Here is a 57671-nt window from a genome sequence, read left to right on the forward strand (position 1 = left end):
CAGCGGCTTTGTTGGCCGATCCACAAACAAAAGCGGGAGCGGTAAAGCCACAGCCGAATAAGGCATTGATACACGGGCTTCCTGAACGTAGCGAATTGCAAAAAATGATGAGCGCCTATGCAGGCATTGAACGCGACGCCTATCGATTGCAAACAGTGGCTAATTGGCTTTCTTCGTTTCAACAAATGCCAAAGAAAACGGTTGTGCACGTTGACGATCTAGAAACGGGTACTATGTATGAGCTTGCTACGCTTGTTGTAAAAGCAGCTTTGTTGCGCACGGAAACAAGAGGTACCCATAGGCGCAGCGATTATCCGTCAGCAGACGAACAATGGCGGAAGCGCTCGATTTGTTTTTCTGTACAGAATAAAGCATTCGTGAAAACAGAGGAGAGAGAATATGAACCCGCTCAAGCTTGATCAGCAGTTAAGGGGATTTTTGGCAGAAGACATTGGTTATGGAGACCGTACAGCTGAAGCGCTGTTCACTGTTGAAAGAGCAGAGGCTGTTATAGTTGCCAAAGGGGAAGGCATTTTTGCCGGGACACAAGTGATCAACCAGCTATACGCTTTGCTCGATTCTGACATTGAAGTCGAACTGTTTGTTCGCGATGGAGAGCAAGTGAAACGAGGGCAGCAATTGGCTCGCTTTACAGGGCCGGTCAAATCGCTATTATCGGGTGAACGGGTATTGCTCAATTTATTGCAGCGTATGTGCGGCATTGCCACACTGACAGCAAAAGCAGTGGAAGAATTAGGCGATCCAAGCATTCGTGTTTGCGATACCCGAAAAACAGCGCCAGGGCTTAGAATGTTTGACAAATTTGCAGTCAGGATAGGAGGAGGAGCCAACCACCGTTTTGGCCTTGACGATGCCCTCATGTTAAAAGAAAACCATATCGCCGCTTGCACGTCCATTGCTGCCGCAATCGAAAAAGCCCGCGCTTATGCTGGGCCGATGGCAAAAATTGAAGTAGAGACGACGACTTTAGACGAAGTCAAAGAAGCAGTCGCGGCGCAAGCGGATGTGATCATGTTTGATAACGCGACGCCAAAGGCGATTAGGACTTACTTGGCCTATGTCCCAGCTGGAATAAAGACGGAGGCCTCAGGAGGGATAACGATGGCCAATTTGCGGCAATTTGCCAATACTGGCGTTGATTTTCTGTCGCTTGGATTTTTGACACATTCAGTTGTTGCACTCGATTTGAGCATGCTTATACAAAAGGGGGAAGGACAATGCAAGTAATGCAACCAGCGAGATTGCCCCATCACTATCGGGAAATGTCAAGTGCTGAAAAAGAAGCCCGTATTCGCGAAGCAAAAGCATTTTTTGGCAATGACCTCCTCATACCAGGCCACCATTACCAGCGAGAGGACGTTATCCAATTTGCTGACTTCACCGGCGATTCATTGCAACTTGCGCAACTGTGCGGCCAAACGTCATCGGCCAATATCGTTTTTTGCGGTGTTCACTTTATGGCGGAGACAGCAGACATGCTAACGAGTCGAGAGCAGCATGTGATCCTGCCTGATCTTGCCGCTGGCTGTTCGATGGCCGATATGGCTTCGATCGCCCAAACAGAGCGTGCTTGGGAAGCGCTGACGGAACGATTCGGAGACACGATTTTGCCGCTGACGTATGTCAACAGCACCGCTGAAATTAAAGCGTTTTGCGGACGCCATGGTGGCGCATGCGTAACGTCATCAAACGCTAAAAACATGGTGCAGTGGGCGTTTGCTCAAAAGCCAAGGGTAATGTTTTTGCCTGACCAACACCTGGGGAGAAACACAGCTTTTGCACTTGGAATTCCTTTAGAAAAAATGGCGGTCTGGAATCCTCATACACATGAACTCGAACTCCCCCCTGGTGCGAACATAGAAGAAATCATCGTCATTTTATGGAAAGGGCACTGCTCTGTTCATGAAAAATTTACAGTTGAGCAAATTAAAAACGTGCGTGACCGCTCTCCGCATACACAAGTGATTGTTCATCCAGAGTGCACACACGAAGTTGTGCAAGCTGCTGATAAAGCCGGGAGCACACACTACATTATTGAAACATTAAAACAGGCGGAGCCAGGAACATCCTGGGCAATTGGGACGGAAATGAATTTGGTCAATCGTTTAGCGAAACAGCATCCCGATAAGCAAGTGTTTTCTCTTCACTCAACTATGTGCCTTTGTTTAACAATGAACCGCATTGATTTGGATCATCTTGCTTGGTCACTGGATTTGCTGCGTGAAGGCAAACGCCAATTTGAAATTACGGTCGCCGAAGATGTCGCAGAGGAAGCAAGAACGGCTTTAGCGCGGATGCTGGCAACAGTTTAAAGTTTAATGATTGGAGCGACAACCTAAAAGAGCGTACAGTGGATTGCTCTTTTAGGTTTGTAAACGCTCTGTATACTTTACACTGTGAAACGAGCGTTTTAAAACAAGAATCAGTGGCTCACGAACTCTCGTCCTAATTGCATCCCTTCCCGGTTTCACTCCCTGTCTGACAAGGGTTTTCAAACCGTTTGATTGATTTTTTTGGTCTAGGCCGAGCAGTTTACACATAAGTATTGGGGAACGTTGCATGTGAACCGATTTTATGCTCTTGCATAGTCTATAGGATGAATGCCTAGTAAGGAGGGAACAGCCTGTGAGAATCCATATTGTCCAAAAGGGAGATACTTTATGGAAATTAGCGGAGAAGTATGAAGTCGATTACGAACATTTAAAAGAAGCGAATCCGAATTTAACCAACCCTGAAATGTTGATGCCAGGCATGAAAGTGAAAGTGCCTGCTGGATCAGTTGCTGTCCGGAAAGAACAGAAAAAGACGACGCCGAAAGCAAAAGAAGTAGATAAGAAGCAGCAAAAAGCGAAAGAACAATCCGTTAAACCACCTAAAAAGCCGGAGCTGAAGGCATCAGAGAAAACGCAAGCGGCAAATGTCGCGCCAGCGCCGCCCTATTATGGCCAAACACAACAAGGTGTAGCAAAACCGCCAGAATATCCGCCGCTTCCGCCAAAGCCGCCTTGTACACCTTGCCAAGGAAATGCATTCCAAGAGTTTGCACCACAAGCAAATATGTACCAGCAGTCTTACGCACCAAACCAACAGCTTTACAGCCAGCAAATGAATCAACCGCCGTCATACCAGCCACAAGCAAATCAACCACAGTCCTATCAGCCACAGTCATACCAGCCACAAGCGAATCAGCCGCAGTCCTATCAGCCACAGTTATACCAGCCACAAGCAAACCAGCCGCAGTCCTATCAGCCACAGTCATACCAGCCACAAGCGAATCAGCCGCAGTCCTATCCGCCACAGTCATACCAGCCACAAGCAAACCAACCGCAGTCCTATCAGCCACAAATATTTCAGCCACAAGCATATGGAGAAAATGCGCAGCTCCAAGCTCAGTCGCATGGGCCTAAACAGCAAGAAAGCGCAGGCAAACATCAGCCGTTGCCACAGGATAAAAAAGACAACGAGGCGGGCGAATGGAATGGAGTACAGCCACAAGCACATAAGGGAAGCTCAAAAAGCGGCATTCATGGGCAGCAGTCTCCGTGGGGAAGCAACGCCCCGTTTGTGCAACAAAGCGGGGGACCGAATCAACAAAGCTATCCGATCCAAGAAAATCAAAACAAAGGTTTTCAAGGGCAACAAAACACAAACTTTACCCCTTGGCCACAGCAGGAAAATAAAGGATGGAACCAAGAACAAGCGTATGCCCACCAAGTAGAGATGAACTGGGGACAAAGCAACGGGGCGCAACCATTTTCTCAGCAAATGGACATTAATTGGGGACAATATCGCTACTCTCCTTATCAAGGAGAAATCGGCGATGCTGCACCATTCCAGAGCTATCCAGGGTGGCAGCCAGCTGCTTTGCCGCAAATGCCAGTAGCAAACAGCTATCCGCCTCCGCAAACACCTTTTTTTGCTCCAGGAACATTAAACCAACAGGCAGGACCCTATAGGCAGCCGCCTGTCGGCCAGCTTGATGACCAATTATACCAGCAGCCCCATTACATGAACCAAGCTCCATCCTTTTTAACGGGGCCTTATGCAGCCCAGCCACAGCAATGGGCACATCCACAAAGCCCGTATTTGCAAGAGCAGGAATACGAGCCGGAGGAACAAATAAACGCATACGAAGAAGAAGACCAACAAGATTAACGGCTTTTTGACAGCCATAATCTAACAGCGTAGTTCCCCCTTTTTGGTACATACTAAGACCGAAAGGGGGAATTTCCATTGAAAAAAACAGCTTTATCGTTTATTTGCGCGAGCGTGCTTCTAACAGGGCTTGCAGGCTGCGGAACACAAGACAACAACCGCGCTGGAATGCAGCCAAACACGTACCGCAATCAAGAAGCCAATCTGAATGGGGACAACAACTTCAACAACCGCAACTATCCGTATTATGGGCCGAATGCGTACAACACGAATGATAAAACATTCTTTGACGACAATCGCTTTTCAAATAAAAACCAACGCATGAACCGGACTAACCAGTATAATCAAGGACGCAATGGCTACGTTCGTGGTATAACTGGGAACAACCGTCCAGGAATGGTTGACGAAAATGGTTTTCTTAATCGAAGAGCAGACTACGGCAACCGCGGCATGAATTTCCAACGAGCTACAACGAACAAAGATGGAAACCGCGGCATAAACGCACAGCGTTCTACGAACCAAGACGGAAACATGCGGCAGGGAATGGAAACGGAAGAAGTCCGTTACCATCGCAATTATGATGGCGACCGGGTAGAAGAGATCCGCGAAGAAGTTGAGAAAATTGACGGTGTTCGGGAAGCCCGCGTTATTATTAATCGCGACGACGTTGTTGTAGGCTATGAGCAAGACGAAAAAGCAGACGATGTAAAACAGCATGTCGAAAACCGTGTCCGCAAATTGGCCGGCAAAGGCAAAAATGTTGTTGTTAGTACAGATAACAACATTTATAAAAATATGCGAAAAATGGACGATAAATTGCGCTCAGGCGCTGCTTTTGATGATGTCCGAGACACGTTTACAGACATGATGCGCGATTTAGGCAATGCAGCAAAGCGCCCGTTTCAAAATAAGTAAAAAAACCCCCCAGTAATGGGGAGCGAGGTTGTCGACAAAGTCGATAACCGCCATCAGACTGAAAACTCCCCAGTAATGGGGAGCTACATAGCAATTAAGAAACAACCAGAGTCGAGACCATTTCTTCGTGGCCAGGACCACATGGAATGTTGCATTGGATTTCATACTCCCCTGGTTCAAGTGTGACGGTTTTTGAGTCCGAACCGCTAATGACAAGATCGGATCCATTATCAGCCCCGACAATAACGATGCCGTGGTTCCCCTCTTCATTTTTAAGTTCCACCGTCACGTCACCAGCGCCAGCCGCATATTCTTCTTTATCAAACTGCCAGTTCATTGCTTTAATGACAACGGTTTCACTTGATTCCGCAGTACTGTTATCTTCTTGCCCACTATCTTCTTGCGCCCCGCAAGCTGTCAAAATAAAAAAAAGCAAACAGGCCGTGACCACTCCAGCTAATTTTCTCAATATGTTTCCCTCCTTATAATTTCTCTTTTCATTCTAACAATAACCATGCGCTTTTATTGGCAATTTTTATGAAAATCCTGTGTCATTTTCGTATAGATTACAAGCTAAATGCCGAGGATAAAGCAATAGTATGATTGGAAAGGGATGTTCATGATGTTAAAGCAAGTTGTCCACAAACATTGGCTTCCGTTTTCTCTTGGAGCTGCCTCATTCGCTTTGCTACTAGGAACATTTATCATTCTTGGCGAAGACGCGTCTAATGATTCTCCCCAAGTAGCAAATCCGCCTAATGCCACGGAAGTATTACGTGAAACCGTATTCGCTGATGGAAATATACGAACAGAGCGTGTTGAGGAAACCATTTGGGCGATTGACGACTTTTGGGCGGAATACGAAGAATGGCAGCTTGTTGACCAAAGCAACCACTTTGTCCACTTTCGGAAAACCATTCTTGACCTTTCACCCGAAGTAAAAGAGGATGGCTATTTAGGCATAGATGCCGATAGGAGGATCGTGCTTTACACAGGAGCACAAGAAGCTGGACAGATTGTCACACGTTATAGCGAAATTGAGGCAGCAAAGCTAAGCGAATCGGATGTTGCGGCGCTTGAACAAGGCATCCGGATTGAAAGCCTTGAGCATTTGCAAAACCTGTTAGCACAATGGCGATAATGGGCAGCTGCAGCACTGGCTATCGCATTACCCACTTGCTGGCTTAGTAGCAACTTAATGACGGAAAGCTATCTGCTATGCTAAAATAGAAATAAATGTTCGCTTTTTGGCCATGCAGAGGAGAATGCTTGTGATTGACTATATTAAAGGGAATTTGGTTGCAGTTGAACCTGCTTATCTCGTGGTCGAAGCCAACGGGATTGGGTTCCAAATTTACTGTGCAAACCCTTACCGTTTTATAAACGATTTAAATCGGGAGGTAGTGGTCCCGACACACCACTATGTTCGCGAAGACAGCCAACGCCTATTTGGGTTTACAACAAGGACAGAACGTTTGTTGTTTGAAAAGCTTTTAAATGTCTCTGGCATTGGTCCAAAAGGAGCGCTCGCCATTCTTGCTTCTGGAGAACCAGAAGATATTATCCATGCAATTGAACAAGAAGATGAGGCGCTGCTTGTCCGTTTCCCTGGAGTCGGCAAAAAAACAGCAAGACAAATCATTCTTGACTTAAAAGGGAAGCTTGATGATATGGCACCAATGCTGGAACCTGCTGCTGGCGCTGACAAACAGCAAAAAAATCCACAGCTTGAGGATGCTTTAGAAGCGTTGCGTGCTTTGGGCTATGTTGAAAAAGAGCTGAAAAAAGTGGAAAAACAGTTAAAAGCGGAAACGCTGGAAACAGATGAATATATTAGGCGTGCGCTTGCGCTTATGTTAAAACGTCCTTAAGTAAGGGGGATGACAATGGAAGAACGAATTGTTTCCGCTGAAGCAACGGAGTTGGAAGAACAGAGCGAGCAAGGGTTACGGCCAAAAAGATTGGCCGATTATATCGGGCAAGAAACGGTTAAGCACAACCTTGCTGTGTTTATGGAGGCAGCAAAAATGCGCGAAGAAGCGCTTGACCATGTCCTGCTTTACGGACCGCCAGGCCTTGGGAAAACGACGCTAGCGGCGATTATTGCGGCGGAAATGGGCGGCGAGTTGCGGACTACTTCCGGCCCGGCAATTGAGCGGTCTGGCGATTTGGCCGCGATTTTAACCGCCCTTGAGCCAGGAGACGTTTTGTTTATTGATGAGATCCACCGCTTGAACCGCACAGTTGAAGAAGTGCTGTATCCGGCCATGGAAGATTTTTGTCTAGATATCGTCATTGGCAAAGGCCCAACTGCTAGATCGGTTCGATTAGATTTGCCGCCGTTTACGTTAGTGGGCGCGACAACACGTGCAGGAATGCTCTCGTCCCCGTTGCGCGACCGTTTTGGCGTAATGGCAAGGCTTGAGTATTACAAACCTGAAGAACTGGCTCAAATTGTGGAACGTTCCGCCACCGTTTTTCAAGCGACGCTTGAGCCGTCTGCAGCGCTTGAATTGGCGCGGCGGTCAAGAGGGACACCTCGGATTGCAAATCGTCTGCTCCGTCGCGTTCGTGATTTTGCCCAAGTAGGAGGGGAGGCTGCTATTTCGTTGGAAAGGGCATGCTCCGCCCTTGAACAGCTCCATGTCGATCCGTTAGGGCTAGACCATATTGACGATAAATTGTTAAAAGGCATGATTGAAAAATTTAATGGGGGCCCGGTTGGATTAGAAACGATTGCGGCGACCATTGGCGAAGAAGCGGCAACGATTGAGGAAGTATATGAGCCCTACTTGCTGCAAATTGGCTTTATCCAGCGGACGCCTCGGGGGCGGATAGCGACGCCGGCTTGTTATGCTCATTATGGAGTGGAAAAGCAAAATGGGTAAAACATTAATGGTGATTGGCGCAGTGTTGCTCATTGTGGGTTTTCTTTGGCAAGTGTTGGGCCGCTTTTTGCCAATCGGCAAATTGCCAGGGGATTTTTTGTTTAAAAGCGGGCAAACGACTGTTTACTTTCCGATCATGACGTGCATTATTATTAGCATTGTTCTTTCCCTGCTTTTCTCACTCTTCCGCCGTTAGAAGTGCTTGCGCTAAATGAAAAACGCATGTATGCTAGGAAAAGTTTGATTGGAATGCGTAAGATAGATAGGTGATGACATGGACGTAAATGAATTTGATTTTGATTTACCTGAAGAATTAATTGCCCAAACTCCTTTGAAGACTAGGACGAATTCCCGTTTGCTTGTGGTTGACAAAAAAACAAAAGCGATAAGCGACCGGATGTTTCCTGATTTGATTGAAGCGCTTTCGCCAGGAGATTGCCTTGTCTTAAATGATACGAAAGTGATGCCTGCCCGCCTTTTAGGCGAAAAGGTAGAAACGAAAGCAGTCATCGAGCTGTTGCTTCTAAAACAGCTTGAAGGCGACTGTTGGGAAACGCTTGTAAAGCCAGCAAAGCGAGTAAAAATAGGGACAGAGGTTAGCTTTGGCGACGGAAAGTTAACAGCGATATGCACGGCAGTCCAACCCCAAGGGGGAAGGATTTTCGAATTCCGCTACAGTGGTGTGTTTTATGAATTGTTGGAGGAACTAGGGACGATGCCATTGCCTCCTTATATTAAAGAACGGCTAGAAGATGCCGACCGTTACCAGACTGTGTATGCGAAGCAGATAGGTTCGGCCGCTGCGCCAACGGCTGGCCTTCACTTTAGCGAGCAATTGCTTTCAGAGATCGAAGCAAAAGGCGTAAAAATTGTGTATATTACCCTTCATGTCGGTTTGGGGACATTTCGCCCAGTGAGCGCTAGTTCTGTTGAAGACCACCAAATGCATGCCGAGTATTACCAGGTGACAGAAGAAGCGGCCCACACGCTGGCTTCTGCCCGGGAGAATGGCGGCAACATTATCGCAGTTGGGACAACCTCAGCAAGAACGCTTGAAACGATCTATAGCGATCATGGCGCCTTTGTAGCGGCATCTGGCTGGACGTCGATCTTTATTTATCCTGGCTATAAATACCAGGCAATTGACGGGTTGCTGACGAATTTCCATTTGCCAAAATCAACGCTTGTCATGCTTGTTAGCGCATTGATAGGCAAAGAGGCATTAATGGATGCTTATGCACACGCCATAAAAGAACGCTACCGATTTTTTAGCTTCGGCGACGCAATGTTTATACGACCGTAAGGGGAGACAAATAGTGACAGCAGCAATCACCTATGAACACATAAAAACATGTAAGCAATCTGGCGCTCGGCTCGGTCGTGTCCATACGCCTCATGGCACGATTGAAACGCCGATGTTTATGCCGGTAGGTACGTTGGCGACTGTGAAAACGATGAGTCCAGAAGACTTGAAAGCAATGGATGCACAAATTATTTTAAGCAACACCTACCACTTATGGCTTCGCCCGGGAGAAGAGATTATTAAGGAAGCTGGCGGCCTTCATCAGTTTATGAATTGGGATAAGCCGATCTTAACGGATTCTGGTGGCTTCCAAGTCTTTTCCCTTAGTGATTTACGCAAGATCACGGAAGAAGGCGTCCATTTCCGCAATCATTTGAGTGGTGAAAAGCTGTTTCTTTCGCCAGAGAAAGCGATGCAAATCCAACATGTGCTTGGATCGGACATTATGATGGCATTCGATGAATGTCCACCTTACCCTGCCGACCATAGCTATATGAAAGCTTCGGTCGAACGGACAAGCCGCTGGGCAGAACGGTGCCTTGCCGAACACAAACGTTCAGGCAAAGACAGTGTTCAAGGGTTATTTGGTATCATTCAAGGCGGTGAATACGAAGATCTGCGCAAACAGAGTGCAAATGATTTGACAGCGCTTGATTTTCCAGGTTACGCTGTAGGTGGACTGTCTGTCGGAGAACCGAAAGATGTCATGAATCATGTGCTTGAGTTCACAACGCCATTAATGCCGGAAGATAAACCTAGGTATTTAATGGGAGTCGGCTCGCCAGATTCACTCATTGACGGGGCGATAAGGGGCATTGATATGTTTGACTGCGTCTTGCCGACCCGAATAGCGAGAAACGGTACTTGCATGACAAGTGCGGGAAGATTGGTTGTCCGTAATGCTAAGTACGCGCGTGATTTCAGTCCCCTCGATGAAAAGTGTGACTGCCATGTGTGCCGTACGTACTCGCGGGCGTATATTCGTCATCTCATTAAATGCGAAGAAACATTTGGGTTCCGTTTAACGACGTACCACAACCTTTATTTTCTTTTAAATTTAATGAAGCAAGTTCGCCAAGCGATTATGGATGACTGCCTTCTTGATTTTCGCGAGCAGTTTTTTGAGGAATACGGCTTTAACAAGGAAAACGCACGCAACTTCTAGTTCTCTAGAAAAGGTGGCGTTAAAGCAAGGAAAGGGGGGTGTTTCATGGAATTACTTGTCAGTATGCTTCCGTTTATCGCGATTATCGTGCTGTTTTATTTTTTGCTGATCCGTCCTCAGCAAAAACAACAAAAACGTGTGCGTGAAATGCACGCAAATTTACAGCGCGGCGATAAAGTCATTACAATCGGCGGGTTGCACGGCGTCATTGACTCGATTGACGAATCTGTTGTTGTGTTGTTGGTGAACGACAACCGCAAACTTACGTATGATCGTAACGCGATCCGCGAAGTGGTGCAATCAGATTAATACAAGAAAGCGCCTAGCTTAAGTAGCGGGAGGCGCCTTTTTAAGCAAAAGCTCACGCCCTCAAATAAAGGGATGGGCTTTTTTGTGTGTGAAGGAGCAAGAGTTCCTTATGAATTCCCGCCTGAAAAATTGACACCAAACACACCACCTAAAGAAGCAATGGCACAATAGCCTGCAAAGAGGAGCACCTGGTTGGAGGTGATGGATTCATTATAGCCTAAGTAACTGATTGCCAGCAGAATGGCGACAAACAAAAACGCTGTAAATGCGCCTGCTAGCCAGCCTTTGTTTTTTGCTTTAGCTCCTGAAAAAAAGCCACCTACAAACAAGGCTAAAAAACCGCACCCCACCATTACCCAATGAACAGACTGTTCAGTCAGTGAAGTCAAATAAAGCAATGTAGCCATGAGTATACTGAATGCGACGGCAATGCATATACTCACGAATGTGCCAATACATACCGCCGGAAAAAAACGTCTGCTTTCCATTCTATGTCCTCCTCGTACCGTTTTTTCTATTCGTATGCTTGCCAACCTGGGAACATGTCTATGACAAAGGATAAAAGCAACCCCTTAGGGCATAGTAGCAAATAAGGAATGTTAGGAGAGGGGGAGACCTATGCATGGATGCCATGATTGTGCGCGCTGCAGCTACTTACGCGGCACTTGTGCTGATCAAGCAATACAAAAACGAAACAACACAAACACAGCAAGGCCCTTTCGAATTGGCACTCGCCTTGTTTGCCGGTGAAGCAATCGCTACGTTTTGGTCGTTATGGGTGCTTTTGCCAATCTTTCTGCTGGTGATAGCAGCCATATTGAAACGAAAGACAGGCGAGTCGGGCAAACTACAGCACACAAGCAAGCCCCCTACAGTAGCACCTCCTTTACAGAAAGAAGGACCCGCATTGGCCATGCCTTTACCATTAATCATTGATGGGACGATCCAGCATGACCATTTGCGAGAACTGCGTCAAACAGAGCTATGGCTTCGCCAGCAATTGCGCAAACTTGGCTACCGCGATATTAAAAAAATTGCTTATTGCTCGCTTAAAGGCAAAGAATCGTTTTTTATTGACTCTTTTTGAAAAACACAGTGATCACATGTCCACCCGTTTGCTTTGGCCGATAAAAATAGGTATTTGCACTCGTGACAGGCGTGGACACGGCTATTGTTCCTTCTCATATGCTATTGTGTACGGATTTTTAAGAGGGGGACAATACCATGGCAGAGAATTATTACAACATTTGCCAACAACATATTGGCAAATGTGTCGTCATTACAGAACACAATGGCAGGCGCCATTATGGCCGGATTATGCGAGTAGACAATAAACACGTCTACTTACAGCCTCTCGGCAACCGCGGCTTTGGCTACGGCTGGGGTTGGGGCTGGGGCTGGGGCTATCCGGTTGCCCTTGGCGCTATTGCCGGTCTTGCCTTAGCGGGCTTATTCTTCTGGTAATACAAAGAAGGAGCGCTTTTGTTTGGAAAGCGCTTCTTACATAAACTTTTTGATAAATGGAAGTCGTTTTAGTTCCTCTTTGCTAAGAAGCTTAAGGGCAAGAATGCCAAATACATAGATCATACAAGTTATGGCGATGCTGGCGAGCGCTTTTGCTGCGTAAGGCAATCCGTTGAATAAATAGGTGTCTATTTGCATGCCTGCATAGCCAGTGATGACGATGAGCAGCGCTAGTTTCAACATGGGAACAGCGTGGATCACAAATCCTGTCGTTTTGGCAAGTGTAGCAATGTGGAGCAGCGTCACGAGTACAAACCCAGTTACAATAGCCAAAGCTGCTCCCATTATGCCAAAGCTCGGGCTAGAAGCCAAAGCGAAAATCGCAAGCGTTTTAACGATGGCGCCAATAAAACTATTAATCATGGAAGCTTTGGCGTAATCCAATGCTTGCAGGGCAGCAGCAAGGGGGCCTTGCAAGTACAAAAAGAGAGCAAATGGCGCCATAACTTTCAATAGCGAGGCAGCGTGTGGAGCGTTGTACATAAGCACGGTCAGTTCACTAGCAAATACATAAAGAACGACAACGCAAATGCCTCCTGACAAAAGGCCCATTCGTAAAGCTTGTTCTAAACGATGGTGAATAAGGACTTTTTGTTTATTTGCTGCTGCTTCACTTAAACTCGGCAATAGCGAAACGGAAAGGGAATACGTAATAAAGGTTGGTAATGTGAGTAGCGGCATGACATAGCCGACGAGCAAGCCGTACTGCTGTGTTGCGACAATGGTCGCTACTCCAGCCAAAGCGAGGCTCTGGGCAACAACAATCGGTTCAAAAAACAACGCGACTGTACCAATTAGACGACTGCCTGTGGTAGGTAAGGCAATGGCAAGGAGCTGGGAAGCTGTTTTCCGTCCTGATTTCACAGTCGAAAAAAACTGGCGGCGAAGTCGGAACGGTTTGTGTGATTTAAACAAATACAGCATATACAAGAGGGAAGCAAGTTCCCCACAGCCAGCAGAAATCATTGCTCCAGCGGCAGCATACTCCAGTCCGTAAGGCATAAAGGCAGCTGTAAAGACGGCAATTAAGCTGATGCGTACAACTTGTTCAAGTACTTGGGAATAAGCGGTTGGCTTCATGTTTTGGCGTCCTTGGAAATAGCCGCGCAACACAGAAGAAACAGCAATGATTGGCACAATCGGCGCTACGGCCAAGAGCGGATACAAGGCGCGGGCGTCCGTCAATAACGTTTGGGCAACGAGTGGAGCGAGGGCGAGAATCGCCGTTGTGAAAACAATGCTCAAAGAACCTGTTATGGCAAGGGCAACGGCGAGAATTTTCTTGGTTTTGCCAACTTCTCCTTTTGCTTCTGCTTCTGCAACAAGCTTTGCAATCGCCACTGGAAGGCCAAGTTGCGTTAACGTTAGGAGTAGCAACATGGTCGGCACAGCCATCATATAAAGGCCAACGCCTTCAGCGCCAATCATTCTTGCCATGACAATTCTGTTAATAAAACCGAGTAATTTTGTGATAAAGCCTGCTGCAATTAAAATAAAAGTGCCTTTTAGAAAGGTTTGCTTGTTCATGGCAATCCCGCCTTCTTTGCTGGTCTACCGCGTTTTATACATGTCTATGCGGCAATGGACAGGACATGACAAGCCTTTCCCAAAATGAAGTTCATTCGATTTCATAGCCGTAATAGCAATAATTTGTTAGTATATGTATACTTAAAGTTATAAAGAGAGGGTATGTGTATGGGCATGAAACAACAGTTTGATGGTTGGCGGGAAGACGTCGAACCACTCCTTTCCATTAAACAGGAAGAGTTCCACGAGCTTGGTTACAATCGTGTCACAAAAGATGAGTTGTGGAATTATGCAGTGGACAAGCTTCGTCGTAAAAAAGAATTTACGCCTTTCTACGCATTTGTTGATGAACTTCTGTCGATTCAGCCCCAAGGGTACATGACATGGTTGACAGTCCATGCGTATAAGGAGCCGATTGACTGGTTCAAAACATTTGAGCAAGCAACAGCCGAAAAGTAACAGATTCGAGATTGCGTAGGAGGATAAACAGACTATGGTTAAAAAAGGCAAAATTGCGCTTTTCTTTCTCATTATTGCGTTGTTTGCTTCTGGAATCGCCTATTTTGCAAAGCCTGTTGTAAACGACGTCAGCCTTGGGCTTGACTTGCAAGGCGGCTTTGAAGTGCTTTACGAAGTGGAGCCCATGAATGAAGGCGATGAAATTAATCAGGATTCGCTTTTAGCAACAACGACTGCATTGAATGAAAGGGTAAATACAATTGGCGTTTCAGAACCGAACATTCAAATTGAAGGAGAAAACCGGATCCGTGTCCAGTTAGCTGGTGTTGAAGACCAAGAAACAGCACGTGACATTTTGGCGACTGGTGCAGAATTGACGATCCGTGACGTCGATGACAACGTGCTTCTTGATGGCAGCGATTTAACCCAAAATGGTGCCAGCGCATCGGTACATCCAGAAAAGAATCAGCCGATTGTGACGTTGACGCTAAATGATGCAGACAAATTTGGCGAAATCACACGTGAAATTTCTGAACGTCCACTAGGAGAGAATTTGCTCGTCATCTGGCTTGACTTCGAAGAAGGCGATAGCTTTGCAGAAGAATCAAAAAAACAAGACCCTAAATACATGTCAGCAGCGTCCGTTAATGCCCCGTTACATACACGAGACGTAATGATTGAAGGGAATTTTACAACGGAGGAAACACGCTTTCTTGCTGAAATATTAAATGCAGGCGCTTTGCCTGTTGAATTAAATGAGATCTACTCTACATCTGTCGGTGCATCGCTAGGAGAAAAAGCGATGAACCAAACGATTTTTGCTGGCTCCCTTGGGGTTGCGCTGATCTTTTTGTATATGGTGGTTTACTATCGCTTCCCAGGAATCATTGCTGTCATTACACTAAGCATCTATACATTTTTGGTGCTTGTCGTCTTTAATGCAATGAATGCTGTGTTAACTTTGCCAGGCATTGCTGCACTCGTGCTTGGGGTTGGCATGGCTGTCGATGCGAATATCATTACTTATGAACGGATTAAGGAAGAGATTAAATCAGGGAAATCGATTTTATCTGCCTTTAAAGTCGGCAGCAGGCGCTCGTTTGCAACGATTTTTGATGCCAATATTACGACGTTGATTGCGGCAGGGGTTATGTTTTATTTTGGTACGAGCTCCGTGCAAGGTTTTGCGGTCATGCTCATTATTAGCATTCTTGTCAGCTTTTTAACGGCCGTTTATGGTTCCAGAGTATTGCTAGGCCTTTGGGTGAACAGCAAATTTTTAAATAAACGGCCTGGCTGGTTTGGCGTGAAAAGAGGTGAAATTGATGAGCTTTAATCCAGAAAAGTGGAATGTCGATTTGACAAAACACCGAAAACGTTTTTTTATCGGCTCGGGCTTGTCAATTGTCCTTGGGATTGTGTTGTTGCTTACGTTTGGTTTAAACTTAGGCGTTGATTTTGAAAGTGGCTCGAATGTGGAAATTCAAGCGGATCAGACATTGACGCAAGAACAATTACTGGACGACTTTGCAGCAATCAATGAATCGTACACGCCGAATATTACACTTGGAGGCGAGCAAAGCCAAAGTGCGACTGCTCGGTTTACAGTGGAACTTTCCAAAGATGAAATTACCGCGATTCAAACTTATTTCCAAGACAAATACGGCCATTCGCCTAACGTCAGTACAGTGTCGCCTCTCGTCGGCCAGGAGCTTGCTCGCAATGCGATTTTGTCCGTATTGATCGCTTCATTAGGGATTGTCATTTATATCGGTTTCCGTTTTCACTTCTTATATGGGGTTTCAGCGGTTATTGGCTTGCTCCATGATGCCTTTATCATTATTGCTTTGTTCAGCTTGTTCCAAGTTGAAATTAATGTGCCTTTTATAGCGGCAGTGCTTACTGTGGTTGGCTATTCAATCAATGACACGATTGTTACGTTTGACCGAATGCGGGAAAATATTAACAAGGAGAAGGAAATTAAAAGCTTTGAGCACTTGGCGCAAATTGTAAACAAAAGTTTGCTTCAAGTGTTAACACGCTCGATCAATACGGTATTGACCGTGCTATTTGCTGCTGTGGCATTGCTGATTTTCGGCGGCGAAGCGATCCGCTCGTTTTCATTGGCTCTTGTCATTGGATTGATTGCCGGTACTTATTCTTCGATGTTCCTTTGTGCGCAAATATGGCTTGTCTGGGAGTGGAAGCGGCAAAAGAAACTAAAAAACAAACCAAAGAAAACGGAAGAAGAGTACATTTGAGCGGAGGGGATTGACATGAAAGCACAGACAGCGTTTATTATCGGCATTATTGCCGCCATTATCATTGCTGTGTTTGCGGTGTTAAATGTGGAAAGCGTACCAGTTAATCTGTTAGTGGTAAAAGCACAGTGGCCATTGATTCTAGTCATTTTGGGCTCGGTGCTACTAGGAGCGATTGTCGCAGGGATGATGTCCCTAATGAAAGTAATGCAATTAAATGCTGAAATCAAGCGGCTGCGTACCGCAAAACAAGCAAATGCAGATCAACCAGATGAAAGCAGCCGTCAAAAAAAAGACATGAAAAAACAGAGTCATTGAAATGCGTTGTCACCCCTTAGCCCCTCCTGTATAATAGGATGGTCGAGGGGTGTTTTTTACATATGTTGCAATCAAAAACAAGATGGCGCATTTTAGAACAAAACGAGCTGTTGGCGCAAGAGCTCGCAGACGAGCTGCGTGTATCGATGTTAACGGCCCGTCTTCTTGTACGCCGGGGAATCCAAACCGTCCAGGCGGCCAAGCGCTTTTTACACTACGAAGAGCCGACGTTTTACGATCCCTTTTTGTTGAAAGGGATGGAGGAAACGATTGAACGAATTGCCCTCGCAGTCAAACGAAAAGAACGCATTCTTGTTTTTGGGGACTATGATGCTGATGGCGTTAGTTCGACTTCCGTGATGCTAACAGCGTTACAAACGTATGGCGCCGACTGTGATTACTATATACCAAACCGTTTTACAGAAGGATACGGGCCCAATTGCCCAGCGCTAGACTTTGCAAAAAGGCAAGGTTATCACTTAGTGATAACAGTCGATACAGGCATTTCTGCTTTGAATGAAGCTGCCCATGCCAAAGACATCGGCCTGGATTTTATTATCACTGACCACCATGAGCCGCCGCCGGTTTTGCCAGAAGCATTGGCGATCATTAATCCTAAGCAGCCTGGTTGTCCGTATCCATTTAAAGAGCTTGCTGGCGTAGGCGTTGCCTTTAAAGTTGCACACGCTTTGCTCGGGCGCCTGCCTGAAGAGCTGCTCGATTACGCTGTGATCGGCACGATCGCCGACTTGGTGCCTCTCATTGATGAAAATCGGCTGCTGGCCAAAAAGGGGCTTCGCGCGATTGAATCAAGCGGCCGCCCTGGGATCCGTGCCTTAAAGGAAGTATGCGGCATGAAGCAGGAAGCAATGGATGCCGACCATATCGGCTTTGCGATTGGCCCTCGTCTAAATGCAGCAGGGCGGCTCGATTCTGCTAATCCAGCCGTTGAGCTGCTCCTTGCTGATGATGAAGAAGAAGCAAAAGCGCTAGCCACAGAAATCGATAGCCTCAATAAAGAACGGCAAGCAATTGTTAGCAAAATGACAGAAGAAGCGATTCGCCTTGTGGAAACAACCTATGGCACAAAGATCCCCCATGCCATCGTTGTAGCGAAGGAAGGCTGGAATCCAGGGGTCATCGGGATTGTCGCTTCTCGCCTTGTAGAGCAGTTTTACCGTCCGACAATTGTCATGAGCATTGACGAATCTTCAGGACTTGCCAAAGGCTCAGCCAGAAGCATCGAAGGGTTTGACATGTACCAAGAATTGGCGAATAACCGGGATATACTTCCTCATTTTGGCGGACACCCGATGGCGGCAGGGATGACACTTAAAACCGAGGACATTGACGACTTACGTTCTCGTTTAATCAAGCAAGCCAAGGAGACACTAACGGACGACATGCTTACGCCAGCCACGGATATAGACCTCGTTGCAGAAGTGGAGGATGTAACCGTTCAAGTGATTGGCGAGTTGCAGGCACTTGCCCCGTTTGGCGTTGCCAACCGTAAACCGATTGTACTTGTTGAGGGTGCGCATATTTCCGATATGCGCCGGATTGGCAGCAACCAAAACCATTTAAAAATCCAATTTACTGGCGCCCAAAAGCCGCTTGACGGAATTGCCTTTAGAATGGGGCATTTGTTTGAAGAGATCACGCCACATGCAAAGTTATCTGCCATCGGAACGGTATCGTTGAATGAATGGAACGGAAAAGTAAAGCCACAACTTATTATTGACGATCTTGCCGTATTGGAGTGGCAACTATTTGATTGGCGCAGCATCCAGCCAAACCGTTTAAACAGCCGGTTGCTTGACTTGCCTCGTGAAAAACTCGTCGCTATTTCCTTTCAAGAAGGGACAAAAGAAAGACTTGGGTTGGACGTACCCGTATATGATTACCGGCAAGCGCCTTCCTTTTTTAAAGCTTACGTCGTGTTGCTCGATTTGCCTAGCAACCGGGTTGAACTGGAAACTCTGTTTTCTAAGAAAGGGGAGCCAAGCCGTGTTTATGTTGTGTTCTCTGAGGAAGAAGAATCGTTTTTTCAAACGAATCCAAACCGCGAGCAGTTCAAATGGTATTATGGTTTTATTAAGAAAAACCAACGCTTTTCACTGAATCAACTCGGCGCGAAGCTCGAAAAGCACAAAGGCTGGTCAGCCCGCACGGTCGAATTTATGACCACTGTATTTTTAGAACTTGGTTTTATCAAGCTTGACGACGGCATCGTTGAAGCAGTAGAAAACCCTGAAAAAAAAGCGTTGACTGCATCGCCGACCTACCAAGCCAAGCAGGAAAAAGCATGGCTTGAGAATGAATTTGTTTTTGCTTCTTATCAACAGTTAAAAGAATGGTTCCAGGCTGCCATCGATGGGAGCGCTGAAACAAAAGAGGAGTCGATCCTAAATGGATTATAAACAATATATAACAATTGTCGAAGATTGGCCGCAAGAGGGCATACGCTTTAAAGACATTACGACGCTGATGCAAAACGGCACAGCCTACAAGCGCGCTGTGGAAGAACTTGCCGTTTATGCAAAAGAAAAACAAGCAGACGTCATTGTTGGCCCTGAAGCACGTGGCTTTGTTGTTGGTTGCCCAATCGCGACTGAACTTGAAATCGGTTTTGTCCCTGTCAGGAAAAAAGGCAAATTGCCTCGGGAAGTCATTGAAGCCAACTATGGTCTTGAATATGGAAAAGACTGTTTAACCATCCATAAAGACAGCATCCAGCCAGGCCAACGCGTCGTCATTACCGATGACCTCCTCGCAACAGGGGGTACGATTGAGGCAACGGCTAAAATGGTAGAGCAACTTGGCGGGAAAGTGGTCGGGATTGCCTTCTTGATCGAATTGGCTTATATAGGCGGCCGCGATAAACTAAAGCAGTACGACTTGTTTTCATTAATGTCTTACGAATAAATCGCTTACAGACTGGTTGTGCGAATCGGCACACCGGTCTTTTTGCAATTTCTAAGCCGCTCTCCCTTTACAACACTGAACGAGTAGCGGATAATAGAAAGAAAACTTGTCGAATGAGTAAAGGTGATTTCATGACAATTGATCAGGTGCTCGAAAAAGCGCGTGCGTATTTGACAAAAGATGATATTGTCTTTTTGGAAAAAGCGTACGAGTTTGCTGAAAAGGCACACAGTGGTCAGTACCGTAAATCGGGAGAGCCCTATATTTTACACCCAGTCCAAGTAGCTGGCATTATTGTCGGGCTTGAATTAGATCCGAATACGATTGCCGCCGCTTTTCTTCATGATGTCGTTGAAGATACCGAAGCAACAGTCGACGATTTGGAAGAAGCGTTTAACGAGGAAGTCGCTATGCTAGTTGACGGCGTAACAAAATTAAAGAAGTTTAAATATAAATCAAAAGAGGAGCAGCAAGCCGAAAACCACCGGAAAATGCTTATGGCTATGGCGAAAGATATCCGCGTCCTCTTGATTAAACTGGCAGACCGTCTCCATAATATGCGGACACTTAAATTTATGCCACCGCAGAAGCAGCGGATTACTTCAAACGAAACGTTAGAGATCTTTGCTCCATTGGCACATCGTCTTGGAATTTCAACGATTAAATGGGAACTGGAAGATACAGCGCTTCGTTATTTGGATCCACAGCAGTATTACCGTATTGTCAATTTAATGAAACGGAAACGTGCTGAACGGGAAGAGTATTTGACAGAAGTGATGGACAAAATCAAAGTCCAACTTAAAGAAGTGAACGTACAGGCAGAATTGTCAGGCCGGCCAAAGCATATATACAGCATTTACCGCAAAATGGTGATTCAGCACAAACAATTTAATGAAATTTATGATTTGCTAGCTGTCCGAATTATTGTTAAAAACATTAAAGACTGTTATGCGGTTCTTGGCGTCATTCATACGTGCTGGCGCCCCATGCCAGGACGCTTTAAAGATTACATTGCCATGCCAAAAGCAAATATGTATCAGTCGCTGCATACAACCGTAGTCGGACCGAACGGAGACCCGCTGGAAGTGCAGATCCGTACAGAGGACATGCACCGGGTAGCTGAATATGGTGTTGCCGCCCATTGGGCGTATAAAGAAGGGAAAACACTCTCAAGCAATCGCTATTCGTTTGAAGATAAATTAACGTGGTTCCGCGATGTGATTGAATCGCAGACAGACACAAATGACGCCCAAGAGTTTATGGAATCTATGAAAATGGACCTGTTTTCTGATATGGTGTTTGTGTTTACACCAAAAGGAGACGTCATTGAATTGCCCCGGGGATCGGTTCCTCTTGATTTTGCTTATCGGATCCATAGTGAGATCGGCAACCGTTGTATCGGTGCGAAAGTGAACAGCAAAATGGTCCCCCTTGACCATGAACTAAAAACGGGTGACATTGTCGAAGTGATGACGTCGAAACACTCATATGGGCCAAGCCATGACTGGTTGAAAATTACTAAGTCGTCACATGCTAAAAACAAAATCAAACAGTGGTTCAAAAAAGAGAAACGCGAAGAAAATGTCGTCAAAGGGAAAGAAGCAATCGAAAAAGAAATACGGGCGCTTGATTTCGATGTAAAAGACATTTTAACGCAGGAAAATTTACAAGAAGCGATTAGCAAGTTCAGTTTTGCTGGCGAAGAAGATATGTATGCAGCAGTTGGTTATGGCGGAATTAGCGCTAAACAAATTGTCAATCGCCTTACTGAAAAACAACGCAAAGCAAAAGACAGCGAGCAGGAGCAACAATCCCTTGATGCAGTGTTAAATGAAATCCAAACGGTTTCGCCAAACAAGCGGACAAATTCAATTGGCGTGCATGTAAAAGGGGTCGACAATATGCTTATCCGCCTAGCACGATGTTGCACGCCAGTGCCAGGAGATGAGATTGTCGGCTACATTACGAAAGGCCGTGGCGTTTCCATTCACCGTGAAGATTGCCCGAATGTCATAGCCGATTCAGATTCGTCCCGTTTGCTTGAAGTGGAATGGGAAGGAAATGAGCAGCAGGGCAAGTCGTATAATGTCGACATTGAAATTACTGGATTTGACCGCAACGGTCTGTTAAATGAAGTGTTGCACACATTGACAGAAACGCGCACGCAAATAAATACGATTTCTGGGCGTTCTGACCATAAGCATAAAATGGCGACGATTGAAATGAGCATTTCTATTTCCAATATCGCTCATTTGCAAAAAGTGGTCGACAAAATTAAACAGTTAAAAGACATTTACTCTGTGCGGAGGGTAACCCATTAGAGTCGAGGCAGGTGAGAAAAAGTGCGAGTACTAGTCCAGCGAGCGAAACGGGGCAGTGTTCGAGTCGACCAAAAAACAGTAGGCGACATTGGGCCAGGCCTTGTCCTCTTAGTTGGAATTCATCAAGAAGATACAGAAGCGGACGTACGTTTTTGTGCGGAAAAAGTAGCCCATTTGCGCATTTTTGAAGACAGCTCTGCCAAAATGAATGAATCGGTACTCGATCAAGGCGGTTCCGTCTTATCGATTTCACAATTTACGCTTTATGGAGACTGTAAAAAAGGACGTCGTCCTAATTTCATGCGTGCTGCTAAGCCTGAAAAGGCAAAGCTGCTTTATGAACGTTTTAACAGCTATTTGCGAGAGCTCGGCCTTGTTGTGGAAACGGGCGAGTTTGGGGCGATGATGGAAGTAGAGTTAATTAATGATGGGCCGGTAACGATTTTAGTTGAAAGCGAGTAAGCGCTTGTCGTCTTAATCGTGTTGACATCTTCATTTAAGGGGGATCCGAATAAGACGAGTGTTAACGAGCCGATACTTGCACAAACGAAAATGTATACGAGCGTTTGCAACGATAGTCCGGAGCTTGCCAGTTGGCAGGCTCTTTTTTATAAATGAAGGTTGACATGAAGGGAGAAACAAGTACAATAAAAGTGAAATGAGAACGTTTTCAATAAAGGAGTGGATCAATGCCCACAATTAAAGATGTGGCCCTTCGTGCTGGTGTGTCACGGTCAACGGTTTCCCGTGTAATGAACAATCAGCCTTATGTGGATGAGGAAAAACGGAAAGCCGTCAAACAAGCAATGAAGGAGCTGGGCTATTTACCGAATTCATCGGCTCAACGCCTTAGGGGAACAGAAACACGGACAATTGCTGTCCTTGTTTCACGAATCGTAAACCCTTTTTTTAGTGCAATTGTAGACGCGATGGACGAGGTCGCTGCTGAACAGTCGTATAGGCTTATTTTATGCAACACAAGAGGTTCTGCAAACCAAGAGCTCCATTTCTTGCAGCTTTTGCGAACCAAACAAGTCGATGGCCTTATTCTTGCTTCGCTCGTTAATGATTGGGAAACGATTGCCCCCTATACGGATTATGGGCCCATTGTCATTTGCAATGAATATCCACGGCAGTCTGATGGAGTACCAGTAGTGACAATTGACCAGAGTAAAGCGATGTACGAAGCAACTGTCCATTTGTTAAAAAAAGGTTATAAGCAAATTGCTTATTGCAATCCGATCACAAAAACGGAATCCGATGCCGTTATTTCGCCACTTGCCCAAGATCGTTATTTAGGGTTTTGCCAGGCAATGGAAGAAGCCAGGATGCACATGTATGGCGAATGTTTGTTTTTGGGACATTCCCTTGAGGACGGCAGAAATATATTCAAACAAATGGTGTGCTTAGCTAACCGGCCTGATGCCATTTTGACAGGAAGCGATGAAGTGGCAGCTGGAATAATCGCTGAGGCAAAAGCTGCTGGCTGGAAAATCCCTGATGACTTAGCGATTGTCGGCTTTGACAATCAACCGCATGCTACTTTGATTGAACCCGAGTTGACGACGATTCACCAGCCTGTGCAGGAAATGGGCAGGGCAGCAATGGAACGTATGCTCGCTTTGTTGCGAAAAGAGAGTCCACCACCGTTAGCGACATATTTGGAGGCGCCGCTGTTGGCGCGGAAATCAACTTAACGATTACTGGGAACGATTCCAGGAAGGGGAAATACAATGAATGTAACCATTTGGAATGAATTTAGGCATGAACAAAAAGATGAAGCTGTGCGCAGCGTTTATCCAGACGGGATTCACCAAGTCATTGCTGATTTTTTAGGCAAAGAACATCAAGTTTCAACGGCAACACTAGACGAGCCTGAACATGGTTTGACAGAAGAACTGTTAAACCAAACCGATGTCCTTGTTTGGTGGGGGCATATTGCTCACCACGAAGTAGCGGATGAAGTAGTCGAACGCGTTCATAAAAGGGTGCTTGAGGGAATGGGCTTGATTGTCCTTCATTCAGGCCATTTCTCGAAAATATTCAAGAAATTGATGGGGACAGGGTGCGATTTAAAATGGCGTGAGGCGGATGAAAAAGAGCGCCTTTGGGTTGTGAGCCCAAGCCATCCAATTGCAGAAGGCATTGATGAATATTTTGAACTAGAGAAGGAAGAAATGTATGGCGAGCACTTTGATATTCCGAATCCAGATGAGATCGTTTTTCTTAGCTGGTTCCAGGGCGGCGAAGTGTTCCGTAGCGGCTGTACATACACGAGAGGAAACGGCAAAATCTTTTATTTTCGTCCAGGGCATGAAACGTATCCTACCTTTAAAAATCAACATGTCCAACGGGTCATTCAAAATGCCGTTCGCTGGGCAGCACCGACGAAACGGGCATATCCTGCTTACGGAAACGCCAAGCCTCTTGAGCCTGTTCCAGGGGGAAGCAAATGATACAATTAAAACTAGGGTTTATTGGCGTCGGCGGCATTGCATCAGGCAGGCATATCCCTGCATATTCAAAAATCGAGGGAGTCGAACTTGCTGGCGTTTATGATGTTAATGAGAACAGAGCGAAAGAAGTTGCCGACCAGTTTGCGATTCCTTTTGTCGCAAAAGAGGCAGCGGAACTGTTCAAACGTGTCGATGCCGTTATTATTTGTACGCCTAACAAGTTTCACCATGAGATGTCCGTTGCCGCACTTGAAGCTGGTGTCCACGTATTTTGTGAAAAACCGATGGCCATTACGGATGCAGCGTGTGAGGACATGGTCAACGCAGCCGAGAAAGCGAAGCGTGTATTGCAAGTCGGTTACCATTACCGTTTTAAAAAGGAATCGCAAGCCGCCAAACGTCTAATTGCCTCTGGAGGAATCGGCGACCCTCTAGTCGTGCGTGTCGAAGCGATGCGGCGGAGAAAAGTCCCTGGATGGGGCGTGTTCACCAATAAATCCCTTCAAGGCGGAGGGTGTCTAATGGATTACGGTTGCCATTTGTTAGATTTAGCACTTTGGCTCCTTGATTTCCCAGAAATAGAAAGTGTTCACGGCCAAACGTACGAAATGGTCAGCCGCGATCCTGACCAAGTCAATCAATGGGGATTGTACGATGCAACGACCATTGATGTCGAAGACCACGCCACTGCTTATATTAAATTTAAAAACGGCGCGACGATGCTATTTGAAACGTCATGGGCTGCCAATGTTCCTGAAGACAAAGAAACGTTAAGCATCTCTGGCACCCAAGGTGGCGTAAACGTGTTTCCTTATGCTGTCAACCATGCTTCTCAAGGAATGATGACGACTACCGTGGCGGACTGGATTTCCGGAGAAAGCGATGAAGGGCTAGCACAAGCACGGCATTTTGTCGCTGCCTGCACGAGTGGAACAGAACTGATCGTGAAACCGAATGAGGCCCGCCTCGTTTCAAGCATCATCGAACAAATTTATAAACAGAGTAAGTAAGCTTCGCTCAATCGGCGAGGGCCCATTCCGGTTGATCGAAACCGGCCCCAACTTTCTGAAGTCTCCTCCTTTCATCCTTGGATGAAGGGAAGGAGACTTCTTTTGCTTTACGGAGATGCCTCTTTTTGTGGTAATCTAAAGCAAAAAGGGGGAGAAACGGTGGAGCTAGGCAGTACCATGTTCACTTTTTTGCAAGAGCAAATCGACAAAGAACGGCTTCCTGGGGCTGTTATCAGTGTGATCCATCGAAACCGCCTGCTTTTCCGGGGCGCGATCGGTTATCGCCAGCTATGGCCAGACAGGCAACCGATGAGCATCAATACGGTTTTTGATTTAGCTTCTTTAACAAAAGTTGTTTGCACGTTGCCGCTCATTTTACAGTTATGGCAAAGGAAGCGCCTTTCCCTCCATATGCCCGTAGCAGAGGTGCTCCCTCCTTTCGGCGCTAATGGGAAAGAAAATGTAACCATTTTTCAGTTGCTGACCCATTCAGCAGGGCTTCCTGCCAGCGTTCCCTTTTATAAGGAGGGGCTTAATTATCACGAAACGATCGCCCGTGTTTGCCACCAAGCGCCTACGTACACACCTGGAACCCGCGTCGTTTACAGCGATTTAAGTTTTATTGCCCTTGGAGCAATCATCGAACAAGTAACCGGAAAGAGTTTGCAACGGGTTGCAAACGAATGGATATACACTCCTCTTGGCATGCAGGAAACACAGTTTTGTCCCCGATTTCCTGCTACTCGTTACGCAGCAACGGAATGGGATCATTGGTTAGGGCGCCCTAAATGCGGTGAAGTCCATGATGAGAATGCTTTTGCCATGGGGGGCGTCAGTGGCCATGCAGGGCTTTTTTCGACAGTGAGTGACATTGAAAAATTTGCTGGTGAAATGCAAACAGCAAACCCTTTGCTATTTGACCCAGACATTCTCCGCTATGCACGGCAACATTTTAGCGCTGGTATGGAAGAACCCCGGGGACTCGGCTGGATCATAAAAGGAGCACAGACCAACTCGTCTTGCGGCCGCTTTTTTTCCCCGTTTTCCTATGGCCATCTTGGTTTTACAGGCACAAGCATATGGTTTGACCCTGTTGCTGAACTTGCGGTCATTTTTTTAACGAACCGTGTCCATTTAGGAAGAGACAATCATGCGATTCGCCGTATTCGCCCCGCGCTCCATGACTTAATCTATCAATGCCTCTTTTTTTGAAAATACGTTTAAAACGGCCTTGGAATGGCTATCCTAACAAAAACGTTGGGAAAAGGGGCGGTTACATGCGGACTAGTAGCAACTATCCAGTGCCGTTTTACACGCAATGGGAAAAAGAGATTCCTACCCCAATAGGAGTCTGGGATCTAGTGAAACCGTTGGAAACAGGTATCGAGCAACATTCCTTACCGATGTATAAAAAACAGCAAAATCGCAATTAACGGTTGACACCGGTCTGTGTAATTCGTATAGTTATAAACATCTTAGAGTTATTGTTGAAGCATATAAGCGCACAAAAAAGGCGGCATCAAACGCCTGCCGTTTTGTTACCATCACAACTGAAAAATGGAATAAAACCAATGATAAGGCATAGTAGTTAAGGGCAATAGATGCAAAGAGAGGGCCGCCTAGGCTGAAAGCGGCCTCTTCTACCGTAACGAATGAACACCTTTGAGGATTCTTTCTGAACAACCACTGGTTTAGTAGGAAAGGGCGTAGCTGGCGTTAACAGACAAAAGTGGGGGCTTTATGCCTCAATTTGGGTGGTACCACGGGATATGCTCCCGTCCCAGATGATCCGATCATCTGGGACGGGAGTTTTTTTATGGAAAAGGAGAGATGAGAGATGTCGATTCAGCTGCCACGGGGGACGCAAGATATTTTGCCAGATGACGCAGCAATTTGGCAGTACATTGAACAAGTTGCTAAGGAAACATGCGAAACATACCATTATCAAGAAATCCGTACGCCGATCTTTGAACATACCGAAATTTTTTCACGGGGTGTAGGCGATACGACCGATATTGTTCAAAAAGAAATGTATACCTTTTCGGACCGCGGCGGTCGCAGCTTAACACTAAGGCCTGAGGGAACGGCAGCAGTCGTTCGTTCTTATGTCAACCATAAACTGTATGCATCCCCAGCACAGCCAACGAAGTTGTACTACACAGGCCCAATGTTTCGTTATGAGCGCCCACAAGCAGGGCGTATGCGTCAGTTTGTCCAATTTGGCGTAGAGGCGCTTGGCAGCGCTAGCCCCCAACTAGATGCGGAAGTGCTAGCATTGCTCATCGCCATCTGCAAAAAACTTGGCCTTGTCAACTTGAAACTGGTCATCAATTCACTTGGCGATTCGGAAAGCCGTCAGGCGCATCGGGAAGCATTAATTGCCCACTTTAAGCCATCAATTGATGAATTTTGTAGCGATTGCCAAATGCGACTTGAAAAAAATCCATTACGTATTCTCGATTGCAAAAAGGATAGAGAGCATCCGCTTATGGCGACAGCACCGTCGATTTTAGATTATTTAAATGAAGAGTCACGTGCGTATTTTCAGTCGCTAAAGGAAACGCTCGACTTGCTGAACATTCCTTATGTAGTCGATCCAACGCTTGTGCGTGGGTTGGATTATTACAACCATACCGCATTTGAATTGCTTAGTACTGCTCCAGGATTCGGAGCAATTACAACGCTATGCGGGGGCGGGCGCTACAATGGACTTGTCCAGGAATTTGGCGGGCCAGAGACGCCAGGCATCGGATTTGCCTTCAGCATCGAACGCTTTATATTAGCGATGAAAGCGGAGAATGTCGACTTGCCAGTACCGCAAAGCCTTGATGCGTATGTAGTTACTCTCGGCGATGAAGCAAGCCGCCTAGGGCCACAACTGTTGCAACGGTTGCGCGATGGAGGCATTCGTGCTGATAAAGACTACTTAGGCAAAAAAATGAAAGCACAGCTTAAAGCGGCTGATCGTTATCAAGCGTCTTATACAATTATCATTGGCGAAGACGAAATCGCGAAGCAACAAGCGCTCGTTAAACAAATGGCAACTGGAGAACAAACGGTAGTCGCCATTAGCGATTTGACATCATTTTTACAAGAACAGATACGAGGAGGAAACTAGGAGATGAAACGTACACATCATTGTGGCCAACTTGACAAAACACTCGCAGGCCAACAGGTTCAACTAAAAGGGTGGGTGCAGCGGCGCCGTGATTTAGGCCAGGTGATTTTTTTAGATCTTCGTGATCGCTCTGGTATTGTCCAAGTTGTGTGCAGTCCGGAAGTCAGTGAAGAAGCGTTGAAAGCAGCTGACCGTGTCCGCAATGAGTATCTTGTCGCCGTTTCAGGCATTGTGGTGGAACGGAATGAACAGGCCGTTAATGACAAGCTAGCAACTGGTGCTATCGAAGTTCACGTTCGTGAGCTCGAAATCCTGAATGTCTCGAAATCTTTGCCATTCCAAATTGAAGCAGACACGGATGCAGCTGAAGACGTCCGCTTGAAATACCGCTATTTGGATTTGCGTCGCCCTGATATGCAAGAAGCGTTCGCGATGCGTCACAAAATCATGAAAAGCGTTCGCGATTTTCTTGATGCAGACGGCTATTTGGAGATTGAGACGCCAATGCTAACAAAAAGCACGCCAGAAGGAGCGCGCGATTATTTGGTGCCGAGCCGCGTCCATCATGGCCAGTTTTATGCGCTGCCACAATCGCCGCAAATTTTTAAGCAACTGTTGATGGTGTCCGGTTTTGAGAAGTACTTCCAAATTGTCCGCTGTTTCCGTGATGAAGATTTGCGCGCAGACAGGCAGCCTGAATTTACGCAAATCGATATTGAAACAAGCTTTCTTGATACAGAGGATATCTTGGCGATGACTGAAGCCATGATGGAAAAATTGCTGAAAGAAACACACGGGCTTGAGCTAAAACGGCCTTTCCCGCGGATGACGTACGAGGAAGCGATGAACCGCTACGGTTCTGACAAGCCTGACACTCGTTTTGGCATGGAACTGATCGAACTGTCTGACGTGCTCAAAGACACGGAGTTTAAAGTGTTTAAAGGCGCGTTAGAAGCAGGCGGCATTATTAAAGGCCTTACACTGAAAGGCGGGGCTGATAAGCTTTCACGAAAAGACATTGATGCGCTAGCTGATTTTGTCAAGCCTTATGGGGCAAAAGGGTTGGCTTGGCTCAAAGTCGATGACGAAGGGATAAAGGGCCCGATTGCCAAATTCTTTAATGAGGCGCAAACGGCTGCATTGCTTGCGGCAATGGACGCTGAAGCAGGCGATTTGCTCTTTTTCGGAGCCGATAAAAAGCAAGTTGTGTTTCATGCATTGGGCGCGCTGCGCTTAAAGTTTGGAAAGGAGTTTCAGCTAATTGACGAAAACGCGTTTCATTTCCTCTGGGTAACTGATTTTCCACTTGTCGAATATGACGAACAAGCAAAACGGTTTGTCGCGCTCCATCATCCGTTTACACGCCCGAAAGCGGAAGACTTGGACCTGATGGAAACCCATCCAGAGCAAGTACGTGCCGAAGCATATGACCTTGTCTTAAACGGCTTTGAGCTTGGCGGCGGTTCCCAGCGCATCTATGAACGGGAACTGCAAGAAAAAATGTTCAAGCTCCTTGGTTTTAGTTCAGAAGCGGCTAAAGAAGAGTTTGGCTTTTTGCTTGAAGCATTTGATTATGGAACGCCTCCACATGGCGGCATTGCCTTAGGTCTGGACCGAATCGTCATGCTTCTTGCACGCAAAAGCAATTTACGTGAGGTGATTGCTTTTCCAAAAACGGCAAGCGCTAGCGACCTTCTAACCGAAGCGCCAAACAAAGTGAGCGTTGAACAGCTGATTGATTTAAACTTGTCCATTATTAGCAAGCGCAGTTGACAAATACGTGGCCTCTGCTTATAATGTGCCTAATATAAAAATGAATAAGAACTTATCAAGAGTGGCGGAGGGACCTGACCCAATGAAGCCCGGCAACCAGTTTATTTGTAAACCACGGTGCTACATTCAGCAGAGCAGCTTTTGTTCTGAAAGATAAGTGAGGCGAACCCCTTTTCTTATCTGAAAAGGGGTTTTTTCAATGGAGAAAGGGTGAAGACGGTGAAAATAGGCATTATTGGATTTGGGACAGTAGGGACTGGCATTTACGAGCGCATCACCAGTACACAAAGAGCGCTCCAACAGATGGTAAGTGATCGGATTGAACTTGTCTCCATTTTAGTAAAAGATCAGTCTAAGCAAAGGCAAAGCGAAGGGGCCAAACTCGTTACGTCATCATGGGATCTTTTCCGGGAGGCTGCTACATATGATGTTGTGTTTGAAGTAACAAATGTTGTCGAACCGGCCAGAACGTATACGGAAAGCTTGCTAGCAGAAGGCGTATCTGTAGTGACCGCCAATAAAAAGCTTGTCGCCTTACACGGTAAAGAACTAGAGGCGGTCGCCCTTTCATCTGGTGCCTATTACGGCTACGACGCTGCGGTTTGTGGAGCGATCCCGATTGTGAATGTGTTGCAAAGTGCATTGGCGACAACTGCGATTAATGGGATATCAGGCATTTTAAACGGCACAACCAATTTTATTCTCACTGAAATGGACAGTGGCAAAACCTATCAACAAGCTCTAGATGAAGCGCAGCGGCTTGGCTATGCAGAAACAGACCCGACGTCCGATGTAGAAGGCTATGACGCCCTGTATAAGTTGACTTTGCTGGCGCGCCTTTGTTTTGGTCAATGGGTCGACTTATCGGCATTTGAACGCCAAGGAATCGGCGGGATTGAACCATGGCATGTACGGGTGGCAAAAGAAAACCAGTTTGCCTTAAAACTTGTTGGCACCTCTTTTTTACAACAAGACGGCAGCATAACTGGTACTGTGAAGCCTGCTTTTGTAGAGGAAACACATCTATTAGCGGGCGTAAACGGTGTGGCCAATGGCGTTCTGTTACAAGGCAAAGACATTCAGCAATTGTTTTTTGCTGGCCCAGGAGCAGGGCAAGAGGCAACAGCCAATAGCGCTGTCGAAGACTTTATTCTACATGAGAAAGGCAAGCGTCTGCGTAGGACCGTCCTTTCCCAGCCTGCATCGAATATGCCTCAACTGCAAAAGCAGCTTTGGTTTGTACCTACTGGGGCAGATGTCAGTGACGTTTCCAGCAATATTCATGTGTGGGAGCGCCGCCGCGAAAAAGAAGGCGATGTCCTTTTAGTGACGGCGCCACTTTTGGAAGTTCCTTTTCAGTCGTATCAAGTAATTGGTGGGGAGCATGTATTTAAACAGGAACAGGCACATGCTTTATGAGCGGAATTTTGTTTCAGGGACAAGTTTTTTGAACGCTTTAATAAAGGATTCGGGATTTTGCTTAATTTTATACGTAACAACGCCTTGGCTTGTATGCAAATAAAGAAAACCAAGCTGGCTTTCTCCACTCGGCAGCCGGTAGGAAATGTCGAAAACAGAACCAATAGGGAACGAAGCGTTTTCTGTTTCAATCCGGTCAGGATAAAGTGCTAAATCAAACGACGTTTCGACAATCTGCTTTTTGAGTAATCCAATTTCCTGGCGAACTTCAATACAGCGGTGCGTTGCCAGCTTTGACATGGACGATCCCTCCTTTGGTTAAACTGCGTAAACGTTGCCCAGTAAAGAAGGGCAAGCAAAAAGACAATGTACAATTACCATAGCACATCTAAAAACAATTCTCGAATCTCACAATCACTGAAAAAGCCGTAGGAAAAACGTTTTAATTTTCCGTGAATACTTGAGAAGCGTTTAAAAAAAGAGTATAATGGCTATACAAACATTATCCTGAGATGTTCGTAGGAATTGTTTACTTTGAGCCAACACCTTAAAAAAGGGAGCTTGCCGTTATTGGCTCGCTTACATGCCCCGCAAGCTGGGGACGTAAAAAGGCCAATGCGAAGCACCCACCTGCCTTGCAGGTTCAAAGCACCAAGTTCTTACGGCATAGTCGGGATAATTGTGACGATGAAGCACCCTTGTGGGTGCTTTTTTGGTTTGGCTTTCTAACGGCGAAAGAAATCAAAATCTCAAGGATGATTGGCTAGTGTATTCCAGAGAAGGTCGGTCTTGAGCTTATAGGGAATATCACGGCTTCTCTAGAAAAATTCAAAGTTGGCTACCGGCAAAATGGAGGCCAAGTTCGTGACTATATGCTCAAGCTATATAAAGACGATAGCCGAAAAGGGAGTCCCCTCTCAGACTTGCTGATTAACGGTTCTCTTGTGGATGAAAGACATATGACAGAGATAAACGAGACATACTAAAGCCCGGCCTATGCCGGGCTTTTATAAGATGTATACTTTCTGAATTGGTTTTAAACGGAACGATGTCCAAGTAAAAAACAGGGGAAGCGTGAAAAAGAGAGAAATTCCGATCGTGCTTGATTGAAACGCGTCCTTATCCCCAAACTTCTTTGGCAATATCAACGATATATTTTAATTTTGCCCACTGTTGTTCCTCGGTTAAAAGATTTCCATGATGAGTGGAAGCAAAGCCACATTGAGGGCTTAAACAGAGTTGTTCTAGCGGTACATATTGGCTTGCTTCATTAATGCGGCCAATGATTGATTCTTTATCTTCTAATTCCCCATTTTTAGAGGTGAGGAGTCCAAGAACAACGCGGGCCCCGCCGTTCGGAATATGCTCCAGTGGTTTAAAGTCTCCAGAACGATCGTCATCGTATTCTAAAAAGAAACCATTCACTTTCTCTTTTGCAAATAAAGTCGGAGCAATAAGGGCATAACTGCCTTCAAAAGCCCAGTTAGACCGGTAGTTGCCACGGCAAAGGTGAGTCGTCACAACGAGATCGTCTGGTTTTTCTTCCAAAACGCCATTTACGACACGGAGTGCTAAATCAATTAAATATTCTCTTGAGTATGCTCCATCATTAAATGGAATGTCAGGCGACGAAAGGCCAGCAATATAGACGTCATCAAATTGCAAATAACGACAACCTGCCTCGTAGAAAGCGTTCACGGCATCACGGTAGGCTTGAATAATATCTTTTGCGTATTCCTCAATATCAGGGTAGATCGTTTCATCACGAATGCCAATATTAAACAATTGATTTGGGCTCGGAATGGTTTGCTTCGCGACTGCACGCCCTCCGACAATCTTATTAAATTCAATAAAGTCTTTTACATGGGGATGATCATGGTTAAATGAAACCTTTCCTACGTTGCGGACGTTGTATCTTTCCGTTTCTTCATTGCCTTGGAAAATATAGCCGACTTCTGGAACATACCCTTCTACGCCATTCAAATGTTCGAGGAAATCAGTATGCCAGAAACGACGCCTAAATTCCCCGTCCGTCACCAACTCCAAGCCAATTTCAATTTGCTTATCGACAATTCGTTTGATTTCTTGTGTCTCTATTTCATGCAATTGCGCGGCCGTAATGGTGCCTTCCTTACAGTCATTTCTCGCTTGGTGGATACGTTCTGGCCGCAGTAAACTGCCAACGTGGTCTGCCCTAAATGGTGGTTTTACAGCAATGCTTGTCATCCTCATTTCTCTCCTTTTGATTAAAGAATGGTTACCCAAAGTGATGCTTGCCACTTCTCCACTCAGTTGTACCGGCCAAATAATAAAGGACCTTCTAGAATAAAGAAGGTCCTCGTACTATAGACAACGAACTTCTTATCTCCTAGGTACATTACCTATTGGAATTAGCACCATTGCCAAAGGCCGGTTGCTGAGACTTCAAAGGGCCAAATCCCTCCATCTCTCTGGATAAGAAAAAACATATTTATTTTTGTAAAGGGTTAATGGTTAATACTCTAGTATATCTTTTAAAGAAATGCAAGGAAAATTTAGATTTTAGGCAGTTTAATTAGAAACCGGCTTGTAGTTAAGAAATGATTTAGGCGCATTTAGAAATTTGTGCAATCGTTAATCTCTTCCGGTATCGGTTTTTCGCTTTTTCTCTTAATGCGAGAAAAAAATCACATACGAGCAGGCGGATTGCGTTCATTTTGTGGTATGATCATTCAGTCAGTACAAAGGCACAAAAGGAGTGGACATCGATGTTGCACCAGTTTTCAAGAAATGAGTTAGCAATCGGCCATGATGGGCTGGAGCGCCTAAAAGGCAGTACAGTTGCTGTGTTAGGGGTAGGAGGAGTCGGATCCTTTTCGGCAGAAGCGCTAGCCCGTTCTGGCGTCGGTAAAATTGTGCTCGTTGATAAAGACGATGTCGATATTACGAATGTAAATCGCCAGATCCATGCATTGCTCTCAACAGTTGGCAAGCCGAAAGTTGATTTGATGGCTGCGCGGATAAGTGACATCAACCCAAATTGTGAAGTAATTACAAGAAAAATGTTTTATACCGAGGAAACGTATGAATCGTTTTTTTCACATAAACTTGACTTCGTCATTGATGCCAGCGACACCATTTCTTATAAAATCCATTTGATTAAACAATGTAAGCTGCGGGGCATTCCGATTATATCCAGCATGGGAGTCGCCAATAAAATGGACCCAACTCGTTTAAGGATTGCGGATATTTCCGAAACAAGCTATGACCCTATTGCAAAAGTAATTCGTACGAGGTTACGAAAAGAGGGGATTCATAAAGGCGTCAATGTTGTTTTTTCAGATGAGAAACCGATCCAAATTAGGGAAGACATCCGTAAGGAAATTGTACCTGAAACGGCTGAACAAGGAAACATCCGCAAAGCGAAACTACCGCCGTCTTCAAATGCGTTCGTGCCGTCTGTATCAGGCTTGATCATGGCGGGACATGTCATCACTTGTTTACTAGAAGGCATAGAGATTAACCGACGTTCTTAACTAGTAAGCTCCTACGCTAAAAAACGTAGGAGCTTTCATCCTTTAAACAAGAAGCGAATTTACTTTGATAGTTTCTCTAAGTTTCCGTTAGCGTCCATCCGAAAAGCAGGATGATCCTGTTCGTCTTCTTCCAAAATTGCAAGGCGGCGCGCCCTGTTCATAATCGAAATCAACGACTGGTAATCTTCTTCAATCATACTATGTTCTTGTTTATTTCGTTGTAGCTTTGTTTCTAGCTCGTTTAATTTAGCAGTCTTTTCTTCCAATTGAGCGCGCAACTGTTTGTTCTCTAATTCTAAGCGTGAGGACGCGGGCTCGGTTTGTGCCAATTGTTTGAGTTGGCCAATAATAGATTCAAGCGTCACCGCTCCACCATCCACTGTTGCTGTTTGGTAAAACGTTCTAGACGGGCTTTCTGTTTTTCCAATACGAGCTTGAGAGAAATAACTGGCTGAAAGCGCTCGTTTCCGTTCTTTTCGTTCCCGTTTGGCGGAATCGATTTGCTTTAAATATTTTTGCCGTACAACAGCATTCCATCTAAATCCACATGCTGCAGAGGTCCGGTTTAAAGCATCCCCAACCTCGTCAAATGCCTTTAGCTGTGTACTTCCTTCTTTAATATGCGTTAAAACAGTCTCAGCAAGAAGCACATCATCTTCATGGGACCATGCATCTTGTCTCGTTTTCATTTGTCCATCTCCTTCATGCAGTGCTTATGGCTTTACTTTTGCCAGAGTTGCGCCATTTTATACTAGCCTGCTAAAAAAGATCTTGTTTGCGAGAATGGACAATCACGTCATCGTAACTAGGCAATCGATGTTGGCAGAAAAAAAGGATGAAACATGTTTAGCTTCGTCTTTTGTACATTTCGCTAAGCGCTTGTTCGAATTTCCCTGTTTGCTTTGGCTCATAATAACGGTGATCGGCAATTTTGTCTGGCAAATACTGTTGTTTGACCCAGCCATCTTTATAGTCATGAGGGTATTTATAGTCGCTGCCTCTGCCTAATTGTTGCGCTCCTTTATAATGCGCATCTTTTAAATGGCGAGGCACTTCACCACTGCCACCTTTTCGCAGTGCATCCATAGCGGCATCAAGTGCTTTATAGGCACTGTTGCTTTTTGGAGAAAGGGCAAGTTCAACCACAGCGTTGGCAAGAGGAATCCGTGCTTCAGGCAGTCCGAGCCTTTCTGATGCTTCAATGGCTGCAAGCGTTCGAGGCCCCGCTTGGGGATTGGCAAGGCTAATGTCCTCATAGGCGATAACGAGCAGACGGCGATGGATGCTAATAAGGTCGCCTGCTTCTAACAAGCGTGCCAAGTAGTGAAGACTTGCATTCACGTCGCTTCCGCGGATCGACTTTTGAAAAGCAGACAGCACATCATAATGGGCATCGCCATCTTTGTCATGTTGAATGCTTTTTTTCTGGATACTCTGTTCGGCGGAACGGAGTGTGACAGAGCGTGTGCCATCTGGCTGTTTAGGTGTGGAGAGGACAGCAAGCTCAAGCGCATTAAGGGCAGCGCGGACATCGCCGCCACAAGCCAATGCCAAATGGCGGAGTGCTTCAGGGGCGATATCGATTTTTTCATGGCCAAGGCCTCTCTCTTCGTCTGCGAGGGCACGGCGCAGCGCTTTTTCAATATCATCAGGTTCGAGCTGTTCCAATTCAAAAATATGGCAGCGGCTACGAATCGCTGGGTTGATTGAATGGTAAGGATTGGCAGTAGTAGCGCCAATTAAAAGCAATAGACCGCTCTCTAAATGGGGGAGCAGAAAGTCTTGCTTTGCTTTATCAAGGCGATGGACTTCATCTAATATTAAAAGGAGCGAGCCATACATCTTGGCTTCCTCGACAGCCGTCTCCATATCTTTTTTATGATGGACAGTGGCGTTCAACATGCGGAAATGCATGCCGCTCGACCCTGCAATCGCTCGGGCAATCGACGTTTTCCCTGTACCTGGCGGACCATAAAGCACCATGGAGGAAAGCTGGTTCGCTTTAATCATTCTCGATAACATCATGCCTTCCCCAAGCAAAGAATGCTGGCCAATCACTTCTTCGACAGAAGTAGGGCGCATGCGATAGGCCAACGGTTGTCTTTTCATGAGTGTCCCTCCTCTTTTTCCTCGTCTTACGTAGTGTAGCTCAGACAAGCAGAACTGTCCATGAACGAAATGCCCGTGCCTTCTCGATTCTGCGAACTTCTATCAATCCAGTATGAAAACATGCTATAATGTCAAGGGTATAAAGGAAAATTTAGCGCTTGCCAAGTAGGAATAGGCAACATTGAAAAGCGGATCACGAGAACGGATTGTCACATACATGTAGTGAAAGACGGAGTATTTTCCAGATCATACAGCATTTATTTTGATGAAAGAGGGATTGACGTGAAAATTTCGACAAAAGGACGTTATGGATTGACGATTATGATGGCACTCGCTAAGAAATCAGGGGAAGGGCCTGTTTCCTTGAAATCTATTGCTAAGGAATATAAACTATCAGAGCATTATTTGGAGCAATTGATTGCGCCGCTTCGCAATGCGATGCTCGTTAAAAGTGTTCGCGGTGCCTATGGTGGCTATATGCTGGCTAAAGATGCCGAAGATATTACAGCAGGCGATATTATTCGTGTGTTAGAAGGACCGATTAGTCCGGTTGAAGTGCTTGAAGATGAGGAGCCTGCCAAGCGCGATTTATGGATAAAAATACGGGACGCAGTCAAGGAAGTGCTCGATAAAACGACTCTTGCCGACTTAGCCAATTTTAAGGAAGATGGAGAACAAGAGTATTATATGTTTTATATTTAACACAATGGAGCAAGGGGACGGAAGGTGCCACTCATGAAGCAAATTTATTTAGACCATGCAGCCACATCAGTGTTGCATCCCCAAGCGTTGGAAGCGATGATGCCTTATTTTTCTACGGTTTTTGGTAATCCATCAAGCATCCATCAGTTTGGACGCCAAGCGAAACAAGCGTTAATCGAAGCCCGTGAATCAATTGCGTCATTGCTAAACGCTAACAGCAATGAGGTGCTGTTTACGAGCGGCGGTACAGAAGCGAATAATTTAGCGCTTATTGGCTTTGCCCGTGCCAACCGTGAAAAAGGCACGCATATCATCACTTCAGAAATTGAACATCATGCTGTCCTGCATACGCTGGAGGAATTGGAAAAGGAAGGGTTTTCGATAACAAAGCTGCCTGTCAATGAAAATGGGCAAATTTCGTTTGCGCAATTGAAAAATGCGTTAACCGAAGAAACGATCCTTGTCTCCATCATGTTTGCGAACAATGAGGTTGGCACAGTGCAACCGATTAAAGAAATTGGCGAGCTGCTAAAAGGGCATCAAGCAGCTTTTCATTCCGATGCTGTTCAAGCAGCTGGGCTATATGAGCTCAATACGGACGAGCTCGCCGTAGACTTGATGACCATTGCAAGCCATAAGCTAAATGGGCCAAAAGGGATTGGCTGTTTGTTTGTACGTGAAGGCATCGAATTAGAACCGCTGTTGCATGGGGGCGAGCAAGAACGGAAACGCAGGGCAGGCACAGAAAATGTCGCCGGTGCTGTTGGTTTTGCTCATGCTTTCAACCAAGCATACGCTGAACGTGAGCAGCGTCGCCAAAGCTACAAATTATACAGGGCAATGTTTTTTGAAACGATGGAGCGGCGCGGTGTAGCAGTGCTGGAAAATGGCGAGAGTGGGGAACGGCTTGATCACATTTTGAACGTTTGTTTTCCAGGTGCGTCTACAGAAGCGCTTTTGATGAAATTAGACCTGCAAGGGATTGCTGCGTCTGGAGGTTCTGCTTGCACGGCAGGGACGCTTCAACCTTCTCATGTCATTCAAGCGATGTATGGAAAAGATAGCCATCGTGTCAAAGAAGCGATCCGCTTTAGTTTTGGCATGACCAATTCAAAGGAAGAGTTGGCTTATGCGTTTGAGCAAATCGCGGATTGCGTCTTGTCTGAGCAAGGGAAAAAGGCGTTCATTGAATAGCGGCGAGCAATAGAAAGTGGGGAACCAATATGAAAAAACGAGAAGATACACGTGTCGTTGTCGGCATGTCTGGAGGTGTAGATTCTTCTGTAACAGCTTTGCTTTTGAAAGAACAAGGCTATGATGTCATTGGGATTTTTATGAAAAACTGGGATGATAGCAATGATTCAGGCTTTTGTTCGGCCACAGAAGATTATGAGGACGTTGAGCGAGTAGCGCAACAGCTAGGCATTCCATACTACGCAGTTAATTTTGAGAAACAATACTGGGATAAAGTGTTTACGTATTTTCTAGAAGAATATAAAGCGGGACGAACGCCAAATCCTGACGTTATGTGCAACAAAGAAATTAAGTTTAAAGCATTCTTAAACCATGCGATTTCCCTCGGCGCTGACTATGTCGCGACGGGCCATTATGCCCAATTGCAGGAATTGGACGGGGAATATAGGTTAATAAAAGGGGCAGATGCTAATAAAGACCAGACGTATTTTTTAAATGCACTTAGCCAAAAACAACTGTCAAAAGTGATGTTCCCTCTTGGCCATTTGCAAAAAGCGGAAGTGCGAAAAATTGCTGCTGAGGCAGAGCTTGCAACAGCAACGAAAAAAGACAGCACTGGCATTTGTTTTATTGGCGAGCGTGATTTTAAAGAATTCCTGCAAACCTTTCTCCCAGCACAACCAGGACGGATGGAAACAATGGACGGCATTGATAAAGGGCAGCACGATGGGCTTATGTACTATACGCTTGGCCAGCGCCAAGGGCTTGGCATTGGTGGCGCTGGGGAGCCGTGGTTTGTCATTGACAAAGACTTGGAACGAAATGTACTCATTGTCGGTCAAGGCTATCATCATCCAGGACTATACTCAGATGGGCTCTGGGCTACTGACATGAACTGGATTGCCAAAGAAGAAAGAACGAGCCCATTTACATGCAAAGCAAAATTTCGATATCGTCAAGAAGACCAAGGCGTTACTGTATTTCCGAAGGAAGATGGCCGTGCGTTTATTCAGTTTGACCAGCCACAACGCGCGATTACGCCAGGACAAGCGGTTGTGTTGTATGAAGGAGATCGTTGCATTGGTGGCGGCGTGATTGACAAAATTCACCGGGAAAATGCGTAAACCGCGTTTTCCTTTTTAGCTTTCGGAGGGGGAAGGACGATGGATAATCAAGCGGGAATTGAGCTCATGCGAAAAGGGAACTATGAAGAAGCGGCAAAACAGTTTGCTGCCTACATTGAAGAAAATCCAAAAGAACCGACAGGGTATATCAACATGGGGAACTTGCTAGCAGCTCTCAATGACTTTGAGCGTGCGCTCGTTTTTTATGAGCGAGCACTGGAGCTCGACCACGATGCGACTGTTGCCTATTACGGGATAGGCTGTGTCCATTATCAGCAAGAAAACCACCAGCAAGCGATTCAAGCGTTTACTGAAGCGCTTACTGGTGGCATGAATGAGGCAGACTTGTTTTACATGCTAGGCATGAGCTATTACAGCGAAGGGAAGCTTGCTCATGCACAGGCTAACCTAAGCCGAGCATATGAATTAAGTAGTGAAGACAGCGAAATTGTTTTTCAATATGGGCTGTGCTTAGCCCAGCTGGAGCTGCTGGACGAAGCCCGTCCTTTGTTTGAAAAAACAATTGCCCTTGATCCTAGTCATGCTGATGCTTATTACAATTTAGGGGTTGTCCAGGCAGCGTCTGATGAAGCTGAGGCAGCACTTGCCTCTTTTAACCAAGCGCTTGCCCACCAACCGGACCATCTTCTCGCTGGCAACGGCAAACGGCTTATTGAAGCGACACTTGAAAAAGGGTGAAGCTATGGATAATGTTGGGGAAAAAACGCTGGAGAAAGGTTTTGTTAAAGGAAAAGTCGTTCATGTGTTGTTTCGCAATGAAGAAAACGACTATACAGTGGCGATGACGCGGATTGAAAAGACGAATGAACAAATGGAAGGGCGCAAAATAACGGTTGTCGGCCATTTGCCTGAACTGGAAGTAGAGGAGACCTATTTATTTTTCGGGCAAGTCGCTGAACATCCACGCTTTGGCCTCCAATACAAAGTGGAAACGTTTAGGCGCGATTTGCCACAGACGAAAAGCGGAATTATTCGGTTTTTGTCAAGCGACCGTTTCCCTGGCGTTGGCAAAAAGACAGCGGAAGCAATTGTCGACGCCCTCGGTGAAAGGGCCATTTCAGCTATTATTGAAGATCGAACGGTATTAAACAACATCCCGAAGCTAAAAGAAGATACAGCGACGATGCTCTATAACCAACTTCTTGAGCAACAAGGCGCGGAGCAAGTCATTATCCAACTGTCCCAATACGGGTTTGGCACAGAGTTGTCGATGAGTGTTTACCGAACGTACAAATTGCAAGCACTTGATGTTATCCGCACCAACCCGTATTTGCTCATTCAGGATGTAGAAGGAGTCGGCTTTCGCCGTGCAGACCAATTAGGGGCGGCGATTGGCTTAACTGGGAACCATCCAGAGCGCTTGCGGGCGGGGCTGCTTTATTTGCTCCGGGAATGTTGTATGCAACAAGGACATTTATACTTGCAGGAGGAAGCGCTCATTACGGAGGGGACTGCATTATTATCGAGCCCAAACGTCCAAATTGACGCTTCCGAGCTTGAGGCCATCCTCATCGAAATGAATGAAGAGGGCATGCTCGTTCGTGAGGAAGACCGCATCTACATGAAGTCATTGTATTATGCAGAAAAAGGCATTGCCACCAACATCCGCCGAATTTTAAGCCAAGAACTGACACAAGAATTCACTGAAGCAGACATTGAAAAAACACTCGGGCACATTGAGGATACACATGCTGTTACGTATTCAAACACGCAAAAAGAAGCGATTGCCACTGCTCTTCGTTCTCCGCTGTTGTTGCTGACAGGAGGGCCTGGAACAGGAAAGACTACGGTCATTAAAGGAATTGTGGAAGCTTATGCTGCGCTTCATGGGCTTTCTCTTGAAGTGGCTGCTTACAAAAACAAATCTTTCCCCCTTAAGTTGACTGCGCCCACTGGTCGAGCCAGCAAACGGATGGCTGAAGCAACGGAACTGCCTGCAAGCACGATACACAGCTTGCTCGGCTGGAAAGGCAGTGCGACCGGCTTTGAAAAAGGCGACCATGAACAGCTTGAAGGGGAACTGCTAATTGTCGATGAGATGTCGATGGTCGATGCCTGGGTTGCAAATCAGTTATTTAAAGCGATTCCCAAAGGCATGCAAGTCGTGTTAGTAGGGGATGAAAACCAGTTGCCTTCTGTAGGGCCTGGCCAAGTATTAAAAGACCTTTTAGAAGCAGACGTTATTCCAACAATCCAATTAAAGGACATTTACAGGCAAGCTGAAGGCTCTTCCATCATTGAGCTTGCCCACTCGATGAAAGATGGCGTGCTTCCAAGTGATTTTTTAACGAAAAAGGCAGACCGCGTCTTTTTTCCTTGCCAGCCGAACCAAGTGCAACAAGCCGTTTGGCAAATTTGTGAAAACGCCATGAAGAAAGGCTACAGTGCTAAGGAGATCCAAGTACTGGCACCCATGTACCGCGGGCAGGCAGGGATCAATGAATTAAACACGATGCTTCAGTCCCTATTTAATCCGGCAAAAGAAGGCCGCAGAGAGCTGCCGTTTGGGGATGTTGTTTTTCGCAAAGGCGATATGGTCCTCCAGTTAGTCAACAATCCAGAGGAAGGCGTATACAACGGCGATAGAGGAGAAATTGTTGCTGTTTTCTACGCTAAAGAGACGACGGAAAAAAAAGATCAGCTAGTGGTTTCCTTTGACGGACTGGAAGTCACCTATGAGAAAAAAGACTTTTCACAGCTAACCCATGCCTATTGCTGTTCTATCCATAAAGCACAAGGAAGCGAATTTCCGATTGTGGTGATGCCAGTCGTGTCGAGCTACATGCGCATGCTGAGGCGGAACTTGCTTTATACAGGCATTACCCGGGCCAAGCAGTATTTGCTCTTATGTGGCGATCGAAAAACGATGGAACAGGCGATTAAACATGCAGACGAGCACCGCCATTCCAAATTAAAGGAGCGCCTTCAACAATTGCTTTCACGTACTGGTAACGTTCACCGGGGATAGAGGAAGCTACATATGCATAACTTAAGACTGTTCGGAAAGGCGGTGTTTCTTTGCGAACAGTTCAAGCGCTTATAGGGCTTCCTGTTATCAGCAATACAACTGGCCATGAACATGGCCGGGTCGTGGATGCTCTGTTTGATGGCAAAGAAGTCGTTGGCTTAACGGTGAAACGAACACATTTGTTTGCACAGCATGCTTTTTTGCCGATTGGTGAAATTGCTCACGCTGGTCAGGAAGCGGTTATGATCGCTGGTGAACAGGCTTTAAAGCCGTTCAACCGCGAGCAAAAAATGCTCCACCCTATTCACACAGGGCGACGCCGTTTCAAAGGGAAGCCGCTTCTTTCCGAGGAAGGGGAAACGCTCGGATTGGTAGAAGATGTATATTTCAACGTCGAATTGGGCACGATCATAGGGTATGAAGTGACAGATGGCTGGCTGTCTGATATAAAGGAAGGCCGGAAAGTCGTTAAAGGCCAACATTTAGTAATCAGTAAAGAACGGGCCATTCTGTCTCTGTAAAGGAGGCCCTCTATGCGTTGCCCTAACTGCCACCGAAAAGACATCGGAAAGATTGGCACAAACCAATACTATTGTTGGAATTGTTTCATTGAGATGAGTTTAGTGAAAGACACGTTGCTCCTTCACCAAGTAGAGGAGGACGGTTCGCTCAGCTCACTTGACGATTTGTTTGAAACGGAAGAACGTCGTCTAAACATGTAAGCTAAGCGGAGGTGAGCCTTTTGCGGAAGTCAATCGCTCCATTAATGGCCATCGGCGTTGGCGCTGCATGGTATTCATTAAATGACCGGAAAACAAAGCGGAGAATCCGGCAATTTATAGAGCCAGTAATGCAAGCTAACCTGATGAATGCCCGTACTTGGAAAAAAGCGAGAAAAAGATTCAAACGCATGTTTGCCTAGACAAGAAAAAGCGGCCGCAATAGGGCCGCTTTTTTTGATTACAAAGCCACTGTTTTGCGCAAGCTAGGGAGGAGAGGCAAAAGGAGTGGGAGTCATGAAGCGGGAACGGCTGCAAACAGACGTGTTGAAATGGACGAAATATTTACTGATCGTGCTATTGTTGTTGCTGGTAGGCCAAGTAGTGTTATTTTTACGGCCAGTGTGGGACATTTTGGCGACATTGCTCGGACCGCTTTGTGTTGCTTTTGTATCGGCCTATTTGCTTCACCCCATTGTTGAGTGGTTTGTTCGTCTCGGATTGCCGCGAGCACTTGCCACGTTTATGTTGTTTTTAGCATTTATTCTTGCAATTGCCGCTATGCTTTTTTGGGGATTGCCCGCGCTTGCGGCACAGGTAAAAGAAGCCATGGATGTACTGCCAGGACAATTGGCTGAAGTAAAAAAGTCACTGTTGAACTTACAACGTACGGCGGAAAACCTACCAAACCCACTCGACGACCATGTCGGCGAATGGAGTGTAAAAATTGAATCGTTCGCAAAAGCGGGGCTTGACCAGATCGAACAAGTGATTATCCGGATGTTACAGTCCTTTATGACATGGATCGTCGTTCCTTTTTTAGTGTTTTACCTTTTAAAAGACTACGAGCTCCTTAAACGGGTTGCTTTTTACTTAACGCCAAGAAAATGGCGAAAAGGGTTGACAGCCTATGCAAACGATGTTGATCGGACATTTGGTTCCTATGTTCGTGGTCAGCTGCTAGTCGCTTTTTGTGTTGGCGTGCTTTCGACTGTTGCTCTGTGGATTCTTGGCGTTCCTTATCCAATTGTGCTCGGTTTTTTTGTTGGTGCGACTGATTTTATCCCTTATTTCGGCGCGATTATTGGCGCGATTCCAGCAGTCGGTGCTGCTCTTCTTGAATCAACGACGCTCGGTCTTTATACAGTGATTGCATTAGTCATTATTCAGCAAATTGAAGGGAATCTGCTATCGCCGGTCATTGTCGGCCGGACGGTTCATTTGCATCCAATGATCATCATTATTGCACTGTTAATTGGCGTGGAAGCTGGTGGCATTGTTGGTTTGCTCATTGCAGTCCCAGTTGCGGCGATTTTAAAGGTGACGGTCGTCCATATTCGTCAGTCCATTAAAGGCGATATCCAGCACGATTGACATTTGTATCCTTGAACGCTATAATCGTGCTGAAAAAGATATACCGGAAAACGGTTATTGCGTTGATAGAACGAGTACGTGTCAGCCCGTCTAAAGAGAAGCGCTTTCTTGGCTGAAAAAAGCGCTGGCGAAGAGATGCGGAACGCTATTCTGGAGCTGTGGGCAAAACCCACCGTATTTTCCTGCGTTAAAGGTATGAAAGTGGTGGCGCTACAATCGCGCCATAATGAGGGTGGTACCGCGTGAACAGACATCTCGTCCCTTCTTTCTAGGGAGGAGTTTTTTTATGTGCTGATAAATACATAAGGAGTGATTCATATTGCAACGGTTAAGTTCGGCAAGTGTTCGCCAAATGTTCATTGACTTTTTTAAAGAGAAAGGCCATTCTGTAGAGCCAAGTGCTTCCCTTGTGCCTTTTGAAGATCCGTCATTGCTATGGATTAACAGTGGCGTTGCCACATTAAAAAAGTATTTTGACGGACGGGTGATTCCCGAAAACCCGCGTATTGTCAACGCGCAAAAGTCGATTCGTACGAACGACATCGAAAACGTCGGAAAAACGGCGCGACACCATACATTTTTTGAGATGCTTGGCAATTTTTCAATCGGCGATTATTTTAAAGAGCAAGCGATTGAATGGGCGTGGGAATTTTTAACCGATAAAAAATGGATCGGGTTTCCGCAAGAACGCCTTTCTGTGACCGTTCATCCTGAAGATGAAGAGGCTTACCGCTATTGGCATCAACATATTGGTCTTCCTGAAGAACGGATTATCCGCTTAGAAGGAAACTTCTGGGACATTGGCGAAGGCCCAAGTGGTCCAAACTCAGAAATTTTCTATGACCGGGGACCTGAGTATGGCGATGACCCGAATGACCCAGAGTTGTATCCAGGTGGTGAAAATGAACGCTACCTTGAGATTTGGAATTTGGTTTTTTCCCAGTTCAACCATAACGCAGATGGTACATACACGCCATTGCCAAAGAAAAACATTGATACAGGCATGGGTCTGGAGCGGATGGTATCTGTGATCCAAGACACGCCGACCAACTTTGAGACAGATTTGTTTATGCCAATCATTGAGGCAACGGAAGCACTGGCTAGTACAACATACAAGGAAGCAGATACTGCTTTTAAAGTGATTGCCGACCATATTCGAACGGTTGCTTTTGCAGTTGGCGACGGGGCGTTGCCGTCTAATGAAGGTCGAGGTTATGTGTTGCGCCGCTTGTTGCGCCGCGCGGTCCGCTTTGCAAAATCAATTGGCATTGACCGCCCGTTTATGTATGAGCTCGTGCCCGTTGTTGGTGCGATCATGAAAGACTTTTATCCTGAAGTTGCAGATAAGCAAGACTTTATTGCACGGGTCATTCGCACCGAAGAAGAGCGTTTCCATGAAACATTGAACGAAGGCCTTGCCATTTTAAGCGACATTATCGAAAAAGCAAAGGCCACCAACAATGAAACCATTGCAGGTGAGGACGCATTTCGCCTTTATGACACGTATGGCTTTCCAATTGATTTAACGGAAGAGTATGTCCATGATGAAGGATTGACAGTTGACCGTGCTGGCTTTGACCAGGAAATGGAACAACAGCGGCAGAGAGCGCGGGCGGCTCGCCAGGAAAGCGCATCAATGTCCGTTCAAGAAGATGTCTTTGGCGAAGTGAAAACGCCAAGTGTGTTTGTCGGCTATGAACATACGGAGACAGATGCAGTCATTACGACGCTCGTCCGCGGCAAAGAGAAAGTCGAGCAAGCCGTCCAAGGGGATGTCATCCAATTCTTTCTTGATGAAACGCCTTTTTATGCTGAGAGCGGCGGGCAAGTGGCAGATAGAGGGATGATTGTAACCGACACAGGACAAGCTGTAGTTAAAGATGTGAAAAAAGCGCCAAATGGCCAACATCTGCACACGGCTGAAGTGACAATTGGCGAAATCTCCGCTGGCCAACAAGCAAGCGCCCGTATAGAAGTAAGGGAACGACTCGATATTGTTAAAAATCATACAGCCACCCATTTGCTCCACCAAGCGTTAAAAGACGTTTTAGGCGAACATGTCAATCAAGCAGGGTCGCTTGTGTCGAGTGAACGGTTGCGCTTTGACTTTTCCCATTTTGGGCAAGTGACGCCGAATGAGCTTCAGCAAATTGAAGAAATTGTTAACGAAAAAGTGTGGCAGGCGTTGCCAGTTGACATTTCGATTCAACGTTTAGAAGAAGCAAAAGCGGCCGGCGCAATGGCATTGTTTGGGGAGAAATACGGCAGCGAAGTCCGTGTTGTCCGTGTTGGCGATTACAGCCTAGAATTGTGTGGTGGTTGCCATGTACGCAACACAGCTGAGATCGGATTGTTTAAAATTACAAGCGAATCCGGTATTGGGGCAGGTGTGCGCCGTATTGAAGCAGTGACGTCAAAAGGCGCCTATCAGTTTTTGTCAGAGCAAACAGCGATTTTAAAAGATGCGGCGGAACGTTTAAAAGCAAAGCGATTATCTGACGTGCCGCAGCGAATTGAAAGCTTGCAAGAAGAGTTGCGGAAAGCTCAAAGGGAGAACGAATCGTTAACCGCTAAGCTTGGGCAAGCTGAAGCTGGAAATTTAAATGACCAAGTCAAGGAAATTGGCGGTGTTGCCGTTATTGCAGCCAAAGTTGATGCAAAAGACACGGAAGCGCTCCGTTCTATGGTGGATACGCTTAAACAAGCACACGAAAAAGCAGTAATTGTCCTTGCAGCAAAAACAGGCAACAAGCTTGCCTTTGTCGCTGGCGTTACAAAGCCGGCTATTGCGGAAGGCTTCCATGCCGGCAAATTAATTAAAGAAGTTGCCGCTCGTACAGGCGGAGGTGGCGGTGGCCGTCCTGATATGGCGCAAGCTGGTGGAAAAGATCCTGCCAAGTTGGACGAAGCCCTTGCCTATGTGCATGAATACGTGAAATCAATTTCCTAAATGGTCGATTCTGTTGTACAATAGGACAGACGACAGAACGACGCGCATTTCGTCTAAAGAACGCTAAAAGAGGTGAGAGCTAGTTGAGTTCAATGGATAATACGATGCAATTCAATTTTAATGATGATTCCTTTGACGCAGATGTCCAAGAAGTGCTCTTGTCTGTTTATGATGCGCTTGAAGAAAAAGGGTACAACCCGATTAACCAAATCGTCGGCTATCTGTTGTCTGGTGATCCAGCCTACATTCCTAGGCATAAAGATGCCCGCACGCTAATCCGCAAATTAGAACGAGACGAGCTAATTGAAACGCTTGTGAAGTCGTATTTGCGGTCCCATGGCAAGGAAAACAAATGAAAACAATCGGCTTAGACGTAGGGACAAAAACAATTGGTGTCGCCATTAGTGATGCGTTCGGGTGGACAGCGCAAGGACTGCCGACGATCCAACGATCTGAAGACGACCCAAACCGTGATTTTGAAGCACTAGCTCAGCTGATCAAAGAGAATGACGTCCAAAAAGTGGTGATTGGTTATCCTAAAAACATGAACGGCACGGTTGGGGAAAGCGCCACACGGAGTGAGACATTCGCACGAACACTTGAACAACAGTGCAATGTACAGACCGTTTTATGGGATGAACGTCTTACAACAGCTGCAGCTCAGCGCGTTTTAATTGATGCAGATGTAAGTCGAAAAAAACGCAAAAAAGCTGTAGACAAAATGGCTGCTGTTTTCATTTTACAAGGATATTTAGACCGCCAAAGCCACACACTGACATAGAACAAACCATTTAGCAAAGCGAGGGAAAGAAAATGGCTCAAGAAGAAAAAGAGCGTTTTGTCATTCCAGATGAGAATGGCACAGAACATCTATTTGATGAATTGTTCCGTTTTACAGTTGACGAAACAGAAAAGTCGTATATGGTACTCGTTCCAGTCGGGGAAGAAGAGGATGACGAAGAGGAAGTCGAAGTGTTTGCGTTCCGTTATGAAGAACAGCAAAACGAAGACAATGATATTTCGTTTTATCCCGTTGAGACGGACGAAGAATGGGACATGATCGAAGAGATGCTTAATACTTTCTCTGAAGAGGAAGAGTAAAACCACAAACCCGTGCTGAATGTGGCACGGGTTTGCTTTAGAATAAAGGGCGAATGCTGTAAAAATGAAGGCGATAAAGGATGACTTTAGCATTTTTTGTAGTATAATGGGACGGGTAAGGAGGCAATAAATGACAAAGCAACCGAAACAGCATTCAGAGCTTTATCAGGAACGTGCATCCCAAGCCAAAACCGTCCGTAAGATCGTGTTTATTTGTGTTTTAATTCTGTTTGCCGTGATTTTGGCCGCCGGCATATTTAGTTATTTTTACTTAACAACCGCTTTAAAACCAATGGACGAAGAAGGGGAAGGCACCGATATAGAAGTAACGATTCCTGTCGGAACTTCGACAAGCGGAATTGCGGACATTCTAGAAGAAGAAGGATTAATCCGCAATGCAACGTTTTTCCGTTATTACGCCCGTTATAAAAATGAATCGGATTTCCAAGCAGGAACGTATACATTAAACACATCAATGGGCGTGGATGAGCTTATTGCAAGTTTAAAAGATGGCCGAGTCGTGGCGGAGGCTGCCTCGACGATTACTATTCCTGAAGGCCTTAACTTAGCAAGCTTAAGCGAAAGGCTTGCCGAGTTTACTGGGACATCCCAAGAAGAAGTAATGGCCGTTATAGATGATGAAGAATATGTCAAAGAGCTTATCGACGACTATGACATGCTGACAGATGAAATTTTAAACGAAGAGATTCATCACCCTCTGGAAGGCTACTTGTTTCCCGCCAGTTATCCATTTGAAGAGGAACAGCCACCTGTAAAAACGGTCATTGAAGCGATGCTTGACCAAATGGAACAAATTTATCAAAACAATACCGACTTGATTGAAAACAGCGAGTACACCTTCCATGAGCTGCTGACGATTGGATCCATTATTGAACGGGAAGCAAAAGAGGCACCAGACCGCTTTGAAATTTCTGGCGTCCTTCATAACCGATTAGAGCAAAATATGAAGCTGCAAGTCGACCCAACCGTTGCATACGCCCAAGGCGAGCATATTTATATGACAACCTATGATGACCTTGACATCGATTCACCGTATAATACGTATCGATATGAAGGGTTGCCGCCTGGACCGATTGCTACAGTCCGGGAACAATCACTTGTAGCTGCTGCTGACCCGAATGACACTGATTACCTGTATTTCTATGCCCGTTACAACGGTGAAATCATCTACAATGAAGATTACAACAAGCATCTAGAAGCACGTGATGCCTACCGTCATGAATGGGAAGAAGCAGAAAATAATGAGTAGGGCGGGGAGCCTAGCCTCCCTTGCTTTTTTCATTGCAAAGGAATGGCCTACACATGATGAACGAAGAAATACATGATTATGTAACGTCGCTGCTACCAAAACGTTCGCCGCTTGTGCTGGAAATGGAGCAGTATGCAAAGGACAACAACGTGCCGATTATGGAACTCGTGGCACTGGAAGCTATGCTTTTGCTACTTGTCGCCAAACAACCAAAAACCATCTTAGAAATTGGAACAGCAATCGGCTATTCGGCTATTCGAATGGCGGAAGCGCTTCCGCAAACGCAGATTACGACAATCGAACGGGATGATGTTCGCTTTCATCAAGCACAAGCTTACATACAGCGTGCTGGCTTGCAAGACCGAATTCACCTTATCCATGGGGATGCGACCAATGGAGTTGATCTCGTTGTACATTCCACTCCATTTGATGTATTATTTATTGATGCTGCAAAAGGGCAATACCAAACTTTTTTTGAATTGTATACGCCGAAGTTAGCAGATTCGGGGCTTGTGATCAGTGACAATATTTTGTTTCGCGGCCTTGTCGCAAAAGAAGACTTGTCTTCGCAACCAAAACGTTTGCAGAAGCTCGCGATCAAAATCAAACGCTACAATGAATGGTTGTCCAACCATCCCGATTTTACGACGCGCATTTTGCCAATTGGCGATGGAATGGCGTGCAGCATGAAGATACGAACTTAACAGCAACATAGGAGAGGAAGACGAATGGAATCAAGCACGAGGCCTGTGATCATTGGCGTAGCAGGCGGCACTGGATCTGGGAAGACAACGGTCGCCAAAGAAATATTTAAGCAGTTCAGCCAGTCATCCATTGTCTTGATTGAACAAGATGCATATTATAAAAATCAAGATCATCTCACATTTGAAGAGCGTTTAAAAACGAATTATGACCATCCGCTTTCATTTGACAATGAGCTTCTTTATGCCCATCTTATGCAACTGGCCGATCGGTCGCCGATTTTTAAGCCTTCCTACGATTATGCCAATCATACAAGGGCAAAAGAGGTTACAAAAATTGAGCCGAAAGATGTCATTATCCTAGAAGGAATTTTGATTCTTGAAGACGAACGTTTACGAAGCATGATGGATATAAAGGTGTTTGTCGACACGGATCCTGATATCCGCATCATTCGTAGGCTTGTTCGCGATACAAAGGAGCGCGGGCGGTCAATTGATTCAGTCATTGACCAATATACTTCGGTCGTGAGGCCCATGCATTTGCAGTTTGTGGAGCCGACAAAACGTTATGCCGATTTAATTATCCCAGAAGGCGGGCAAAACAAAGTCGCGATCGATTTAATGGCAACAAAAATTCGCACAATTATTGAACAAAAGAAGTTGGATGCTTAAAAAAGCCAGTCCCAACCGTCCTTTTGTATATATTAATGAGGAGTGAATAGCATGGCAGAAGAGAAAAAACATTACATGACCGCAGAAGGCAAGAAAAAACTTGAAGAAGAACTACATTATTTGATTACAACACGACGTAAAGAAGTCGTTGAACGTATAAAAGTCGCACGTAGCTTTGGCGACCTGTCGGAGAACTCCGAGTATGATTCTGCCAAAGAAGACCAGGCATTTGTTGAAGGCCGGATTGCCCAGCTGGAAAAAATGATTCGCAATGCCGTCATGATTGAAAATGAAAAAGTAGATGGCAATGTTGTTTCATTAGGAAAAACAGTTCGCTTAATGGAACTGCCTGATGGGGAAGAAGAAGAATATACGATTGTCGGTTCAGCGGAGTCAGATCCTTTTGAGGGGAAAATTTCAAATGACTCTCCGATGGCGCAAAGTTTGTTAGGTAAAACAGTTAATGACCGTGTAGTTGTGAATACGCCAGGCGGGGAAATGGAAGTCGAAATCCTTGAAATCCGCTAGATATAAGAAGTTCTCTTGTTGCACTTGTAACAAGAGGACTCTTTTTTTTCACATGATTTTTCGTCAATCTCCGACAAAAGGAAGGTTGAAGTTCAACTGAAACAAGCTATAATGGAAAAAGAACGTTGGAAAGAGGAGGTTATTTGATGGGACGGCGATCTGAATATCGCAGAAGTAAACGTATTAATCGAATCCTAAACATTGCTATTATCATTGTTACTGTGCTGATCCTCTTTCTTGGTGGCAATCTTGCAGTAAATTGGTTTAGTTCCGATCAAGCTGCTGTGGATGAACAAGAAAGCAGCTCAGGTCAATCTGGAGATGGCCAAACGATTGAAGAAGGCGATGAAGAAGGAAGTACAGCAGCCAATGATGAGGGCGACAGCGACAACGCTGCTTCCGAAGAAGAAAATAATGAAGACGAAAATAGCAGTGAGGAAAACGACGAAGAAGAACAATCAGAAGACGAAGAAACGGAAGAAACAGAAGGCGATACTGTTCCTACGCAACAGGAAAATCCGTCACCGAATGACTTTACAAGAGGAAGTCAAAACTGGAACGAAATGGAGTCAGCCCTTTATTTGGCCACAGGTTTAAACGAATCGAATTCAACACTTATGTGGTTAGGAAATGGCGGCTCGACTACAAGTGCCCGAGGCGTGTTGCTTGATAACAACACAGGCACCTATTACGATGTACACCTTCAATGGGAAGACAATGTTGGTTGGACGGTTGTCTCGTCGAGCGAATCAGCTACAGACCCTCGCTAGCGTCTACTTTAACGATTCGCGTAGACCGAATAAATGAGTCTGAAACGGATGCATGCTGCATCCGTTTTTTGCTATATGCCAATCTCATCGAGCAATTGGATAAAGCGTTCTTTGCTTACTCGTTCTCGTTCGTAGCCAATAAACGGGTTCTCAAATTGTTGGATGCGCCTAAGCACATCAACGTATGAAAATTGCTGAGGCGAAAGGGTTGGCGATGCTAATTCGTCTTCTCGCAAAGGAACGGCGGCAAAGCCGGTCTCTCTCATGGAGTATGGGGCAATGACCGTTTTGTTATAAGCATGCTGAACGTAGTCGATATAGAGACGGTTACGTCGCTTTTTTTTGAGTCGTTCCGTCGTATACTTGCCTGGCTTTTGTTGGCAGAGAAAATCTGCGACAAATTTCATGAAGCGGCCTGTTTCCTCATAAGTAAGGGTCTGTTTTTCCAATGGAATGTGTACTTGCAGGCCTTTTCCTCCAGTCGTTTTGCAAAAAAAGGGGAGTTGAAATCGATTGAAAATTTGTTTCATGTCCAGTGCTGCTTCCTGGGCAAGGCCAAACTGATCTTGGCTAGGTGGATCGAGATCAAAGACAATTTCATCTGGTTTGCTTGATTCAATCGTTTGAAACGGAATATGGAGTTCCAACGCCAGTTGGTTTCCGAGCCATATAAGCGTTTCTGGATTGTTGCACAAAATATAACAAATGTCTTCTAACCAAGCTGAGTTGACATAAGCAGGCGCATAATTTGGAATATGTTTCTGGTAAAAACGCTCATTTGCAAACGTCCCATGGGGAAACCGAATAACAGTAAGCGCTCGTTGATATAAAAAAGGCAGCATAAAAGGCATAACAGCTTGCAAATAATGAAGGTAATCCGCTTTTGTGACCTGTTCCCATAACGGTTTATCCAAACTTGTCGTCTCTACAATATCTGGCAATGGGTACAGACCATGAAACAGCGTGGTCATGGTGATGTCGTTTGGATCAGCATGATGCAAAAAGCGGACAAAGGAGACTTCACGGAGTTGTCCACCAGAAAGGCCAATGCAAGCGAGCTCAACGACGATTGATGGAGCGAGGCGAAACCCATTTTTTTCAGCCGTTCCTTTTGTTCTAAAAAAATTGGCTAACGTTTTGGCATCGTCTGGCAAAAGGCCGTGCTTAAAAATAGCGACTTCGTTTAACGCCCCTTGTTGGTGATAAACGCTGCCGTGAAAATAGCCATTCGTGGCATCAAAAAATGTAACAAGAACAGGTACAAGCCGGTAATGTTTCAGTTTTAGCCAATCTTTTGAACGAATATTTTGATTGTAGGGGCTTAGCTGTTTTTTAAGGACAATCCCTTCGCCATTATAACGTTTAACGGTCGTAAGGAGCGCTTGAATAGCGCTTGTCGACTCAACCACACCAAGTGTCGGAACATCGCCTAATGGAGTGAGGGCGGGAATGTCGGCACGTTTGCAGAATGATAACAACTGTTTGCGCCTTTCTCGATAAGGAACATTAGGTTGGTTCAGTATGTCAAAGGCTATCCATTGGCAAGGCCTGCTTACCATTTCCTTTTCGATTACATGAACATTGCTCATGCGCGAACGGGTTTGTACGGCAGGAAAATGACTTGCGTAGCCATTCAGCAAACAAACAAGCTCTCCATCTAATACGATCGGCAACTCGTTTGAAAGTTTTGTTCGCCTTTCTTCAAAAGCACTTACAACTTCAGGGAAAGCGTGGTTTAGCAATCGCCCGTTGCGGCTTATTAGCTCAATGCTCGTGTCTGTAATGGAGACAAGGCAACGATAGCCATCGTATTTAGGCTCTGCAACCCAGCCTGTTGACTGAGGAAATGCGGTCGTCTCCGTCAGTTTCATTGGTTTCATTTGCGCTACCTCCTAGCTATAGAGTAACCAAACCTTTCCTGTGATATTAATGGCGTTTGCGCCGTATAGTAAGAGTGAGGTGAAATCATGCATACAGTTTGGAAAGGCAGCATCCAGTTCGGGCTTGTTCATATTCCTGTTAAGCTGCACACGGCAACCGAAAACAAAGACATCAAAATGCGTCAGCTCCATAAAAAGTGCCATACGCCAATCTCTTATGAGAAAAGGTGTCACCACTGCGAGGAAGCAGTAGAGGCAGACGATATTGTCAAAGCATACGAATACGCGAAAAACAAATTTGTTGTTATTGAAGCAGAAGAACTTGAGCAGTTTCGAAAAGACAACGAAGACAAAGCGGTGCAAATTCTTGATTTTGTCCAATTGGAGGAAGTCGACCCGATTTATTTTGACCGTTCTTATTTTTTAGCGCCAGGGGATGGTGGCTCCAAAGCCTACGCATTGTTGCAAAGGGCGCTTGCTGATTCTAAAAAAATTGGCATTGGCAAAATTATCATTCGCGCGAAAGAACATTTGGCAATTGTCCGTACGTACGGCAACGCCTTAATGATGGAGACGATTTATTTTCCTGATGAAGTGCGGAAGCTTGCTGATGTCCCTAATTTGCCAGAAGCGCCTAAAGTAGAAGAAAAAGAACTAAAGACGGCGTTGCTTTTAATTGACCAGCTTACCAGTGAATTTGACCCAGAGTCATACACGGATGAATACCGGGAGCAGCTTTTTGATCTAATTGAACAAAAAAAGCAAGGAAACAAAATGGTTGTTTCGGAACCAAAAGAAGCCGAACGGGACACGAATGTGACCGATTTAATGTCAGCGCTAGAGGCGTCATTAGAGCGGACAAAGCCGAAACGGAAAAAAGCAGCTGCATCAAAACGAAAAACAGCAACGAAGAAAAACGCATAACCAGACGGATCGAAAACGCTTTGTCAATCAAGACAAAGAAAACCAGCCGGCATTGCCAGCTGGTTTTTTCAGTTTTAAGTCGTGAAATCTTCCTTAAAGGTGTGTATACTGGAAAAGAAATTGTCCAATAGAAGGGAAGAGTGGCTGTGAAAATCGGTATCATTGGCGCAATGGAAGAAGAAGTTAACTTTTTACGAGATAAAATGGAAAACCGTGTAGCGACAACGATTGCCAATTGTGAATTTACAGAAGGCCAAATTGGCGCTGTGCAAGTAGTCTTAACACGATGTGGAATTGGAAAAGTGAACGCTGCACTGGCAACAACGCTATTAAATGATCGGTTTCAACCTGATGCCATTATCAACACTGGCGTAGCAGGTGGCCTTAACGCAAGTATGGCTGTTGGCGATCTTGTCATTTCAACGGAGGTGCGTTACCACGATGTTGACGCAACTGTGTTTGGCTATGAATATGGACAAGTTCCAGGAATGGTGCCAGCGTATTTGCCAGATGCAACCTTAATCGCAGCGGCGAAGACAGCCGCGCAAAAAGTAGGTTTCCATTCAGAAGAGGGGCTGATTGTGACAGGTGATTCCTTTATGGGGGAAGAAACGCGTGTAAATGAAGTCAAAACGCTATTTCCTGCTGCTTATTGTGCAGAAATGGAAGCTGGCGCGATCGCTCAAGTATGCCACCAATTCCAGACCCCATTTGTCATTATTCGAGCCTTGTCTGATGTGGCTGGCCAAGACGCAAAGATGTCATACGATACATTTTTAGAAAAATCAGCTGTCAATTCTGCTAAACAAGTGATGTTGATGCTCGACCATTTATCAGCATAATTTTCCTCTATTAGCAAAAGTCTTCGCCTTTCGAACTTCTTTTGATCTGTTAAGATAGAAAAGGAGAGCAGTAGGAGAGGAGGCAGTCTAATGGACGAAAAGACGATTCAACGTTTGAAACAGGATCAGCATGATTATCAGTTGTTCTGCTTGTTGTTTTTAGGGGCGGGTTTATTTTTGACAATTGGTTTTTGGCTGCCTGAGCCTTACCAAATACATGATGCAAGTGTACAAATATATTCAGGCATTATTGGAGCTGCTATTGTATTTGCCGGTTGTTGCTTTGGCCTTTCTTACTTGGCTAAACGAAAATTGAAAAAACATGAATAAGACAACAACCACGTAAAATGAAGCCCTAAGCAAAAAAGCTTAGGGCTTGAGGTTGTCGACAAAGTCGATAACCGCCCTCAGACTGATAGAAAACGCTTGTCAGACGAGGA

59 protein-coding genes, 1 other RNA gene, 2 riboswitches and 2 other annotated features (1 of these 64 cut by a window edge) are annotated in these 57671 nt (G+C 45.6%); of the genes, 52 read left to right on the top strand and 8 right to left on the bottom strand.

Annotated features, from left to right (window positions below; translation table 11 throughout):
- The 5 genes from nadB to BUC05_RS01175 form a co-directional block, all read left to right on the top strand.
- Positions 1-419: the 3' portion of an L-aspartate oxidase gene (gene nadB / locus BUC05_RS01155; protein ID WP_063609906.1), read on the top strand. 1114 nt of this gene lie to the left of the window's left edge; the window shows 419 of its 1533 coding nt (coding positions 1115-1533); its start codon lies off the left edge, out of view; it ends in the stop codon at positions 417-419.
- The gene (gene nadC, locus BUC05_RS01160; RefSeq protein WP_063609905.1) at positions 400-1248 is read left to right on the top strand and encodes a carboxylating nicotinate-nucleotide diphosphorylase; all 849 of its coding nucleotides are present in this window, start codon (positions 400-402) and stop codon (positions 1246-1248) included. Before nadB ends, nadC begins: the two co-directional genes overlap by 20 nt.
- Complete coding sequence (gene nadA / locus BUC05_RS01165; RefSeq protein WP_063609904.1) at positions 1239-2333, top strand: quinolinate synthase NadA; 1095 nt, start codon at positions 1239-1241, stop codon at positions 2331-2333. The genes nadC and nadA overlap by 10 nt, the downstream gene beginning before the upstream one ends.
- A 313-nt stretch (positions 2334-2646) precedes the next feature.
- Positions 2647-4176: a SafA/ExsA family spore coat assembly protein gene (safA, locus tag BUC05_RS01170; RefSeq protein ID WP_073303967.1), complete on the top strand. Its 1530-nt coding sequence runs from the start codon at positions 2647-2649 to the stop codon at positions 4174-4176.
- Positions 4177-4254: 78 nt separating this feature from the next.
- Positions 4255-5091 (top strand): YhcN/YlaJ family sporulation lipoprotein, encoded by an 837-nt coding sequence (locus BUC05_RS01175; RefSeq protein ID WP_035204507.1) that lies wholly within the window; start codon positions 4255-4257, stop codon positions 5089-5091.
- A gap of 94 nt (positions 5092-5185) precedes the next feature.
- Here BUC05_RS01175 and BUC05_RS01180 read toward each other — a convergent pair whose 3' ends face one another.
- On the bottom strand, positions 5186-5560 hold the full coding sequence (locus BUC05_RS01180) for a cupredoxin domain-containing protein (protein ID WP_073303969.1): 375 nt from the start codon (positions 5558-5560) through the stop codon (positions 5186-5188).
- A gap of 153 nt (positions 5561-5713) precedes the next feature.
- Here BUC05_RS01180 and BUC05_RS01185 point away from each other — a divergent pair, with 153 nt between their 5' ends.
- The 7 genes from BUC05_RS01185 (at position 5714) to yajC (ending at position 10756) form a co-directional block, all read left to right on the top strand.
- Entirely contained in the window at positions 5714-6232 is a 519-nt protein-coding gene (locus BUC05_RS01185) for an intercompartmental signaling factor BofC (protein WP_073303971.1), read from the top strand.
- Positions 6233-6362: 130 nt separating this feature from the next.
- Complete coding sequence (gene ruvA, locus BUC05_RS01190; protein ID WP_011246398.1) at positions 6363-6962, top strand: Holliday junction branch migration protein RuvA; 600 nt, start codon at positions 6363-6365, stop codon at positions 6960-6962.
- A gap of 15 nt (positions 6963-6977) precedes the next feature.
- The gene (ruvB, locus tag BUC05_RS01195) at positions 6978-7979 is read left to right on the top strand and encodes a Holliday junction branch migration DNA helicase RuvB (RefSeq protein ID WP_011246399.1); all 1002 of its coding nucleotides are present in this window, start codon (positions 6978-6980) and stop codon (positions 7977-7979) included.
- Positions 7972-8175, top strand: coding sequence for a DUF2905 domain-containing protein (locus BUC05_RS01200; RefSeq protein WP_011246400.1), 204 nt, complete (start codon positions 7972-7974; stop codon positions 8173-8175). Before ruvB ends, BUC05_RS01200 begins: the two co-directional genes overlap by 8 nt.
- 78 nt (positions 8176-8253) lie before the next feature.
- Positions 8254-9282, top strand: coding sequence for a tRNA preQ1(34) S-adenosylmethionine ribosyltransferase-isomerase QueA (queA, locus tag BUC05_RS01205; protein WP_035204514.1), 1029 nt, complete (start codon positions 8254-8256; stop codon positions 9280-9282).
- A 13-nt stretch (positions 9283-9295) separates the two neighbouring features.
- Positions 9296-10447 (top strand): tRNA guanosine(34) transglycosylase Tgt, encoded by a 1152-nt coding sequence (gene tgt, locus BUC05_RS01210; protein ID WP_011246402.1) that lies wholly within the window; start codon positions 9296-9298, stop codon positions 10445-10447.
- A gap of 45 nt (positions 10448-10492) precedes the next feature.
- Positions 10493-10756, top strand: coding sequence for a preprotein translocase subunit YajC (gene yajC, locus BUC05_RS01215; RefSeq protein WP_011246403.1), 264 nt, complete (start codon positions 10493-10495; stop codon positions 10754-10756).
- A gap of 107 nt (positions 10757-10863) precedes the next feature.
- Here the strand turns inward: yajC and BUC05_RS01220 are convergent, their stop codons facing one another.
- The gene (locus tag BUC05_RS01220; protein WP_035204516.1) at positions 10864-11244 is read right to left on the bottom strand and encodes a TIGR04086 family membrane protein; all 381 of its coding nucleotides are present in this window, start codon (positions 11242-11244) and stop codon (positions 10864-10866) included.
- 134 nt (positions 11245-11378) lie between these two features.
- Between BUC05_RS01220 and BUC05_RS21985 the strand changes: the two genes are divergently transcribed.
- Positions 11379-11843 carry a YetF domain-containing protein gene (locus BUC05_RS21985; protein WP_035204519.1) on the top strand — a complete coding sequence of 155 codons (465 nt, stop codon included), beginning with the start codon at positions 11379-11381 and terminating at the stop codon, positions 11841-11843.
- 137 nt (positions 11844-11980) lie between these two features.
- The gene (locus tag BUC05_RS01230) at positions 11981-12220 is read left to right on the top strand and encodes a hypothetical protein (protein WP_035204523.1); all 240 of its coding nucleotides are present in this window, start codon (positions 11981-11983) and stop codon (positions 12218-12220) included.
- Between the two features lie 36 nt (positions 12221-12256).
- Here BUC05_RS01230 and spoVB read toward each other — a convergent pair whose 3' ends face one another.
- Complete coding sequence (gene spoVB / locus BUC05_RS01235) at positions 12257-13807, bottom strand: stage V sporulation protein B (RefSeq protein ID WP_035204525.1); 1551 nt, start codon at positions 13805-13807, stop codon at positions 12257-12259.
- A 168-nt stretch (positions 13808-13975) separates the two neighbouring features.
- On the opposite strand from spoVB, the gene BUC05_RS01240 reads away from it, so the two are divergent.
- From BUC05_RS01240 to BUC05_RS01310, 15 genes are all read left to right on the top strand, one after another.
- Positions 13976-14266 carry a post-transcriptional regulator gene (locus BUC05_RS01240; protein WP_011246408.1) on the top strand — a complete coding sequence of 97 codons (291 nt, stop codon included), beginning with the start codon at positions 13976-13978 and terminating at the stop codon, positions 14264-14266.
- Between the two features lie 34 nt (positions 14267-14300).
- Positions 14301-15602: a protein translocase subunit SecD gene (gene secD, locus BUC05_RS21365; protein WP_011246409.1), complete on the top strand. Its 1302-nt coding sequence runs from the start codon at positions 14301-14303 to the stop codon at positions 15600-15602.
- A complete protein-coding gene (gene secF, locus BUC05_RS21370) occupies positions 15592-16527 on the top strand; it encodes a protein translocase subunit SecF (protein WP_073303973.1) in 936 nt (311 codons plus the stop codon). The genes secD and secF overlap by 11 nt, the downstream gene beginning before the upstream one ends.
- Positions 16528-16542: 15 nt before the next feature.
- Positions 16543-16845, top strand: coding sequence for a LapA family protein (locus tag BUC05_RS01255; protein WP_011246411.1), 303 nt, complete (start codon positions 16543-16545; stop codon positions 16843-16845).
- 62 nt (positions 16846-16907) lie between these two features.
- Positions 16908-19265, top strand: coding sequence for a single-stranded-DNA-specific exonuclease RecJ (recJ, locus tag BUC05_RS01260; RefSeq protein ID WP_035204527.1), 2358 nt, complete (start codon positions 16908-16910; stop codon positions 19263-19265).
- Complete coding sequence (locus tag BUC05_RS01265; RefSeq protein WP_011246413.1) at positions 19255-19770, top strand: adenine phosphoribosyltransferase; 516 nt, start codon at positions 19255-19257, stop codon at positions 19768-19770. Before recJ ends, BUC05_RS01265 begins: the two co-directional genes overlap by 11 nt.
- A gap of 113 nt (positions 19771-19883) precedes the next feature.
- Positions 19884-22091, top strand: a complete 2208-nt coding sequence (locus BUC05_RS01270) for a RelA/SpoT family protein (protein ID WP_011246414.1) — start codon at positions 19884-19886, stop codon at positions 22089-22091.
- A 21-nt stretch (positions 22092-22112) separates the two neighbouring features.
- Positions 22113-22553, top strand: a complete 441-nt coding sequence (dtd, locus tag BUC05_RS01275) for a D-aminoacyl-tRNA deacylase (protein WP_011246415.1) — start codon at positions 22113-22115, stop codon at positions 22551-22553.
- Positions 22554-22780: 227 nt separating this feature from the next.
- The gene (locus BUC05_RS01280) at positions 22781-23788 is read left to right on the top strand and encodes a LacI family DNA-binding transcriptional regulator (protein ID WP_035204531.1); all 1008 of its coding nucleotides are present in this window, start codon (positions 22781-22783) and stop codon (positions 23786-23788) included.
- A 36-nt stretch (positions 23789-23824) separates the two neighbouring features.
- On the top strand, positions 23825-24547 hold the full coding sequence (locus tag BUC05_RS01285; protein WP_011246417.1) for a ThuA domain-containing protein: 723 nt from the start codon (positions 23825-23827) through the stop codon (positions 24545-24547).
- Entirely contained in the window at positions 24544-25557 is a 1014-nt protein-coding gene (locus tag BUC05_RS01290; protein WP_035204533.1) for a Gfo/Idh/MocA family protein, read from the top strand. Before BUC05_RS01285 ends, BUC05_RS01290 begins: the two co-directional genes overlap by 4 nt.
- Before the next feature lie 159 nt (positions 25558-25716).
- Positions 25717-26769 (top strand): serine hydrolase domain-containing protein, encoded by a 1053-nt coding sequence (locus BUC05_RS01295; protein ID WP_244153275.1) that lies wholly within the window; start codon positions 25717-25719, stop codon positions 26767-26769.
- 350 nt (positions 26770-27119) lie between these two features.
- Positions 27120-27343 (top strand) — a binding site (T-box leader).
- Positions 27344-27394: 51 nt separating this feature from the next.
- Positions 27395-28675 carry a histidine--tRNA ligase gene (gene hisS, locus BUC05_RS01300; protein ID WP_011246420.1) on the top strand — a complete coding sequence of 427 codons (1281 nt, stop codon included), beginning with the start codon at positions 27395-27397 and terminating at the stop codon, positions 28673-28675.
- Positions 28676-28678: 3 nt separating this feature from the next.
- Positions 28679-30448, top strand: coding sequence for an aspartate--tRNA ligase (aspS, locus tag BUC05_RS01305; protein WP_035204535.1), 1770 nt, complete (start codon positions 28679-28681; stop codon positions 30446-30448).
- Positions 30449-30497: 49 nt separating this feature from the next.
- Positions 30498-30608, top strand: a riboswitch (SAM riboswitch).
- A gap of 59 nt (positions 30609-30667) precedes the next feature.
- Positions 30668-31867 (top strand): homoserine dehydrogenase, encoded by a 1200-nt coding sequence (locus BUC05_RS01310; RefSeq protein WP_073303974.1) that lies wholly within the window; start codon positions 30668-30670, stop codon positions 31865-31867.
- Here BUC05_RS01310 and BUC05_RS01315 read toward each other — a convergent pair.
- Positions 31862-32167, bottom strand: coding sequence for a hypothetical protein (locus BUC05_RS01315; protein ID WP_011246423.1), 306 nt, complete (start codon positions 32165-32167; stop codon positions 31862-31864). The two genes, BUC05_RS01310 and BUC05_RS01315, sit on opposite strands and share 6 nt — an antisense overlap.
- A 201-nt stretch (positions 32168-32368) precedes the next feature.
- On the opposite strand from BUC05_RS01315, the gene ssrS reads away from it, so the two are divergent.
- Positions 32369-32548, top strand: a non-coding RNA gene (ssrS, locus tag BUC05_RS01320) — 6S RNA.
- Positions 32549-32986: 438 nt separating this feature from the next.
- Here ssrS and BUC05_RS01325 read toward each other — a convergent pair.
- Complete coding sequence (locus BUC05_RS01325; protein ID WP_073303976.1) at positions 32987-34093, bottom strand: 5-methyltetrahydropteroyltriglutamate--homocysteine S-methyltransferase; 1107 nt, start codon at positions 34091-34093, stop codon at positions 32987-32989.
- A 132-nt stretch (positions 34094-34225) separates the two neighbouring features.
- Positions 34226-34328, bottom strand: a riboswitch (SAM riboswitch).
- A gap of 286 nt (positions 34329-34614) precedes the next feature.
- On the opposite strand from BUC05_RS01325, the gene BUC05_RS01330 reads away from it, so the two are divergent.
- Positions 34615-35382, top strand: a complete 768-nt coding sequence (locus BUC05_RS01330; protein ID WP_035204541.1) for a tRNA threonylcarbamoyladenosine dehydratase — start codon at positions 34615-34617, stop codon at positions 35380-35382.
- Positions 35383-35441: 59 nt separating this feature from the next.
- Here the strand turns inward: BUC05_RS01330 and BUC05_RS01335 are convergent, their stop codons facing one another.
- Both BUC05_RS01335 and BUC05_RS01340 read right to left on the bottom strand, forming a co-directional pair.
- Entirely contained in the window at positions 35442-36071 is a 630-nt protein-coding gene (locus tag BUC05_RS01335; protein WP_063609716.1) for an RsfA family transcriptional regulator, read from the bottom strand.
- Positions 36072-36228: 157 nt separating this feature from the next.
- Positions 36229-37491 carry a replication-associated recombination protein A gene (locus BUC05_RS01340; protein WP_063609715.1) on the bottom strand — a complete coding sequence of 421 codons (1263 nt, stop codon included), beginning with the start codon at positions 37489-37491 and terminating at the stop codon, positions 36229-36231.
- Between the two features lie 282 nt (positions 37492-37773).
- On the opposite strand from BUC05_RS01340, the gene cymR reads away from it, so the two are divergent.
- The 18 genes from cymR to BUC05_RS01430 all read left to right on the top strand — a co-directional run bounded on the left by cymR (position 37774) and on the right by BUC05_RS01430 (position 53585).
- A complete protein-coding gene (gene cymR / locus BUC05_RS01345; RefSeq protein ID WP_011246428.1) occupies positions 37774-38193 on the top strand; it encodes a cysteine metabolism transcriptional regulator CymR in 420 nt (139 codons plus the stop codon).
- Positions 38194-38226: 33 nt separating this feature from the next.
- Positions 38227-39387, top strand: coding sequence for a cysteine desulfurase family protein (locus BUC05_RS01350; protein ID WP_073304318.1), 1161 nt, complete (start codon positions 38227-38229; stop codon positions 39385-39387).
- A 29-nt stretch (positions 39388-39416) separates the two neighbouring features.
- Positions 39417-40511 carry a tRNA 2-thiouridine(34) synthase MnmA gene (gene mnmA, locus BUC05_RS01355; RefSeq protein WP_011246430.1) on the top strand — a complete coding sequence of 365 codons (1095 nt, stop codon included), beginning with the start codon at positions 39417-39419 and terminating at the stop codon, positions 40509-40511.
- Positions 40512-40550: 39 nt separating this feature from the next.
- Entirely contained in the window at positions 40551-41210 is a 660-nt protein-coding gene (locus tag BUC05_RS01360) for a tetratricopeptide repeat protein (protein ID WP_063609713.1), read from the top strand.
- Positions 41211-41214: 4 nt separating this feature from the next.
- Positions 41215-43500, top strand: a complete 2286-nt coding sequence (recD2, locus tag BUC05_RS01365; protein ID WP_073303978.1) for an SF1B family DNA helicase RecD2 — start codon at positions 41215-41217, stop codon at positions 43498-43500.
- Between the two features lie 50 nt (positions 43501-43550).
- Positions 43551-44021 (top strand): PRC-barrel domain-containing protein, encoded by a 471-nt coding sequence (locus tag BUC05_RS01370; protein ID WP_035204546.1) that lies wholly within the window; start codon positions 43551-43553, stop codon positions 44019-44021.
- Between the two features lie 12 nt (positions 44022-44033).
- Positions 44034-44222 (top strand): hypothetical protein, encoded by a 189-nt coding sequence (locus BUC05_RS01375; RefSeq protein ID WP_011246434.1) that lies wholly within the window; start codon positions 44034-44036, stop codon positions 44220-44222.
- A gap of 20 nt (positions 44223-44242) precedes the next feature.
- On the top strand, positions 44243-44422 hold the full coding sequence (locus BUC05_RS01380) for a hypothetical protein (RefSeq protein WP_035204549.1): 180 nt from the start codon (positions 44243-44245) through the stop codon (positions 44420-44422).
- A 94-nt stretch (positions 44423-44516) separates the two neighbouring features.
- Complete coding sequence (locus BUC05_RS01385; protein ID WP_011246435.1) at positions 44517-45593, top strand: AI-2E family transporter; 1077 nt, start codon at positions 44517-44519, stop codon at positions 45591-45593.
- 53 nt (positions 45594-45646) lie between these two features.
- Positions 45647-45859, top strand: a binding site (T-box leader).
- 53 nt (positions 45860-45912) lie between these two features.
- The gene (gene alaS / locus BUC05_RS01390) at positions 45913-48543 is read left to right on the top strand and encodes an alanine--tRNA ligase (RefSeq protein ID WP_073303980.1); all 2631 of its coding nucleotides are present in this window, start codon (positions 45913-45915) and stop codon (positions 48541-48543) included.
- Between the two features lie 83 nt (positions 48544-48626).
- Positions 48627-48899, top strand: coding sequence for an IreB family regulatory phosphoprotein (locus BUC05_RS01395; protein ID WP_011246437.1), 273 nt, complete (start codon positions 48627-48629; stop codon positions 48897-48899).
- Positions 48896-49324, top strand: coding sequence for a Holliday junction resolvase RuvX (gene ruvX, locus BUC05_RS01400; protein WP_011246438.1), 429 nt, complete (start codon positions 48896-48898; stop codon positions 49322-49324). Before BUC05_RS01395 ends, ruvX begins: the two co-directional genes overlap by 4 nt.
- A 32-nt stretch (positions 49325-49356) precedes the next feature.
- Positions 49357-49644: a DUF1292 domain-containing protein gene (locus tag BUC05_RS01405; protein ID WP_011246439.1), complete on the top strand. Its 288-nt coding sequence runs from the start codon at positions 49357-49359 to the stop codon at positions 49642-49644.
- Between the two features lie 130 nt (positions 49645-49774).
- On the top strand, positions 49775-50914 hold the full coding sequence (gene mltG / locus BUC05_RS01410; protein WP_073303982.1) for an endolytic transglycosylase MltG: 1140 nt from the start codon (positions 49775-49777) through the stop codon (positions 50912-50914).
- 53 nt (positions 50915-50967) lie between these two features.
- Positions 50968-51618, top strand: coding sequence for an O-methyltransferase (locus BUC05_RS01415; RefSeq protein WP_011246441.1), 651 nt, complete (start codon positions 50968-50970; stop codon positions 51616-51618).
- Between the two features lie 24 nt (positions 51619-51642).
- Complete coding sequence (gene udk / locus BUC05_RS01420) at positions 51643-52287, top strand: uridine kinase (RefSeq protein WP_035204555.1); 645 nt, start codon at positions 51643-51645, stop codon at positions 52285-52287.
- Between the two features lie 51 nt (positions 52288-52338).
- Entirely contained in the window at positions 52339-52815 is a 477-nt protein-coding gene (gene greA, locus BUC05_RS01425; protein WP_011246443.1) for a transcription elongation factor GreA, read from the top strand.
- A gap of 146 nt (positions 52816-52961) precedes the next feature.
- Positions 52962-53585, top strand: coding sequence for a YrrS family protein (locus BUC05_RS01430; protein ID WP_073303984.1), 624 nt, complete (start codon positions 52962-52964; stop codon positions 53583-53585).
- A gap of 71 nt (positions 53586-53656) precedes the next feature.
- On the opposite strand, the gene BUC05_RS01435 is transcribed toward BUC05_RS01430, so the two are convergent.
- Complete coding sequence (locus tag BUC05_RS01435) at positions 53657-55465, bottom strand: DNA ligase D (protein WP_073303986.1); 1809 nt, start codon at positions 55463-55465, stop codon at positions 53657-53659.
- A gap of 87 nt (positions 55466-55552) precedes the next feature.
- On the opposite strand from BUC05_RS01435, the gene BUC05_RS01440 reads away from it, so the two are divergent.
- From BUC05_RS01440 to BUC05_RS01450, 3 genes are all read left to right on the top strand, one after another.
- Complete coding sequence (locus tag BUC05_RS01440; RefSeq protein ID WP_073303988.1) at positions 55553-56389, top strand: non-homologous end joining protein Ku; 837 nt, start codon at positions 55553-55555, stop codon at positions 56387-56389.
- A 146-nt stretch (positions 56390-56535) separates the two neighbouring features.
- On the top strand, positions 56536-57231 hold the full coding sequence (mtnN, locus tag BUC05_RS01445; protein WP_011246447.1) for a 5'-methylthioadenosine/S-adenosylhomocysteine nucleosidase: 696 nt from the start codon (positions 56536-56538) through the stop codon (positions 57229-57231).
- Positions 57232-57321: 90 nt separating this feature from the next.
- Complete coding sequence (locus tag BUC05_RS01450; RefSeq protein WP_035204561.1) at positions 57322-57561, top strand: YrhC family protein; 240 nt, start codon at positions 57322-57324, stop codon at positions 57559-57561.
- Positions 57562-57671 lie beyond the last annotated feature (110 nt).

The organism is Shouchella rhizosphaerae (assembly GCF_900142675.1).
In the GTDB taxonomy this organism is placed as follows: Bacteria; Bacillota; Bacilli; order Bacillales; family Bacillaceae_D; genus Shouchella; species Shouchella rhizosphaerae.

Coding starts and splice junctions, on each gene's coding strand:
- nadC (WP_063609905.1), top strand. CDS start 400: ATGAACCCGCTCAAGCTTGATCAGCAGTTAAGGGGATTTTTGGCAGAA.
- nadA (WP_063609904.1), top strand. CDS start 1,239: ATGCAAGTAATGCAACCAGCGAGATTGCCCCATCACTATCGGGAAATG.
- BUC05_RS01185 (WP_073303971.1), top strand. CDS start 5,714: ATGTTAAAGCAAGTTGTCCACAAACATTGGCTTCCGTTTTCTCTTGGA.
- ruvB (WP_011246399.1), top strand. CDS start 6,978: ATGGAAGAACGAATTGTTTCCGCTGAAGCAACGGAGTTGGAAGAACAG.
- BUC05_RS01200 (WP_011246400.1), top strand. CDS start 7,972: ATGGGTAAAACATTAATGGTGATTGGCGCAGTGTTGCTCATTGTGGGT.
- queA (WP_035204514.1), top strand. CDS start 8,254: ATGGACGTAAATGAATTTGATTTTGATTTACCTGAAGAATTAATTGCC.
- yajC (WP_011246403.1), top strand. CDS start 10,493: ATGGAATTACTTGTCAGTATGCTTCCGTTTATCGCGATTATCGTGCTG.
- BUC05_RS01220 (WP_035204516.1), bottom strand. CDS start 11,244: ATGGAAAGCAGACGTTTTTTTCCGGCGGTATGTATTGGCACATTCGTG.
- BUC05_RS21985 (WP_035204519.1), top strand. CDS start 11,379: ATGGATGCCATGATTGTGCGCGCTGCAGCTACTTACGCGGCACTTGTG.
- BUC05_RS01230 (WP_035204523.1), top strand. CDS start 11,981: ATGGCAGAGAATTATTACAACATTTGCCAACAACATATTGGCAAATGT.
- spoVB (WP_035204525.1), bottom strand. CDS start 13,807: ATGAACAAGCAAACCTTTCTAAAAGGCACTTTTATTTTAATTGCAGCA.
- BUC05_RS01240 (WP_011246408.1), top strand. CDS start 13,976: ATGGGCATGAAACAACAGTTTGATGGTTGGCGGGAAGACGTCGAACCA.
- secD (WP_011246409.1), top strand. CDS start 14,301: ATGGTTAAAAAAGGCAAAATTGCGCTTTTCTTTCTCATTATTGCGTTG.
- secF (WP_073303973.1), top strand. CDS start 15,592: ATGAGCTTTAATCCAGAAAAGTGGAATGTCGATTTGACAAAACACCGA.
- BUC05_RS01255 (WP_011246411.1), top strand. CDS start 16,543: ATGAAAGCACAGACAGCGTTTATTATCGGCATTATTGCCGCCATTATC.
- recJ (WP_035204527.1), top strand. CDS start 16,908: ATGTTGCAATCAAAAACAAGATGGCGCATTTTAGAACAAAACGAGCTG.
- BUC05_RS01265 (WP_011246413.1), top strand. CDS start 19,255: ATGGATTATAAACAATATATAACAATTGTCGAAGATTGGCCGCAAGAG.
- BUC05_RS01270 (WP_011246414.1), top strand. CDS start 19,884: ATGAGTAAAGGTGATTTCATGACAATTGATCAGGTGCTCGAAAAAGCG.
- BUC05_RS01280 (WP_035204531.1), top strand. CDS start 22,781: ATGCCCACAATTAAAGATGTGGCCCTTCGTGCTGGTGTGTCACGGTCA.
- BUC05_RS01285 (WP_011246417.1), top strand. CDS start 23,825: ATGAATGTAACCATTTGGAATGAATTTAGGCATGAACAAAAAGATGAA.
- BUC05_RS01290 (WP_035204533.1), top strand. CDS start 24,544: ATGATACAATTAAAACTAGGGTTTATTGGCGTCGGCGGCATTGCATCA.
- hisS (WP_011246420.1), top strand. CDS start 27,395: ATGTCGATTCAGCTGCCACGGGGGACGCAAGATATTTTGCCAGATGAC.
- aspS (WP_035204535.1), top strand. CDS start 28,679: ATGAAACGTACACATCATTGTGGCCAACTTGACAAAACACTCGCAGGC.
- BUC05_RS01315 (WP_011246423.1), bottom strand. CDS start 32,167: ATGTCAAAGCTGGCAACGCACCGCTGTATTGAAGTTCGCCAGGAAATT.
- BUC05_RS01325 (WP_073303976.1), bottom strand. CDS start 34,093: ATGACAAGCATTGCTGTAAAACCACCATTTAGGGCAGACCACGTTGGC.
- BUC05_RS01330 (WP_035204541.1), top strand. CDS start 34,615: ATGTTGCACCAGTTTTCAAGAAATGAGTTAGCAATCGGCCATGATGGG.
- BUC05_RS01335 (WP_063609716.1), bottom strand. CDS start 36,071: ATGAAAACGAGACAAGATGCATGGTCCCATGAAGATGATGTGCTTCTT.
- BUC05_RS01340 (WP_063609715.1), bottom strand. CDS start 37,491: ATGAAAAGACAACCGTTGGCCTATCGCATGCGCCCTACTTCTGTCGAA.
- BUC05_RS01350 (WP_073304318.1), top strand. CDS start 38,227: ATGAAGCAAATTTATTTAGACCATGCAGCCACATCAGTGTTGCATCCC.
- mnmA (WP_011246430.1), top strand. CDS start 39,417: ATGAAAAAACGAGAAGATACACGTGTCGTTGTCGGCATGTCTGGAGGT.
- BUC05_RS01360 (WP_063609713.1), top strand. CDS start 40,551: ATGGATAATCAAGCGGGAATTGAGCTCATGCGAAAAGGGAACTATGAA.
- recD2 (WP_073303978.1), top strand. CDS start 41,215: ATGGATAATGTTGGGGAAAAAACGCTGGAGAAAGGTTTTGTTAAAGGA.
- BUC05_RS01375 (WP_011246434.1), top strand. CDS start 44,034: ATGCGTTGCCCTAACTGCCACCGAAAAGACATCGGAAAGATTGGCACA.
- BUC05_RS01385 (WP_011246435.1), top strand. CDS start 44,517: ATGAAGCGGGAACGGCTGCAAACAGACGTGTTGAAATGGACGAAATAT.
- ruvX (WP_011246438.1), top strand. CDS start 48,896: ATGAAAACAATCGGCTTAGACGTAGGGACAAAAACAATTGGTGTCGCC.
- BUC05_RS01405 (WP_011246439.1), top strand. CDS start 49,357: ATGGCTCAAGAAGAAAAAGAGCGTTTTGTCATTCCAGATGAGAATGGC.
- mltG (WP_073303982.1), top strand. CDS start 49,775: ATGACAAAGCAACCGAAACAGCATTCAGAGCTTTATCAGGAACGTGCA.
- BUC05_RS01415 (WP_011246441.1), top strand. CDS start 50,968: ATGATGAACGAAGAAATACATGATTATGTAACGTCGCTGCTACCAAAA.
- udk (WP_035204555.1), top strand. CDS start 51,643: ATGGAATCAAGCACGAGGCCTGTGATCATTGGCGTAGCAGGCGGCACT.
- greA (WP_011246443.1), top strand. CDS start 52,339: ATGGCAGAAGAGAAAAAACATTACATGACCGCAGAAGGCAAGAAAAAA.
- BUC05_RS01430 (WP_073303984.1), top strand. CDS start 52,962: ATGGGACGGCGATCTGAATATCGCAGAAGTAAACGTATTAATCGAATC.
- BUC05_RS01435 (WP_073303986.1), bottom strand. CDS start 55,465: ATGAAACCAATGAAACTGACGGAGACGACCGCATTTCCTCAGTCAACA.
- BUC05_RS01440 (WP_073303988.1), top strand. CDS start 55,553: ATGCATACAGTTTGGAAAGGCAGCATCCAGTTCGGGCTTGTTCATATT.
- BUC05_RS01450 (WP_035204561.1), top strand. CDS start 57,322: ATGGACGAAAAGACGATTCAACGTTTGAAACAGGATCAGCATGATTAT.